The following is a 52,517-nucleotide window of genomic DNA, read 5'->3' as shown; positions in this document are numbered from 1 at the left end:
AACCCATTATGCCGTAAGCTGGATTATGCCGCATGGCCGAGTTCGGCGGCCGTTGCGTCTGCTGTCGGCCATGCGGCAGTTCGGCATAATCAGAGCGTTTCGAGGAAAGCGAGCAGCTCATCGCTTGGGCGATAACGCCCGGTATGCGTTTCTGGGCTGGCAACCTGCGCGAGCGCCTTTTCCTTCAGCCGCATGTCGGCGTGGATATAGATCTGGGTTGTTTCCACGGATTCGTGCCCAAGCCATAGAGCGATCACGGATTGGTCGACACCATGATGCAGCAATTCCATCGCCGTGCTGTGCCGCAACGTGTGCGGCGTGACGCGCTTGCCTGCGAGGCTCGGGCAAACTCGTGATGCTGCTAGGCAATGCTTGCGCACCAGGTGTTCCAACGCATCGCGACTGAGCCGCTCGCCCCGGATCGACGGGAACAATGGCCCATCGCTGTTACGGCGTTCGCCTATCCAGCCCTGAATCAGCTTAGCTGTATCGCGACGAAGAGGAGTGCTGCGTTCTTTCCGCCCCTTTCCGATGCAGCGGATGTAGGCGCCAGTCCCAAGAACCACGTCCTTGCAGCGCAGATTGATCAGTTCTGACGCTCGCAATCCGGTCTGAAGCGCAAGCAGCAACAGAGCGTGATCACGGCGTCCCACCCATATCGTTCGATTTGGTGCTGCGAGCAGCGCCGCGATCTCTTGAGCGTCAAGGAACGTCACGCTTCGCTTCACATACCGCTTGTTCGGCATCGAGAGAATACGCTGGCAATGAAGAAGCCAGCTCGGATCGGTCATTGCGACGTAGCGGAAGAATGATCGGATCGCGGCAAGGCGTGTATTGCGGGTGCGCGCCGTGTTGCCGCGCGCCGTTTCCACATGGGTCAGGAAGTCGGCAACGAGATCGGCGTCGAGATCCTCGATCGTGAGCTTCGTCGGCGGCTTCCCGCACCTGGAACTCGCATACCGGATCAGCAACCGGAATGTGTCCCGGTAGCCAGCGACGGTGTGGCGGCTCGCCTCCATTTGCGTAGAGAGCCGGTCGGTGAAGAAGCGTTGGATCAGCGCGGGGAAGTTGGTCGCCTTCATCGGATTCCCGCCTCCGCCGCCACGCCAGTCATTCGGGACGAAGCCAGTTCCAGCAGTTCCGGGACCGCTTCCAGATACCAATAGGTATTGGCAGGGCTTGCATGACCCAGCCATGTCGTGAGCTTGATCATCTCGCGGCTGACATCTTTGCCCGACCGGTACCAGTTCAGCATGGTCCGCACCGCGAAGGTGTGGCGAAGATCGTGAATGCGCGGCCCACGGCCATGTCGAAGATAAAGCTGCGGCTCTCGTAGCCCAATCTGCTGGCACACATGCGCGAAGTTGTAGCGGGCGCTGCAATCGCCAAGACGATGCCCCTCGCAGGTCACGAAGAATGCTCCCGGCCTGCGCCCGAGCAGCCGGTCCCGCTCGCGGCCGTAGCTTTCGAGCCGTTGCACGACGCTATGATCCAGCGGCAGCAATCGCTCCTTGCCGAGTTTGCCCTGCCGGACGTGAAGAATGCCGGATTCAACCTCCAGGTCAGCAGGATCGAGACCGAGAGCTTCGCTGATCCGAAGTCCGGTCACGGCGATCAGCCCGAAGAGCGTCGAGCAGGTCAGGCCACGCAGGCCGTAGACCGATGGTAACGTCCGCGCCTGATCGATGATCGCAACGATTTCAGCTTCGCTATAAATATATGGATGCACGCGTTGAAGGCGGCCAGGCACCAATCCTCGGGGTGGAGCCTCGTGCCTCGGATCAATGCCATGCAACCATTCCGCAAATTGACGGGCCACCCTGAAGCGTGTTGCCCGGGTTCCGGGACTGGCGGATGGCAGGCTCTCGAGCCAGCGCATGACCAGATTGGTGTTCACGTGCTGCGCGCCATCGCGGTCGGCGAAGGTGGCGAAGCGACGGAGTATCCGTGCATCGGTACTCAGATCGGCGCCGAGGACTCTTCTGAGAGTCACGTAGCGGTCAAGTTCGGCAAGGAAGCTCATCGTGCCTCCTCCGCGACGGGCCAAGATTGGGCGATGGAGCGTAGGCCATCCGTGTCGAGTTTCGCGTAGATCATCGTCGTCGCCCGCGACCGATGCCGTAGCAGATCGCCGATTTCCTCAAGCGATGCGCCGGAGCGCACCATATTCGTCGCTAGGCTGTGGCGCAGAACATGCGAGCCCACATAGGGCGTCGGCGGCTTCACGCCCGTCGCCGCGAACGCTTCCTTCAAGATGTCGTTTATGACCTGGCTGTCCTTGAATGGGCGGTTTGGCGCTCGGTGCGTCACGAACAGCGTGCGCGTGGTCGTTGACGTTCGCTCCTGCTGCAAATAGCCGATGATGGCTTCGCCGACGTCGGGCGGGATTGGCAACCGATCATGACGCTGGCCTTTTCCACGGACCAGCAACTCGCCGGCCCGCCAGTCCACGTCATCAAGCTGCATCGCGATGACCTCCGGTGCGCGCAAGCCGAGGCGGGCCATCAGCATCAGCATTGCGTAGTCGCGGGCGCCGCGCCGCGGATTGACCCGTACCGAGGCCAGAACTGCCTCCACCTCATCGGGAGACAGATGACGCGGAAGCCTGGCGCCCCAGGGCTTATGCGTCCTAGGCACGCTGAGCGACAGGTTGGTCGTCGTCAGGCCCTGTGCGAACAGATACTGGAAGAAGCTGCGCAGATGCGTGGCCGGCGTCTTGTCGCGGAACGGGTGCTTGCGCGCGAGCAGGTGCTCCATGAACGCCACGACATCCCGGATGTTCATCGCCGGAAGATCGAGCATATTGTCACCAAAGCGATGATCGAGGAAGCGATCCGCGAACCGCAGCACATGATAAATCGTTCGCGGGCTGAGGCCGCGCTGCTGCAGAAGATAGGTTTCAAAATTGCTCAGCAACTCTGCACGTTCGGCCTGCGCAGGTGTCAACGGTGGCCGTGTCGCCACCCCGATCTCAATCAGATGCGCGACAAACAGCCTGGCAAGATTGGGAACCTTGATCTGGCTTTTTGGTGTGACCGGCAACCGTCGCCCTAGTTCGACGGCAAGTTCTGGCGTCAACGCCGAGGGTGCAATGCCCTCGGTTTCGAGCAATCGCCCGAAGCGGCGAAGCAGGTATCGGTAATTCGCCAGGGTATCGGGTTTGTAGTTCTTTGCAGAAAGACTGTCCTCGAACGACGCGAAGTAGGGATCAAGGGAGGTAGTCTGATCTGATATTTCCATTTCTTGCGCTCCATGTTGTTGGAGCGACAACCTTCACGACAAAGACATATCTTTCGACCATATTTTGCGACAGCTTCCGACCCCATTGTCGCCGTTCGGAGCGCCGCGTTCGGCGCCCGAAACCTGCCGTTCATTCACTTCCACCCGACGGCAAAGTCGGGGCCGTCTGCTGAAGAGGTCATCAGGGAAATCAAGCGGCTCTTCAAGATTGAAAAGAACCCACCCACTGTTACCCGCGCCGAAGGTCGCCTCACGCGGCGCGGTGGCTTCTTGAAGAGTACGGCCTCGTCACCGACGACTATCACCGCACACAATGGGTGTGGTTCGCTGTGACCTTCACCGCAATCTGGCGCAATTTCTCCAGCGCTAAGTGGCGGATTGCGGGCGAGATCTCGAAGAAAAGTAGAACGGACGTTCGAGCGTGATGCCGCGAAAGTCTGGTCTGAGCCCAAAGTGACGAATGCTGCACGATGGGCGAATGTCGATTACCGACCTCACTACGCCAGCGTGCGCGTCATCTCACGGATCAGATCATTTGTCTCTGGTCTCGTCGTTTGGTGCCGATATCGAAGGGCCAAAACAGTTCTTGATATTTCAAGGCCATCGATGGGTTTCGACACCAGGCCCATGTCCGAAGGAATAGCGGTGGCTGGCAGGATCACCGCACCTGACCCTTGCCGAGCAAGTTCAACTAACCAATCCACGCGATTTGACCGATAGGCCGCGTAGAGTTCGTGACCATGATCCGCGCAGGCCCCATGCAAAACATCCCGCATTTCGCAATTTAGGCGGTCAAGCATGTCAGTTTTAGCAAGAGCCGAAAGAGAGATCGCATTTAGTTCAGACAACGGATGCGACTTTGACACCACGACCTTGTAGTCCTCTTCATAGAGATGGTCTATACGATAGAGGTCTTCACTGACCTTCTCTGCGGTGACTACAACGTCAAATTCACCATCTCGTAACCCGGCAAGAAGCTCGGAGGTTGACGCAACGATCAATTCGATTTCGGCTTGCGGCAATCGCGTACGAGTACGCTCCATAGCTGCCGAAATCCTGTTGTGGCCAATCGTTTCGCCGACACCGACAGAGATTGGAACCCGCTCCAAGCGCATATGACGGACCGCCTCTGCCTTAGCCTGTCGCGTCTCATCGTGAACCTTCTGCAACCTTGGCTGCATGAGTTTACCGAGGGACGTAGGCCTGCATCCCGCACGGTCCCTGACAAACAGGTCACCTCCAAGCTCGTCTTCAAGTTTCTTGATCGCAGTCGTCAAGGAAGGTTGGGAGACATTGGAGGCACTGGCTGCGTGGGTGAAGTTTCGGTGCTCGCAGACGGCAAGAAAATACCTGATCTGGTTCATTTCCATCGCCACATTCTCCGTCACATCTCATTTCAGGCCATCAAAACAAGTTCGATAGTCCACGTCTATCAAAGAATAGAATTTCGGAATTGGAGCCCGGCGCACCCAGCATGGGACAAGAGTGCATCGAAACCAAACACGATGCACTTTAAATCAGGAGACGACCATGAAAGCGCAAATCCTTCAGACATTCGCCGCACTGGCTCTGTTCACAACTTCTGCAACTGCACAGGACAACGCAATGGAAAATCATACTGCCAGCTACATCGCCATGCCCGCCGCCGAAGGCCAGACCGGAGCCTTCGCGGAGTTTCTGGCAGGTGCCGCACCTATCGTGCGGGAAACAGAGACGGGAACTGTACTTTGGTTTGCTCTGCAAGCCGACGATATGCTCGCAATCTTTGACATCTTCGCAGATGAAGAAGCACGCGACGCTCACTTCTCAGGAGCGGTTGCTGCGGCTTTGAAGCAAAACGCCGACGCGCTGGTCGACGGAGGATGGGACGACGGTGTTGTCGCGAATATCAACAACTCCGATGTCCTGTCGGTAAAGGCGCCGGTTGATCTCTACACGGCAACGACCGCAACTTACATCAAGCTCGAAGCTGCTCCAGGTAAAGGCCCCGAATTGGCAGCCTTGCTGACCGCCGCCGGCCCCATCGTCGCAGAAACTGAACCCAAGACATTGTTCTGGGCGGCGCTGCAGATTGACGGGAACAACTTCGCCATCTTCGACATCTTTGCCGACAACTCTGGCCGCGAAGCGCACTTTGCCGGACAAGTCGCCGGACTCCTGAATGAAAAGGCTTCAGAATTGATCTCAGGTGGATGGGACGACGGTGTGGTGGCAAACGTCCACAATTTCGAAATCCTCGCTACCAAGTAATCTAGAGGTGACTTGAGAAAGAAGTGCCAGGTGCAATCCATCGGGCGCTTTGATGCTTGAATTTAGATTCACGCAAACGCGGCCATGCCGGAACTGGCAAGCGAAGCTCGCACTCGCCTCCGGCTTGGTAAGGGCGGCTATCGGCGGGAACATGTCCGCGCATTCGCCCAACACGCCGAGATCGCGGACGACGCGATCTACATCGAGGGCAGCAAAAAACACCCTATTGAGGACGCCGGTAGCCACCAAAGGAGGAAAGTCGGCGGGAATCGGCGTTCCCGGTTTTTACCAAAGTGGCGGACCGGGTGGGATTCGAACATATACGCCGAAGTAATCGGCTTGCGCTTGGCTACGCCGTGAGCAATGTCGGCTTTCGGGACGCCGCAAGCGGCAGTCGAACGGCCGGAAAGGGGGCGCATTGCGGTCAAAGTACAGTAGCCTGCTGAACGGCCGCTTTCCCGGCTTGGGCGCCCAGAAGCGGTCGGGCAGCTTGCCACCCCATACTCGCCTTCTTCAAAGCGCTCTGATTATGCCGAACTGCCGCATGGCCGACAGCAGACGCAGCAGCCGCCGAACTCGGCCATGCGGCATAATCCAGCTTACGGCATAATGACCCTTATGCCGATATCGGCATAAGACGCATTGGACGGCAAGTCCGGAGCGGGTCGGACGCGACCTCAGCCGCTATGCCAAGGACAGATCGGAGCGTAGCCGCGAAGAGCTAATTGCCGAGCTGGGCAGCGTTTTTTTAGCCGCGGACGTGGGAATTTCGCCCGAGCTCGAACCACGGCCCGACCATGCAAGCTACCTCCACTCATGGTTGAAGGTATTGGGTGAAGATAAGCGCGCAATCTTCCAGGCAGCGGCCCATGCGCAACGCGCCACCGCCTATCTGCATGGCTTGCAGCCGAACGGTGCTGAACACAGGGAGGCTGCGTGATGGCCCTCCCGTGCACGAGATTGCTCATCCTGGCGTGCTCGGCGACCAAACGCAACGATCCCCGATACATGCCGGCCATCGACCGCTACGATGGCCCGCTCTGGCGGACGCTGCGCACGGTCGATCCGCGAAGGGAGAAGGCGCAAGTCGCCTTTCTCTCCGCCCATCTCGGCTTCCGCGCTGCAGACATGCCGATCGAAATCTACGATGCCCGTATGACGGAAACTATGGTCGCTGCGATGAAGAGGGGCGATCTCGGAACACGCTGGCCGCGACCGACGTCTCATGCCCGCGTCATGCCGTCTGGCGAACATCCGGGAATGCACATCGCTTCGCTCACCGAGCATCGGAAATTTGCCTTTTGCGACGTCGCGCTCGCCGGCGGGCATCTCTATCTCGACGTCATGCGGCACCTTGTCGATCTGTTTTGTAAAGGCGGCTATGTCGCCGGTGACGCCCGGATCACGGAGATCAATGAATCCATCGGTTTCATGCGACGCGCCCTGCGCCGGTGGCTCGTCGACCAGAACGGGGAGGCGGGCTGATGGCGTATTCTCCGCTTGTCCCGAACCAGGTCACCGGATCCTCTGAAATCCGGCTGCGGGCGCTCAGCCTCGGTGCTGGCGTGCAATCGACCACTATGGCCCTGATGGCGGCCCATGGAGAGATCGGTCCGATGCCCGATTGCGCCATCTTCGCAGACACCGGATGGGAACCGAAGGCCGTCTATGATCATCTCGCATGGCTGATGTCATCCAATGTCCTGCCATTCCCGGTCCATATCGTCTCGAACGGAAACATCCGCAACCAGCTCATGGAGGCAGGCGCTGGCAACCGCTGGGCCTCCATTCCCGCCTTCACCCGCACGGTAACGCCAGTCGGTTCCCGTGTGCCGATCCTCGATGAAGATGAGGAGGGCGAAATTGTCACCGTCGGCACACGCCAGACCAGAACCGAGACAATCTCGATTGGCATGATCCGACGCCAATGCACCTCCGACTACAAGATCGTTCCGATCCGCAGGAAGGTCCGCGAGCTTGCCGGGCTCACCCGCCGGCGGTCTCCCGACGCACCGGTTGTGGAACAATGGATCGGCATCAGCCTTGATGAAGTCGTCAGAATGAAACCAAGTCGGGAGGCATGGCAAATCAACCGATGGCCGCTCATCGAACAGCGCATGAGCCGACGCGATTGCCTTGCGTGGCTGCGCCGCCATGACTATCCCGAGCCCCCGAAATCCGCCTGCATCGGGTGCCCCTTCCATGACGATGCACGCTGGCGCTTCATGCGCGATCACGACACCGATGCCTGGATCGATGCGGTCGAGGTCGACCGCGCCATTCGCAGCGGATTGCGCGGCATTCGCGGGCAGGTCTTTCTCCATCGCTCGGGCGTGCCGCTCGATCGGGCGGACCTGTCGACGGCCGCCGACCACGGTCAGCTCGATCTGTGGCCGAATGAATGCGAGGGGATGTGCGGTGTCTGATCGATCCTCCAGCGCCGAAGTGCGCAACCCTCTTCTGCAACTGCCCGCGGCGCAAAAAATGCGATCTCTGCCACCGGAAGCGCGTGCGGTTCTGGCAGAGCTTCTGCGGGAACTGTCGTTTGACGCGCGGGAACGCGCCGAACGGAGCTGGCGACAGAACAAGGCGCCGATGGCGGTCTACTGGAAAGCCGTTGCCGTCTATGCCGGGCATCTCTATCGGATCGCGCGTCTGACAGGAGCCCGGCGCGATCGGGCGAGCGCAACCCGTGCCTCAGAGGCGGAAGTCGGCAATGGCGCCCCTGGACATGACACCCGGCGTTCTGATCGGCGGTGAACCGGACAAGGCGGTCTTCATCCCTTTCGGCAGGGTTGCCGACGGCAGATATCAGGTGCCGCCGCTGACGCATCACAGGGATGAGATGAGCTGTGCCGTGCGTCGGTGAAGTCCATCCGTGCGCTGCCTCAAACGCAACGGGAGGGGCAGGCGGAAAACCCACCGTCCCGGAAAAAGTCGTCGCCGGACGAAAGCGCCAGCATGCGGCCGATCACGAACGTCCGTGCCACCGAAAGGGTTCGTTTGAAGCAGGGGACCGCCGAGACCCCGCGCCCTGCCAGGTTCCTCCGCCCTGGACACCGGTGCACCCACGCAGACCTCGATGGAACTGGTGTGACCGCAAGACGCCTGCGGCTCGATCGGCCGACCGCAACGACCGGCCCGGACTATTTTCCGCCGCCCGGCAGGCCGGGCTTTGCATCGCGAAACAAAATAGCCCGCTCCAGCCGCCCTCCACTGCGTTCCGGCCCCTGAAGGGGTGCAGTACCGATCGCTCCCGGTCCTTACACCGTCATCGAGGCAGCGATGGGCGCAGCCCGATCACACGAAAGGAACCAAGTCATGGCAGTCATCGGCGAATTCACCACCAACGGCAACACCATCGTCGGCAACGTTCGCACTCTAACCGTCGCAATGAAGGCCCGCCTCAATCCCATCGAGCGCGTCTCCCGCGACGCCCCGGACTTCCGCGTCACCTCTGGCGCCGCCGAAGTGGGAGCCGGCTGGAACTCGGTCTCGGCGAACGGCGAGCCCTACATCTCCCTCAAGCTCGACGATCCGAGCTTCAACGCCCCGATCAACGCCGCCCTGTGGCCGGCCGAAAAAGAAGGCGACTACGTCCTCGTCTGGTCCCGCCCGAACCGCGAGGCCGCATGACCGGGATCCACGAATGGCCCCGCCGCGAGGCGGGGTCGTTCGCAAAAAGCAACAAAGCCGGAGCCGGGCAGCGAGCCAGGATCCGGCTTTGTCATTGTCATGGGATGCCTCAGGCGTTGAGTGCGTCCTTTACGGCCTTGCCCGGCGTAAACGCCAGCTTCTTCGCGGCCGCGATCTTGATCGTCGCCCCGGTTGCCGGGTTGCGCCCCTCGCGCTCCGGTGTTTCCTTCAGCTTGAATTTGCCAAAGCTCGGAATGGACGTCTCCGCACCGGCCAGCGCCGCCTCGGTAATCTGCCGGAAGACGCTCTCCACAATCGCCTTGGCCTGCACCTTGCTAAGGTTCTGCTCGGACGCGATCTTGTCAGCAATTTCATTGGTCGTGGTCATGATATAACAGCTCCTCGTGTTTCACACCTTCCGGTATGATCTTGAAGATGCCGCAACGATAAGTGCGAAACATCCGCATTCGACCGAAAAGGCGCGAAAACCACAGGAATTATGCGTCTTCGGGTGTCCCTGAGGCCCGGCGGGCCATCTACCCCCGTCCAATGGACAAGGCCGACGAACAGGTCAGGTCTCTCCCGATACGATGAAGAAGCAGGCGGGTATCGAACCCGCCTGCTTCTTTCCGGTGCCATACGGAGAGGTGGGGTCTGCTCAGATCGTCCCATTGTGCCGTTCGGAAATGACGGCCTCAAGGACGCATGGTTCCCCCAATTTGCTCCGCCCGCCCTGCCGGGCAGGTTCCGCAAATCGGCTCCCCCATACGCCGGCTTCGCCGGTCGCGTGCCGCGATCCTTGACCCCGCCATCCCCTCACGCCGCTGGTCCCCGTCTTTCACAAACGTCAAGGAGACGACGATGACCTATGCCCTCGAAATCCAGGTTGAAGAGTTGCGCGCCGAGATGCGGGCCGTAGTCGATGCCGCAGAGCGCCGCCAGATCAAGGCCGAGCTCGAACTCGCCCAGGCTGAGCTGGCCGCCGCGCTTGCCGAACAGGACGGCAGCCATTCCTCGGAGCCTCCGTTCTGACGGAGGCTTCTGCCGCAGTTGCCGGCCCAGCCCGCCGGATCGACCGGCGGCCAGGGCCCGACGCTTCGCTTCGCCACCGACCACACCAATACCGCAGCCTGCATCCCACCGGAAGAGATCGGGAAGGTTGCCGCGTCGTTCCTTTAGATCCCCTGTCATCGGCATCGGGGATGTTGCAGCCCGGTCGTTGCACTGCAACCTGCCGGCAACGGAGTTTTCCCCGCCTTCGGCTCCTCGCGCTTCAAAATTCCGTCGCCGGCAGGTCCTCCGCATACGCTGCGGCCCTTTCGGGTGCAGCACGCCTTTCCGGGCCGCGGCCTATCCCCGCAATGACACGTTATCGAAAGGAGTAAACATCATGCGCCAACTCGCCCAATTCCTCACCGCCACCGGTCGCCGGCTGCGCGCACTCGGCAAAGTCGCCGGCCATTTCTTCCGCAAAGGCAAACTCGGCCTCAAGCTCGCAATCAAGATCCCGTTCTTCGTCGAGATCGAGATCGCCTTCGAGACGGACTGGGACCGGCGCCGATAAGGCACCAGTCGAGGCCTGCTCGCGCGGGCCTCGTTCCACCTGACGTCCCGCCGGGCGATAGCCGCGTGTCCGCTTCTGGCGAACGAGATCGAGAAACAGCAGCACCGCCTCCTCTTCACGCTGGAAGATATGCGCCTTCGACTGGCCGCGCGCGCCGATGCGTCCCCAGCGGCGCGTCAGCCGGGTCTCTCCAAACAGGGTCTCCGAGATATCCATGGCATAATAACGAGCCATGTTCATCGAGACGTCCCTGCGTTCGATATAAAGCTGATAGGGCTGGGCAATCATGACGACAGAATCGTCGATTGCCGATTCTGCGTCCAACCAGAGATTTGAATCGGTCAGGCCCGACCGATTCATCTCGGTGATGGATCAATCGCACCAGGGATGCCGTGCGCCGTCCCAGCGCCGCGCCAGACCTTCAGCAACCAGAATGTCGCCGATGGACTGCCCGTCGCGGACAACCCTGCGCAACTTCCGGCCATACCTGTCCTCGTCCCGATCACCCGCCACAAGCGAGAATGCCCCGTCATTGAGGAGGTCGAGCAAACGTGTCTTCGCCGCCTCGCCCTTGATCCTCTCCGCCTTACACCGCGGCGGGCTGAGTTCCGGCGTGTCGATATCCGCAATCCTGATCTTCTGATCACCAAGCCAGAACGTGTCGCCGTCGACCACGCAGTCGCGATGCGGTCCATTCGGACAGATATCGAAGCGAACCGAAACCGGAGCGTTTGCCCGTGCAGACATCGGCGGCCCGAGATCAACGATGATGTCCTGCGTTGCGACAAGATAACCGCCAAACACCACCAAAGCGATGATGGTCGCCAATACGATGCTGCTGGGTCGGATACGGCTGCGTTTCCACCTCGGCCGTTTCGGCGGTCTTCGTTCAGCCGTGGCGGCTGGTTTCCGCTTGTCGGTTCGTTTGCTTCGCTCGTCATCGAGCTTGACGATCTTCTTCAATGCCTGCCGTTCCTCGCAATCTGTTTCGTTTCCCGCCTTATCCGAATATTTGCGGAGTGAAAGGGGATTGAGGGCGAGCCGCTACGCGGACGGCTCTATTCGCTGCGCGAACGGAGCCCGCAAGCGGTCTCCGCCGATGCCGGTGACGATCCTCTCCCTCGGCTGCGCCGACGGAAATCGCCTTTGGCGATCCATTCCGGTCTGATCGGGAAAAGAGGGCGCCGCCCTCTCTCCCCAGCAAGGTCCAGTCGCCGGTCTCCCCGTCCTTCCGCGCCGGCTTGTGCAGGACGGGTGATCCCCCTCCGGCGCCTGCGCCTTGCCCCCCTCTCACCCGCCGCTCCGCGCGCGCTCGGGAAGCAGGAGCGGGGCCTGCTTCCTGACGAAAGGCCCTTCGCTTCGCGAACCGAAGGAGCTTCAAAATGACCCTCAACGCCTATCTTGTCGAAGTCGAAACCCGCAGCATCCGTATGGTGACGATCGATCCGGCAAACAGCCTTGCCGACATTCGCCGTCATATCGGATGCAACCTCATCGACATGGTGAGGATCGACCGGAACCATTGCATCATCGTTGACGACAACGGGCTGATGGACGAGATCCCATGCTTCACCGAGGTGGCGGATTATGCAAGTCCGCTGGCCGGCAATCTCCTGATCGTCGGTACCGACCAGTTTGGCGAAACCGTTTCACCGCAGCGGCCCATCGAGGATTTTGCCGCCATCCTGACGATCCGGTTCCCGGTCCTGTCACCGACTTTCGAGGCAATCAGCGGACCGCATGTATTCGGCAGCCGCGTCAGCGGTTTTACCGCCACGCTGAAGGCCGCCAATCCGGCCGTCATCGCCACGGTGTGAGGGCGACAGAAGGGGGCGGCAATCCCGTCCCCGCTCACCCGATACGACGCGCTAAGGACCCGACGGATGGGTCTGTCATCGCACCTTCGCCGGGTGGTCCGGATCGACCGGCCCGCCCGGCGGCAAGAGGGCCTAGCCCTCTCACACTCTCCCTCAACACGGACACGGCGCCCCTGGCGCCGTGGGCTCTTCTTCTCTGACTTCCCATTTTGCACCCGCCACTCCGGCGTCAAGGACTGCGCGGTTCCCCCAATTTTCAGGCGCCGCCTTTGGGCGTCGTCAGAAAATCGGCTCCCCCGCTTGCCGCCTCCGGCGGCCGCGTTCCGCGATCCCTGACCCCTCGCGGCTATCGTGCGGACTCCTTCCGTCAGAAAACGAAAGGAGACTTCCTATGACACAGCGCAAGATCAAATACATCGATGGTGGAAGCCCGGAATACTGGCGGCAGCGCACCGAGGGGTTCCGTCTCATCCGCGAGGCAGAACGGGCACTGATCCGTGTCAAAAACGCGCCGCAATACATTGCCGGCAGCTGGGACGAAGACTATGGCGACTATGAGCCGGTCGAAAATCTCGGCCCCTATGACGATATGGATGAGGCAATCCGAGCCATCGAAGCCAATGAGACGGCCGTCGACATCCTCGTTGCCCAGCGCCGGACCCATTTCGGCGACTGGCCTGTCGCCGCCGTGATCCGCGAACTGGGGACCGACTGATATGAAGACGAGAGGCGGCACGGTCGCCTCTCGTCTTTTCCGCGTGGTCCTGACCGCTTGCCGGCATCGAGCCTGCGCGCGGTCTTGAGGGGCGAGACTTGCCGCCTCTCCCCTCAAACTCCCCTCTCCCTGCGGTGCGGGGCAGGCCCCGCCCGGCCTCCCGGGCCGGTAAACGGACGCTGCCGCGACTTCCCCAAACAATACGGAGAGGAGGATCGTCCTGCGCTGCGCCCTCATGCTTCGGGCATCCGCTCCAGACGATCCTCCTCTCCTGCGGTGCGTTCGCCGCCCAGTCGTTCGCATGTCATCGATGTCCGCTCCCTGCGGTCACGGGCATCCCGACTGCTCCCGACGGCGGCTCACTTCAGCATCTCTCACCACCATGTCCGGCCCACGCGCTATTCCTCCTCCGCGGATCACAGGCGATACACCTGTGATCGCTGTTGCATCGTCTGACGACTCGCAACAGCATTGGCGGGTCGGGCACGTGGGCTGGACATGGTGGTGAGAGATGGCAGGATAGGCTATTGGTATACCAATAGCCGTTTCGCCCCAGGGGCGATGGTCGCCTGGGCGACCGGGCATCTCCGTGATCTGCAATTTTTGCCAGAGTTGGGCAAAAACGACGGGCGCGAGCGATCGATGTACGGCCGGAAGTGAGGAGGGCGGTTCCGCCTGTTTTGAGGGGTTCCCGGAGCCTTCATCCGGCTGAAGATATCCCGTAATTCCGGTGATCGGCGATTGTGCGGTTAAGTGAATAAGCGAATAAGTGGGCGGGTGGTTCAGCGAATCCGCGGCTGAGCGATGGTGTTAATGAGTGCTTCGCCGAGTGAGTGCATCGGCAAATAAGCGAATGAGTGGCTCGGTGCTTGGCTGAATAGGTACATCGGCAGATCGGCAAAGAAGCGTATCGGCGAAATGACACAATGCATATTCACCGAATAGGTAACGCGGTGAACCGGCGGATGCGCGACCAGGCGAATCCGTGATTGGGCAAGTCGGTGAATGAGCGAATCGGTGTTCAGGCCAACCGGAGAATCGGTGAATCAGCGAAGACGCGAAGCGGTGAAACGGTGAAGCGGTGAAGCGGTGAAACACCGGTTGGGCGAAGAGGTGAGTCCGCCAACTGGTTGTTCTGTCATTGTGCAAACCGGCGAATGCTCCAATCGGCAAATAGGTCAATGAGCGAACCGTCGTTTTGATACGACAGGCCCAAACATCCCCGTGGGCACGATCGACAACAACAGATCACAAAATGGGGCTTGCGACCTTGAACGTAGCCGTTGAGCGCGGAACCAATAACGCGGAAAGCGGGCCTGGCGAAACGGTTACCTGGAGCGGCCTCTCCACCTCAGCTCTTCTCGGGGATCTGATCTAAGACTCTGCCCGGTCGTAAGTGCTCCGGCGCGCCTTGATGGTGTCCAGATTGTCGTGGACCCAGAAGTTAAATCCGTCGAGGGCGCGCAAAGCTCCATGGGCGATCTCTGTCAGTTCGTATTCGACACGCGGCGGCACTTCGGGAAAATAGTGACGTACAACAAATCCGTCGCGCTCGAGATTTCGCAGCGTGAGCGTCAGCATGCGCTGGGTGATCTCACCGACCTCTTTTCTCAATGTCGAAAAGCGGAGCCGATGATCTTCCGCGACAGAAAGACGCCAAAGAACTGGCAGAGTCCATTTGTCACTCAGCAGGCTGCAGACCCCGTTTGACGGTATGGGTCTGAAGTGTCTGTCGTTTTCTGATCCGCGCGATGGACCGGCATCGATCTGTATATCCAAGGGTATCGTCCTTGTGCCTGATGCTGAAAAATGTGCCGTCTTCCGGCAGAATTACATTCGTATATATAGATGGCCCTTGTTTTAACGCGAGGGTTTCAAGTGACCAATAGCAAGCACCCCATTCTGGTTTTCGGCGCTACCGGAAGGCAAGGCGGATCTGTCGCCAAAGCCTTGTTGAAGGCGGGATGGCCTGTTCGCGCACTCGTTCCGGACTCCACCAAAGCTGCATCGCTGCAATTGCGGAATTCAGGTGTCGAGCTTGTGCAGGGTTCATTTGAAGAGACCAAAGTAGTCCGCACAGCGATGAAAGACGCTTACGGTGTCTTTAGCGTACTGCCAGCCAGCCTGGCTGCCGAAGACGAAGTCCGTCATGGTATATCGATTGCGGATATCGCTGCTGAAACCGGCGTCAACCATTTTGTTTATTCCTCAGGCGCCAGCGTGGGGAATGAACTGACAGGCGTTCCGCGTTTCGACGCCAAGCCTCGTATCGAAGCCCATATTCGACAGCTCGACATGACTACGACCATCATCCGGCCGATGATTTTCATGGAAATGCTGGTGCGACCTGGCTTCGGTCTGGATGAGGGCCGGCTGGTGTCCCTGATCCGATCCGACCATTCCATTCAGCTTACCGCCGTGGAAGACATCGGCAGGTTTGTCGCTGCCGTGCTTGCCGACAAGTCCCGCTTTGGCGGCGCAACACTTAAGATCGCCAGCGACCGCCTGACCGGGCGCGAGCTTGCGGTCATACTCAGCGAAGCAATTGGTCGTCCGATAGCCTACGAACGGTTTCCGGAAGATGTTCTGGCTGCAAACGCTGATCTCGCCCATATGGCGGAGAGTCTGGAAGACGGGCCGCTCGCCGAGCAGGTCGATCTGGAACTCATGCGCGAAATCAACCCCGACCTGCTGACTTTCAGGTCCTGGCTTGCGCGCAGTGGGCGCAGGTCGCTCGATGCAGCTTTGTCGGTATCAGCCTCGTGAAACTGCGCAAGCCTCAAGAATCGCAATCAAGCATCAACGGGGACAGGCTTGTCAGGTAGCTTGCGACCCTATTGCTGCCATTTTAGGTCGGGTGACCCGTTAGCAACACCGGCCTAGCAGGGCGGCTGTCGATGGGGTCTGCGTTTCCGGTCAATGTTCCAGTCTTCATCGGCGAAACCGCCCTTAGGCTTCGCGGACTTTCTGCGCAAAGCGTTCTACAACGGTGAAGGCCTCCGCGAAACTTGGCCGCGCGCCGTATACCATGTCGCCCATGAGCTTTTCGTAGTGCGCAGCGAATTCAGCATGCGTCGCCATTATCTCGAACGTCTTGAGCGTCTCAGCGCGAGGATCTGACTTGTAGTCCGGATATTTGTCCGCCCGGTCACTTTTTGACTCGGTCACCATGGTATCCAATGCAATCGCAACTGCTGTATCAAGGTCGTACGTACCATCCATGCGTGAAATGTCATAGACATGACGGACCAGCGTATGGTCTAGCGGCTCGTGCCCGGCAAAAGCAAAACCTGCCCGGCGCCCGAGCGCGACGAACTTGTCGGCAGCCGTTTCCACCAGACGAACGCATTTAACATCGTTGGCCTCGGCCGGCCGACCGGTGGCTTCTCCGACGAATGAGGTGACCGAACACAACTCCGGGGCCGTGCAGATCGGAAATGCCGCGATTTCGATCTTGATCTCCGGGCGTAGGACACCCTCGCCCTTGGCGATCGGCTCGTAGGGCAGGTCGTATCGCACATAAGAGCCGTTCTGGAGTACCCGCACGTGGCCCTCGACCGTGAAGCCGGCGTCTTGCAGACGTTTGCTTACCGCACGTCTCATACGCTTGAGGGACCCGCGCTCACCTGCATTTTCCCCTACGATGCGCAAGTCTATGTCTTCTGACATGCGTTCGAGCAGACGATATGCCCGGCCGAGCGCCGTCCCGCCACCGAAAGCCAACGTCAGTCCGTCGACCTCTACGTCGTGGATCGCCGCGAGGGCACGCACGACGAACCAGTCCTTTTCGACGAGGGCCGTCGAGGGCAGGGCGAAGTAGTCCTGCACCTCGAGCAGCGTCTGCAGGTCCGGCTTATCGCTCAACGCGAAGCTCCGTACGGCCGTCGGATAGCCGGCGGCTGAAACGTTTCCCGACCTTGACGGTAAGATTAACCGGGACCTGGGTGGACTGCCCCCTATTATAGGCCTGGGTGCTGTCACCTTGCTCCCAAGGGACCCCGAGTTTGTTCAGGGCCTGGAGGGCAGCACCGTGAAACCCGTTTGAACTGGAGACCATAACCCGCCCCGACAGCCGTGACCGTACGGCCCGGGCATAGACACCATAGCCCAGGCGTATGAGTGCGCCATCCTTTACCAATGCTCTCAGGGCCCGAAGAACCTGATCGTCGCCGCTCAGGTCAGCAAAATCGCGCGGAATGAAGACGTCGGTCTTCTTCGTCCGGCTAACTCTTGTCCTGATCCGTTGCTTCAATGTCTGATCCATGATCGGCTTCCCGTTACAAAAACCCGACACTGAATATATGCAAAAACCCGACACATGGCAACCTTGTCCCATTACGTGATACTCGCTTCTGGAAAAGATGTGCCGAAGAAAACAAACAGGCAAAAGCCAGGGTACTGGCTTCGGACAAGCTTGTCGGCGAGCAACGGGACGTCTGCGATTTTCGATGCGCATCCACGGCTGTTGCAGGCTGAACCACCATAGCATCGGTTGCGATACAACACCGTTCAAAGAACAAAAGTTTCAAGCGGTCACGCTGGCGATTGCTGAACGCTCGAATGATGGGCAAGCGGTCCATTTCCATCACGTCTTGCATCGGGACCACGAGACTGTTGATCCCCGCGCGAAACTCGACCGGCTCCTGATGGAGGTTGGCCTTGAGATCAGTGCCCGGTCCGAAAATGAGCTAACACTTCTCAAATGCACCATACGCTCAGGCGTTCGCCATATCCCAGCTGTCCTCGAGGCTCACCCTTACGTTCGTTCCGGAAATCTCGCAGCGCCTTCATCCGTCTGAATCACATGGGCAACATTTACCCCGGCAACAGGCATCTCGATTCCCCACGGGTATCGCCGTTCCTGGGAACGTTCAAACTGATAGACAGCGACCCTCGGTAGATTTCGCTTGTCATATCGACGAGCGAGATTGAACACGACACTGTTCTGGGCTGCCAGAACCAGATGGACTTGCTCCACGCCTTTTGCATCGAGCTGTTTCAAGACGCCGAGGAACTGATCGGCCAGCGCTGACTGCCTCGCCTGAGACCAATGAGATGATTGCAGGTCAGGCAATGTCATCCTGACAATCGGGCAGTTAAACGTCGTTGCGAGATCCTCGGTTTTCACCATATACGAAGCCGAGATCGCGAGAACGACTTCCCGCTGTGCCCCGACCTGTTCCAAACCGGTAATTTCAAAACGCGATGCATCGTCTTGACCGTCAAGCAGGCGCCAACGGCTTGCAACCCGATCCCAATCCATGACGACAATATCGCCTTCGTCGTCCAGAAGCAGACCGGTCAAAAAGGTCAATGGGACGGCCGTCAGGCCGCCATAGACTGTTGTCAGGTCGCTACGTTCGTTGCCCTTCTGCGCCTGATGGACCCAGGTTTTCATTGCGGCAACAGGTGGAAGGAGATCTTCCGGCTCGACGATCATACCATCCTTGCGCTGCCGCAGATCGAGCATGTAGTCGATACGCGTGCCCGTGATGCTTTCGGGTACGGCGGATTTGAGCGATGATCCATCATCATCGCGCAAACCTCTCCCCTCGATGACAAAGACTTTTTTTCGCGCAAGACGCTGTTGCTCCTTCGCATAACGTATCCAGGCCCACACGGCCGATCCCAGCATAAGGGTGATGCAGACGACCGTGATGATCCAGAGAATACTATCGGGCACAGCACCTGCCGTCCCGAACTCTATCGATCCGGGCTCACCTCCGATGGTACCGGAATATTTGAAGACCCAGTTTACCCCGTGGATTGCAACCAAGACCGCAACGGCTCCGCGGAAAATCCAGCTTTCAGCATGACGGGCTCGCACGAACCACGAGACCAAAGATCGAACAACAAAATCTAGTGTATTCCAGTTCATCGCGATGCCCCTCAATTTGCGCGCAGGTCGATCATTTCAGGCGGGAGTGCACGCCGGTGCAGGCTCGCTGATGCATTGAAACGGCCCCAGAACCCAAGCTTCACAATCAGGAGCACGGCAAAACCGATATCTCTTTCACCATCAACCAGTTCCTGCATGGAGCGCACGTCAGTGAGGCTTGGCCGAACCGAGAAACTTGGATGGGAATGCCATTCGCCCAAGTAGTTGAATGCTTGATAATTGTGACCTGTTCGGTCGAAAAACGCATCCAGCGCATGGCGGTGATGATCAGCATCACGCACAAAGTGGGCATTGGCTCCTGACGCTTCGTCCACCGAGAAGTCTAGAACGGAGAAATGGCCGCTTGCAATCTCCTGTCCCATGAGAATGCCGCCGATTTCACGCAATCCGGCTCGTCTCAACGGTAACTTCATGCGATCACGGATCTGCCTGGAGAGTGTGATCCTGATCACGCATTCACCTTCGGAAACAGCGATGCAAGGAGCTCTTTGAGCTCTTCGGATGAAGCCAGTTCCTGGGTACCACCCCAGTCACCTTCCTGCCGAAGATCGATTGGCCAGGTATCAAAGGGCGCACGGAAAATCCATTCGGCCACCAGTCCGATCGCGTAGGCAGAGCAAGGAAAGACACTTTGCTCGCGCGTGAGAATATCCAGAATGAACCTGGACGCATGGTTGGCAATCACGCTGACATCAGCGTCATCGGCGATCAACGGTGGGGCGTTATCTCGCTCGATCCCATAGTCCGTTTCGGTTGCGGCGATCCAGGGCACGTTATGATTATCGCACCATGCGCGGATTTGGCTGCGCGCTTCGGTAGGGATCGGATCAAACCCCGGGCGGACCCTAGCAATGATGCCGCCGATTCCGCCCGCAAAGACCTGACACCAGACCATGGGTTTGCTATGACGACGGGCAATGGCTGCAACGAGGTTGAACGCACGGGGGTCTGCCGTCGCGTCGACCAATAGGTCGGCTTGGACCAGCTCCTCCATAACGGACTCTGTCGACCCCGCACTTTCCTGCTGACCGAGTGCAATCCGCCGAACGGAAATGTCTGCGTTTGCCACCAGATTCTGCAGGCGGGCTGCAAGCGCATCGACCTTGTGTTGACCGATTGCCTGCGCATCAAGATCATTCCTGACAAGGTTTGCCTGGAAGAAGACATCGTCATCGACCAGCGTGAAATTGCTTACGCCAGATCGCGCGAGCGTGCTTGCGATTTTTGAACCCACAGAACCGCAGCCAACGATTGCGATCCGCTTTTGGGCCAAGCTGGCGTAACCCGCAGGCAGCCTTCCGGAGACGCTTGGGGCGACAATTATCTTATAGCCAAAGACACTCTGTTTGCCCTCATAGGGGTAAAGATTTAGCGCGACCCAATGGTTCTCGTTTCCAAGCAACACAAAACCATCGAATGGGTTCTTGGGAAGTTTTGCCAGCAGGTCTGGAAACTCTACCGGCATCACTTCGGCGAAATCTTTGGGGCTTAGGCGGAAGCGGTCAACATTTCGCGTTGTCCGGATAACGAACCCATTTGCGACCGAGGAGTGCGAGGGTTGCGGCGCATTCTGGGCCCACAATATCCCTCCTTCACCTACGCTCATGAGCGATGCGACCCAGGTTGGCTTGGCGAGCCGATCCCAGACGGTGATGGCTGTCGGAACATCAACGGGCAAAGCTGCAAGAACCGTCGCGGCGCTGTCGTTAAGAATGAAGCGCGTAAACTCCCCACGGGTCTCCCTGCCGATTGATGCCTGATGCGCTGAGCGGACGATACCGGGCTCGTTTTCGCCTGGTCGCTCTCCTGACAGAAGACGATGGGCGCTTTCAACCATCATTGCGCCGGTGATCGAAGGAGCCCAGTTGTCCGGCCTGAACTCGAGGCAGAGCTCACCGCCGGGGCCGTACTGATGCCAAGAAAGGCGCCGTTCATCGCGGGGCTGCACCATTGGTGGTGTGTCGGGAAAGGTGGACGGATATGTCATGGAGAGACCAAACGTCTCTGCGCCATGTTGCACGTCGAAATCCACGATCAGATGAAGATCATCTCCCAGCCGCCAGGAGATACCCGACAACCAGCCATCGCGCTCAGACAATTGCGCGATCGCAGTTCGCTCGGCTTTCGCACGGGCAACGTCGGTAAGCCACCAGCTCATGCAAATCCCTTCGGCGTAGTGGGAACCCGAGCGGCATTTCCAAAAGACGGAATCGCTGCGACCGGCGCGATGGGAGCCACCGACGCCGCCCTCAGGAGCCCGCTGCCGCCGCCGATGCGGCGCGTGGCACGATCCGACAATGCTGCGCCCATACGGGCCGACACCGCCTCGTTCATACCCTGCAACGTCGCGGCACGGGCAGCCCGACCGAAGTCTTCCCGTGCTTGGTTGAGCCATCGAAAGAAGGCCTCGGCCTTGCGCGGGTTCTTTTCCCACTTGTCAGCAAAATTTTCGAAAGGGTCGGTCGGGTTTGGAATGATGAATTTGGACCCGTCATGCTGGATATATCGATCCATTGCGTTGAGGATGGAGAAGAGAGCGCCGGCAATGGTGTCCTCCTGACCGTACGCGTGGCCAGACAGGGTCGTGATGATGACGGAAATAGGTTTCAAGTCGGCCTCGTGAGCGAACATATTGTCGCGATGCCGCTTCAAAATCATCACCGCGGCTTGCAGCGGTGTGCGTACGCGGAAGTCCGGTAGTTGCTCGACGCTCGCCGTCACGCCTCGCTGGCGCAACGATTCCACCAGCTCCCGCTTCCGCCGCGCGAGGACCACGGCCATTCGTGACTTGAACCATTCCCCGTACCCCTTAGGATTGGAGCGCGGCCAATCATACGTCTTCTGCCTGTAGGTCGGGACTTCCCGGTCGGTGATGGCGATGGCAGTATCTGCCCAACGTACGTCGAAATGGGCACGCTCCAGGAGAAGTCGCTGTTCCATCCCGTTAGGAAGGGCAGGCACGATATCCATGTGGAATTGCGCACCGTCGGCATAGGAAAGCACCCAGCAGCGTCTACCCTCTTCCACAGGCTTCGTCATGCCTTTGGCATCATGATAGGCTTTGATTTCGAAACCAAGAAGCTGTTTCAGGTCGAACTGGGTAAGGTCACCTTTCGCAAGCTTCTTGAGCTCGCAAACCGAGTCGACGTCATACTCCTCGGAATCGTTTATCGGCCGGATTGCGGTTCCGAGTCGAAACGATCCCTGCACGTAAACGGTCGGATCAAAATTGCGAACCGTGCTTTCAGGCCGATGAAACCAGTCGCCGAGAGACCTATAGCTTCTTTCCGCCTGCTCATACCGGGATTCCGGAATGGCCAGTTCCTCCGCCATCGCCTGAAGAAATCTCTCAACCTGATCGTCCGTACCCGCCATATCCAGCTCCATTTGTCGTCTTGTCCGCCTGCAACTCGCCATAGCGGCAGCAGTCGCGGCGCCCTATTGTCCGGTTTACAAAGGTGGGCCAAACGCCGCAGCGCTCCGGATATGGGAGTGCATTCTTCAACCTGCAAGGGAACTTGGTTTACAGATGTGAGTTATGCCCAGCGTTATGGAAACTGACAGTTACAAGGAGGCCATCATGATCGGAAACAAGCTTAAGGTTGCCCGATCGGCATCGGGATTCTCGTTGCGCGCTCTTGCGGATGCCATGGAGCGGATCGTTTCGGCGCAAGCCATTGGAAAATATGAACGAAACGAGGACATGCCAAGTTCTGGAATTCTGATGGCGTTGGCCAAGGCCCTCGCCGTCTCGGAAGAATACCTTCTCAGTGACGATGAGCTTTCGCTGGAGGGTGTAGATTTCCGAAAAAAAGTAGGAACGTCCTCCAAGGAAGTAGCAACGCTGGAGGCGCGTGCCATCCACATGCTAGAGCGCTATCTTGCCGTTGAAGACCTGCTTCATTTGCGGAGCGTAGAGTGGGAGCAGCCACGGAGCGCGCCGCATCCAGTCACCGATGTTCGCGATGCCGAGGATGCGGCCCGATCCGTCCGCGACGATTGGGGTCTCGGCAACGATCCGATTCCACAGCTTGCAGAGTTGCTTGAAGAACGAGGAATAAAGGTTTTATCACTCGATCTCGACAGTGTGGATGGGCTCGCCGCCAAGGTTCGACGTAAGGAGCGCGAAGCTGCGCGAGTGATTGTCGTCAAGCGCAGCACCTGGTCCGAGCGCAAAAGATTTAACCTTGCACATGAATTGGGGCACATGGTCATTGCGCCGTGCGACGGGGTTGACGAGGAAAAAGCCGCACATCGCTTCGCTGGCGCTTTCCTGATGCCGGCCGATGTTTTGCGTGCAGAGGTTGGCGCGCATCGATCGTCGATCAGCATTGGAGAGCTGGTTGCTTTGAAGAAACGTTTCGGTGTGAGCGTCCAGGCGCTTGCATACCGTTGTCAGGATCTCGGCATCATCAGTCAGGCTGCTTGCACACGACTCTTCAAGATCTTTTCAGAAAGAGGATGGCGCGATGCGCCCTATGAGGAGCCGGAAAGCTTGGCTCCTGAAGTAGAAGAGCCCAGGCGCTTCGAGCGCCTGTGCTTCCGCGCCCTAGCTGAGGGCGTTATCGGCGAAACGCGGGCTGCTGAACTGCTTGGTATTTCCGTTCGCGAACTCGACCGGAGGCTGGACCAGGTGGCGGCTTGAACGGTGTCCGTTTTGGTTTCCGATGCGTTAGTTCTGTTCGACCTGAAACGACCCAGTGTTCTGGAAGGAATGTTTCTGCTGCCGTTTGAATTTGCTGTACAGCTTGGGCTTAAGGTCGAGACATTGACGTCCGGCGAACTCCGTCGGGCGAGCCTCGTTAGCCGGAAAGCGCAACTGTCGAGGATGTGTCCGAACGGTAATTCTCCAGCCCCAAGGCGGTCGGCGCAACACCCGCGAATCTCAGTGGAACACGACCGGATTGCTTTGGGCCGGTTCCACCACCAAACCTGACTTCCCCATCTTGAGCGTTTCGATTATGACTGCTACAAACTTGTATTGAAGTGCAAGTTTTGTCGCTGTATTCTCAGCATGTTCGATGACATTTCTTTCTTGCAGCAAGGCGACGAGCGTCGGCTATGCACTGATCTCTGCGAGTTCTTCCAGTAAAATAGCAAGGCGGGTTTCCCACTGACAAGCCACCGATCGCTTCTGGGGTCGGAACAAGAGCAGTCCGAAATCGTACGCTAAGGTCGAACGAAACCGGAACGATGCCGTAGATCCGATGTGCAACATCCGATCTCTGTGGATTGCCACCGACATGCGCCAATTTTGATTTCTCTGTCCGGCCCGACTCGACAACGCTTCGAGCAGATTGCTCATCAATGGAGTCGGGCGATGGCAAAGCGCAAGCTTCTTAAAGATCAAGATCGCCGGAAGCTTGTCGACATACCAGTCGACGAGGATAACCTAATCCGACACTATTCGTTGTCATTGGCGGATCGCCTGGAGATTGAACTGCGGAGACGTAATCACAATCGGCTCGGCTTCGCCATCCAGCTATGTCTAATGCGATACCCGGGTCGAGTGCTTGGAGCAGAAGAAACTCCGCCTCGCGCCATGCTGAAGTATGTTGCTGATCAGATCGGCGCCGCTCCAGACGAATTTGCCCTCTATGCACGCCGCGAAGAAACCCGTCGGGATCATATGGCGCGGCTAATGGTGTATCTGGATACGAGAAGCGCGACGCTGCAAGATCGCCGCGCCGCGCTATTGGCGGCAATTCAAGCGGCGACCTTGTCCGACGACGGTGCTGCGATAGCCAGTTCGACTGTCGCCGCGTTTCGCGAACGCGGCGCTCTTCTGCCGGCGATCGACACGATCGAACGCATCGGCCTTGCCGGCCGTGCCATAGCCCGGCGGCGAGCAGAAAGAACCCTGATTGAAGACATCCCACTCGATAGGCTTCAATCACTGGATAGGCTGTTAGAGGTTGACCCGTCGATCGGCCAGACCCGCTTTCATTGGCTGCGTTCGGCACCAGAAGCGCCGGCCGCGTCGAACCTCGTCGGGCTGACCGAGCGGATAGCCTTTCTGCGGCGGCTGGAGATCGATCCGGAACTGCAGGCGCGCGTGTCATCCGGACGGTGGGACCAGATGATCCGGGAGGGCAACGCAACGCCGGCCTGGCTTGCCAACGACTTCAACGCCAGCCGTCGCCACGCTCTGATCGTGGCCCAAGTCATCAAGCTTTGCCAGAAGCTCACGGACGATGCGGTGACGATGTTCATCAAGCTGATGGGTAAATTGTTCTCGCAAGCCAACAATCGGAAGAAGCAGCGGCAGATGGACTGCAGAGCGAACACCGCCAAAGCGCTGCGCATGTTTCTGGATACGATCACCGCCCTGCAGTCTGCCAACGACCATGGTCGGAACGCATTGGATGTTCTCGACCAAAAAGTCGGTTGGGACCGGTTGCTTCGGATGAAGCCTGAGCTTGAGTCGATGGTCGACGACAACGAGGCGCCATCGCTGATCGTAGCGGCCGAGCAATATGCGACCGTCCACAAATATGCTGGTGCGTTCCTTCTAGCCTTCACGTTCCGCTCAGCGCGTCGCCACGATCCACTTCTAGCGGCAGTTGCGCTGCTGAAACGGCTTTATGCCGAGATGCGGCGGACACTCCCGGATCGCGTGCCGCTCACTCACCTCAGCCAAACTGATCGACGGCTTATCTTCGAACAAGGAAAACCCGATCGCCGTCTGTACGAAATCGCGACGCTCGCTGCTTTACGAGACCGGCTTAGATCTGCGGAGATCTGGGTCGCTGGCAGCCGATCTTTCCGGCCCATCGATGAGCATCTGATGCCGCGGTCGACATTCATCAAGATGAAGGACGAAGATCGTCTCGGTTTGGGGGTCCAGAGCGACGGCGCGCAGTGGCTTGCCGAAGCGCGTCAGATGCTCGACTTCAACCTGACGCGTTTGGCCCACAGAGCACGATCCGGAAAGCTCGAGGGCGTTCGTCTCGAGGCAGGAACCTTGATTGTCACGCCAACCGCCAGCGAAGTCCCCCCGGCCGCCGAGGAACTGAATGCCGAGGTCAGCGACATGTATCCGTTGGTGGAGGTTCCCGACTTGCTAAGGGAGGTGCATGAATGGACCGGGTTTGCAGATTCATTCACGCATGTTCGCACCGGCGACGTCCCGAAAAATGTCTCTGCTATGCTGGCGGGCGTCCTGGCCGATGCTACGAACCTCGGCCCAAAGCGAATGGCGGGCGCATCCAAGGGGATCAGCGCTCATCAGATTGGTTGGATGCGCGCATTCCATGCTCGATCGGAGACCTACCGCGCGGCGCAAGCGTGCATCACCGATGTCCACACCCAGCATCCGCATTCCCGCCTTTGGGGCAATGGCACAACGTCATCGTCAGATGGCCAATTTTTTCGTGCGAGTGACCGAGCCGCAAAGCGCGGCGACATCAATTTGCACTACGGCAGCGAACCCGGGACGAAATTCTATAGCCATCTATCAGATCAGTACGGCTACTTCGGCATTTTGCCCATCAGTCCGACCGAAAGCGAGGCGGCCTATGTGCTCGATGGGCTCTTCGACCAGGACACGGTGCTCGACATTCAGGAACACTTTACCGACACGGGCGGTGCCAGTGATCATATCTTCGGGCTGTTCGCCTTGATCGGAAAGCGGTTCTCACCGCGACTGCGCAATCTCAAAGACCGGAAGTTCCACACGTTCGAGAGGAGCGATGCATATCCAACCCTGTCGAACCATATCGGGGCGCCGATCAACACCGCCCTGATTCTCGACCATTGGGACGATCTGCTGCATCTCGCGGCGTCGATCACGACGCGGTCCGTGGTACCGTCTACGATCCTGAAGAAGCTGTCCGCATCTCCGAAGCAAAGCCATCTCGCGAGGGCGCTCCGCGAACTCGGCCGTATCGAAAGGTCGCTCTTCATGATCGAATGGTACTCAAGTCCGGCATTGCGGCGGAGATGCCAAGCCGGTCTCAACAGGGGAGAGGCCGCCCATAAGCTGAAACGCGCTGTGTTCTTCCACGAGCGAGGCGAGATCCGTGACCGGTCGTTCGAAAGCCAAGCTTTCCGCGCCTCGGGGCTCAATCTCGTCGTCAGTGCGATCGTGCACTGGAATACGGTTTATCTTGATCGCGCGGTCACACAGCTGAAACGAGCGGGGCGAGACATTCCTGATACTCTATTGAAACACATATCGCCGCTCAGTTGGGAACATATCAACCTTACCGGCATCTACACATGGGATGCCGAACATCAGATGCCGAACGGATTTCGATCGCTCCGCTTTCCGGCTAGGCTAAGGAACGCCGCGTAAGTTCTCATTCCGTTCGTCCTTAGCGTACGATTTCGGACTGCTCTTGTTCTGACCCCTAGATCGGCATCCGATCGCCGACTTCAAGCTATTGGCCGAGAGGAAAAGCGAGATCTCTCCTCCTTTTGCTGATGCGCGAAACAAGCCGAAGAAGACAGACCGATAGTTGCCAGACCTCGCACATATTGCGACCTCTCTCGCAACGGATCCCTTGGCTGGCTTGCTGCTTGCCATCTCCCTCTCGATCGCCCTCACAATCCCGGCGCAGAGACTCTGGTGGATCCACGCGCTACTAGCGGCCTTCCTTCTCATCCTGTCGCTGGCTTTCCACGACAAGCGCCACTTGTCTTTCGACAGCTACCTGGTCGGGCTCTTCGCATTCGCCGCGGTTTCTCGGGACATTCCCAATCAGCCACTGCTCTATCGCATCGGCATTTCCTGGTTTGCGTGCTTCGCGCTGATCTCGGCCGTCATCTACGCCGCAGGCGAACGCATCCAGCACAGGACTCCGCTCGAAAGACCTTTTTCCGAGCCGGCAATTTCAGCAGCGTTGATCAAGAGGGACACCTGATATTAAACCAGTGTTTTTTGCCGCAGCCGGTCTCGCGGCTCTGCCATCTCTCCAGCATCTGCCAAGGCCGAGGATGCCTCATGGGGTTGCCAGATCCTCTTGTGCGCAGCCTCACAAAGCCCGTCATGGCATGGCGTCCCCTACTGCGTTCCCCCGATGAAAAGGCTTATATCAGCTATGGCGAAGCCCGGCTTCTCCTGGCCGATCTGCCATGAAGCAAAAGCCGGAAAACCGGGCTATGAACCTTACGAGGAATGCCCTGCCGGCATGACCGCCGTTTCCTCCCGCACCGATGGGGATCGGCCGTTCTTGGGCCGAGACGACAAGGATCAGTGCATGAAGACCGTCAACCAGTGCAGCAACCGTGCCGCCTTCCGTACCCAATTTGGTGACAAGCGCGAAAACGAGCGCAAGGGTGTCACGATCCGGCAGATCAACCAGAACAACGACAATGATGTTTTCAACCGAGACAATGGCTGCATGGTGCAGATCACTCAGCCCCGCCCTCGCCGCGCGGATCCTTATTATTTCGACATTCCGAACGATAAGGGCGTCAAGCAGCGCGCTTGGTTCAACCTGAATGACTGAGTGGATGACATGAACAGCAACATTCTCATCGTAGCAGCCGCAGGTATCGGCATTCTCGCCGGTGCTGGAGGTACTTATCTCATCATGCCGGAGCCAGAGCAGGTTGTTCGGGCCCCTACTGATGCGGAGATCGCGGCCCTTATCGCAGCCAATCCCTCCCTGATTCCCGAACCTCCGGCCCCTGTGCTTGAAATACCGACAGAAGAGGAAGCTCTAGCCGCATACCGCAAGGCTTATGCCCGCAATCCTCTGAGGACCGGCCGCGGTGAAGCCGATGTAACCCTTGCTTTGGGAGAGTGTGACGAGAACGCCAGCGGTCCAGGCATATCATGCGTTGCGGCCATCAAGAGGAATCCGAACGCAGCTCCTCTCGATCGCGTCATTGGATTTGCCAAGTCTGCATCCGGCGAATGGGTTGCCACCAACTACTGATTTCAGGGCCAGATGCCTGTTGATCATCAATGCCCCGATAGAGAGGTGGAGCCTGAAAGAAGAAGCTCCATTTCCTCAGGGTTTAGGCTCCCCTTCGAGGCAATTAGGTACCCCGCTACGTAAAGTAGCTTCTGATCTCTCTCATCCTGATCTGACGGCGCGTGCCTGATGATTGCCATACGTGCATTCGCTTCTTGATCCATGTCAGCGCCGCCCTCGCCGTTGACGGCCGCCAGGTAGACGGCTCGGTGACGTTCGACCTTCACGGACAATGGCTCGTTGGGTTGCAGCTCAAGCTTTTCTGTCATCTTTCCCTCTCCACAAGCGCAAGCGATCACTCCTTGACCTCCCGAAATCGAAGGGAGGGCAGGAGCCCCGCTCCTGCTCCCGAGCTCGTGCGGAACAGCTGGAGAGAGAGGGACAAGCGCTAAACCGGAGGGGGATCACCCACCCGGAGGGCCGAGACGGATTTCAGGGAAATGCGGCCGGTGCTGCAGGCCGCAGGCCGAAGCATGGGGAGACCGGTTTAGTGCTTGTGGGGGAGAGAGGGCAGAGCGCCTTTCTCCCCTCTCAGTGAGTTAGGTCAAGTCGCCTTTCGGCCCTAAGCGGTCATCACCGGAGTTGCTTGCCTCCCAATACAAGCAGGAGAAAAGCAAGCACTGCGCAAGCCATCGGCCGGACATACATCGGGTTTCGAGGTGAGTTCCAACTAAGCCGCCTGCCGCCACAGCCGCAGGTCTACTGGATATGCTCCCGAGCCGCACAGCCACCAACTCCTTAGATTCATTTCGGCTTGCTGCAGCGCTTGGCAAGCTCCCGATAAAACGCCTCCGGACTCACGCCGATCTCCTCTGCGACTTGCCTCCACTTCCCCTTTGACGGAAGCTGCTCGTGCCATGCGATCCAGGCATCCAGCCGTTCGGCAACTGTCTTCAGCGCAAGGATTTCTGCACGCATGCGGGTGTTCCTGATCTCGTGAGCTAAATAGGCCGCCCACGCTGCTGCAAAATCCGGTTCTCTGGCGAACTTCAACCTTATCCGTCGGCTCTCGATGATGCGAACCCGGGACACAGCAACTGCCACGGCCTCACAATGATAGACGTCGCTGAACATCGAAGCTTCCGCCAGGACCGAACCTGCCGAGGCACGTTGCAGGACTACAGCACGCCCATCATCCTGATGCCGAACAAGCCGTACCTCCCCAGAAAGAACCAGCATCAGAGAAGACACCACGTCGTTTCTGCTAAAGAGGACTGCACCTTCGTCGAAGACCCGCTCGGTTCCGGGCATCTCTATCAGTTCATGAAACATGATCGCTATCATGTGAATGTTTGCATCGAAATGACAAGGTGGTTCTTGATCGATGAAAGGAAATGCAGATGAACCTCCCGGTTACCGCTTTGTCTCTTCTATTGCTGTTTTCGACGTCCGTCCCTGCCCAGGAACATTCTGGAACTCACATGCACGGTATGGACGATGCAGCCATGACGGACGACGGTGAATTTCCCATCGAAGCTGGGCAGGCCGCTTTCGCGGCCATTCAGGAAATTGTCGCTTTGCTGGAGAACGATCCCACGACCGACTGGTCAAAGGTCAACATAGAGGCTTTGCGTCAGCACCTCATAGACATGAACAACGTGACCATGTCAGCTCGTATTAAGGTTCAGGAAGATGGCGGAAGCATTCGCTTCATGGTCTCTGGTACGGGCTCGGTCGTCGGCTCCATTCGCAGGATGGTATCGGCTCACGCCTCCACGACGGAAGGCGAGAGTGGCTACAGGTTTTCGTCAACTGAGAGCGCGGACGGAGCGATTCTCACGGTTACACCGGATAATCCATCAGGGATCGCAAAGCTTCGCGCCTTGGGCTTCATCGGGGTGATGGCGCAGGGCATGCACCACCAGATGCACCATCTGATGCTGGCGAATGGCCAGTCTCCGCACAACTAGGCTAGGACGGAATCCGACCGGTATTCGCGTCGTCCACTTCAACGGCACGCTAACGAGCGGTACTCCAACCTCGTACTGACCGCGAAGACCTGACATTAACCGGGCTGCCTGAGCCTTTCCGGCATCAGGCAGCCCGGTTAGGTGCATCTTGCTGTCTCGCTACATTGCATGACTAGGGGCGAGCCCCGTCGAAGCGAGCGCCATCCAGATCGCCATGGCGATCATCATCAGGTTCTCGGTCAGAGAGATGAAGCCGAGCGGTACATTGCTCGATCCGCCGACGCAGGCGCATTTCAGCTCTCGTCTGTCGATGTAGACCGCCTTGAAGACCGAGACTGCTCCAATAGTGCCGATGAATAGCGCCACCGGGACAGAGAGCCAGTTCGCCACTCCGGCCACCATCAGGACACCCGCCAGCCCCTCCGCGTAAGGATAGATGTAGCTGTAGGGAACCCAACGCTTCGCCAGGAGGTCGTAGTTCAGGAACATGGTCGCGAAGCTCTCGACGTTCTGGAGCTTCAGCATCGCCAAGACGACCATGGAAAAGGCGATGAACCACTCCGCTGCGCGCAGTGTGAGCGGGTCGCCCAGGATGGCGTAGCTTGCAGCGAGAGCCATCAGAGCCGTCAGCGTAAACAGAACGATGACCGGCCGATAGGTGGTCGCTTTGGGGTCGGCCACTGGCTTGCCGAGGAACCTGCGCAGGTCATCATGGCCGCCCACACGGTAGCCGCTGACAAATACCTGCGGAGTGGTCGAGACACCATGCTTCGCCTTGAACGCATCGGTCTCTTCACGGGTGGTCAGGTGGTGGTCCTCGACCTCGTAGCCTTCGCGGCGGAGCAGGTCCTTTGCCTTCAGGCCATACGGGCATGTATGCCCGGGCATGACCATTCGATAGAGAATGGCCTTCTTTTCCAGTAATGCGGGGTCTGTTCTCTCCAACATTTTCACGTCTCCTTCGTCTTGTGAAACCGTTGGTAAGACCATACGTTCCGTACCATGGTACGGAGTCAAGACCCTATGGATATGACAATCGGAAAATTCGCGGCCACAGGAAAAGTCGGGGTGGAAACCATCAGGTTTTATCAGCGCAAGGGTCTTCTGCAGACGCCGAAGCGGCTGGACGGCGGCAGGCGATATGGAAGCGAGGACGTCCGGCGGCTCCTGTTCATCAAGCAGGCCCAGTCGGCGGGATTCACGCTGGAGGAGATCAGGGAACTGCTCGATCTCGATGCCGGAGATGACAGGGAACGCGCTCGCGAGGCCGCCAGGGCACGTCTCGCCGCACTCAATGAGCGGATCGCCGAATTGAACAGGGCGCGCGAGGCTCTGGAACGGCTGATCGGCGAATGCGCCTCAGGCAAGAAGGGGCCTTGCCCGATCCTGACGTCATTTGGGCTGTAGGCCCAGTGTCTGAAGCGTTCCTCGCAGTCGTCTTTGCGGCGGTTCCCCTTGCAGCGGCGAATGCTCTAGCTCGGTCTCACTGCAAGATAGACGTAAGGTGCTGTACCGTCGCGAGGCACGGCCATTACGTCATAGGTAGCCCGGGGGGCATCCCCCATGCCAAGCGAGCCGGATGGCATACCCGCGACGGCAAGCCCCGCGAGCGGCGGACGTTCGCGTAGAAGCTTCTCCGCAGCTTCCAGGGGGACATGGCCTTCAAGGTAGTAGCCGTCGACTTCCGCCGTATGGCAGCCCCACAGATCAGAGGGGACTTTGAGGCCGTTCTTTACGGCATCCATGTCGGCTTCGTTGACGGTTCTGACGTCATATCCGGCTTTGCCGAAGGCCGAAGCCCATGCGGCGCAGCACCCGCAGTTCGGGTCCTTGTGAACCGTCATCTTCGGTGCTGCCGCTAGGACCATGCCCGGAGCGGCTACTGCCGATGCGGCCAGGCTGATGAATGTTCTGCGTTTCATCTGTTTCTCCTGTAGGGTTTGGCCGCCACGGGTTGCCGGGGCGGCCAAGGCCTTTACTTCAGCTGCGTGACAGTCAGCTTTCCATTCAAACGGTCGGCGACGAACTCTACCGTCGAACCCTGCTTCATTTTCTCCAGCATTGCCTCGTCCTGAACATGGAAGACCATGGTCATCGCTGGCATGTCGAGGCTCTTCAGCTCTTCGTGGATGAGGGTAACCTTCTTGGCCTTGGTGTCGACCTTCTTGACCGTGCCCTTGGTGAATTCCTGGGCGAAGGCTCCGGTGGCTGCACCCAAGGTCAAGGTGGCGGCAAGCGCGATGTTGAGGATTGCTTTCATGGTGGTGCTCCTTTCGTTGCTTACTTTTCGGCGACGGTGACGTTGCCGTGCATTCCGGCATCGTAGTGGCCGGGTACGAGACAGGCGACCTTGAAGACGCCGTCATTCGTGAACTTCCAGACGATCTCTCCAGATTCGCCCGGTGCCAGTCGGATCGCATTCGGGTCGTCGTGTTCCATCTCGGGGAACTTCTCCATGAGAGCCTTGTGCTCCATGACCTTGTCCTCCTGGTCGAGAACGAACTCGTGGTCCACCTCACCATCGTTCTTCACGGCAAAGCGGATCGTCTGGCCCTTGCGGACCTTGAAGCTGTCCGGTGTGAAGACCATGCGGCCGTCATCGGTTTCCTTCATGCTGACACGGATCGTCTGGGTGACCTTCGACTTCTGTCCCGGCTCGCCCACCGCCATCTCGCCGTGACCTCCGGCGTGGTTTCCGGCGGCGATGGCCGGGGTTGCGAGCGAGGCCAGAAGCAGGCCCGTCAATGCAGTCTTCATAGGCAATATCCTTCTCAAGGTGAGCTTCGATCAGTGGTGTTCCGAATGGCTCGGGGTGATTGTTGTCGTCGCATCGGTGGCTTTAGGCGCATCCGGGAGGCTTCCGGTCCATTCCCATGCCTGGGTGCCGGGCGGGTTCTCGTACCAGCCGGGATCGCTGTAATCGCCAGCGGAGATGCCCTCGCGAACCTTCACGACCGAGAACATGCCGCCCATCTCGATGGGGCCGTGCGGCCCCCAGCCGGTCATCATCGGGATTGTGTTCTCCGGTATCTCCATCGACATCTCGCCCATGTCCGCCATACCGGCGGTGCCCATCGGCATGTATTCGGGCTGGAAGCGGCGGATTTTGCTGGCGACCTGCTTCTTGTCGACGCCTATGAAGGTCGGAATGTCATGGCCCATGGCATTCATGGTGTGGTGCGACTTGTGGCAGTGGATGGCCCAGTCGCCGACATACTTGGCGTCGAACTCGTAGGCGCGCATCGCGCCAACCGGGATGTCGATGCTGACCTCCGGCCAGCGGGCCTCCGGACGCACCCAGCCCCCATCCGTGCAGGTGACTTCGAAGTCGTAGCCGTGCATGTGGATCGGATGGTTGGTCATCGTCAGATTTCCGACCCGGACCCGGACCTTGTCGTTCTTCGAAACCACAAGCGGGTCGATGCCGGGAAAGACGCGGCTGTTCCAGGCCCAGAGATTGAAGTCGGTCATTTCCATGATGCGCGGGACATAGGAGCCCGGCTCGATGTCGAAGGCATTCAGAAGGAAGACGAAATCGCGGTCGACCGGCATGAACGTCGGGTCCTTGGGATGGACCACGAAGAAGCCCATCATGCCCATCGCCATCTGGACCATTTCGTCCGAATGCGGGTGGTACATGAAGGTACCCGACTTCACGAGGTCGAACTCGTAGACGAAGGTCTTGCCGACCGGGATATGAGGCTGCGAGAGACCGCCGACACCGTCCATGCCAGAGGGCAGAATCATGCCATGCCAGTGGATCGTCGTGTGCTCCGGAAGCTTGTTCGTGACGAAGATGCGGACCCGGTCACCTTCGACAGCTTCAATCGTCGGCCCAGGGGACTGGCCGTTGTACCCCCAGAGATAGGCGGTCATCCCTTCCGCCATCTCCCGTTCGACCGGCTCGGCTACCAGATGGAATTCCTTGACGCCATTGTTCATCCGGAACGGCAGGGTCCATCCATTAAGGGTAACAACCGGATTGTAGTCGGGCCCAGTGGTGGGCTTGACCGGCGTCTGGGTGGCGGCCGTATCCATCAGTGCCGCCTCCGGCAAACCCATGTTGGAAGTCCGGCCCCACGTCTGCGAGGAAACCAATGCGGCACCTGCCGCACCTGCTCCCAGTAATTGTCTTCTGCTGAACATGATCGTTTCCTTTAGTGCCCGCCGCTCTCGGCCGCTTCCGCTGAGGGGACCTCCGTTTCACCGGAAGGCGCACCGGCGCTGCCGCCATAGATGGCGGGGGCGAGGTTCGCTTCGGCTAGCCAGAAGTCTCTCTTTGCGTTGACTGCGAGGAGGGCTGAATTGACGCTGTCCCGGCTGTCCGAGATCAGTTCGAATGTGCTTGTGAGCATGCCGTTGTAGGTGAGCAGCGACTGCTCCTCGACCGCCTTGCGCAAGGGAAGAACGTTGTTCCTGTAGTGGCGCGCGATGTCGTAGTTGGAGCGGTACGCCTGGTAGGCGGACCTCGCCTCCGAGCGAGCGTTGACCGCCTTTTCCGCCAGTTGGTTGGCCGCCCGCATGTAGGCCAACTCGCCTTTTCGGAGCCGCGCCTGACCGGAATCGAAGATCGGGATCGTGAATTCCAGCGAAGCGGTCCGCGACACTTCGGAGACGATGCCATGATCCTCGCGTTCGCGCTCCTTCTCCACCATGCCCACCAGCTCGATGTCCGTGACGATCCGGGTTGCGTCCTCCAGCTTGTAGGACTGCGCCGTCGCCTGAAGCTCCAGCCGGGCTATTTGGAGATCGATGCGCTTGTGGATCGCTTCGGCCTCGATGTCGTCGCGTTTGATCAGGGCCCGAGGCAATGACGGGAGCTGGTTCGGTATCTGGAACTCGATGTCGGACCCAGACAGTCCCATCAGCCGGATCAGCTCTTCCTTCGCCAGCCGCGCAGCCAATCTTGCCTTCGCGGTTTCGCCCGTCAGTTCGGCATAGAACACATGTTCCCGGGCTTGCTCTCCCTTTGGCATCGACCCCGCTTCACCCAGTTTCTGGGTCAGATCGGACGCCGCCTCTGCCGCAGCGCGCGCGCGGTTGAGGTAGGCGACATTTTCCCATGCCGCGACCGCGTTGATCCAGGCCCGGCGCGTATCGGCGGCAAGCGAGATGGTTGCGAGCGCTGCATTGAGCTGGGCCTGCCGGAAGCGTGTCTCGGCGATCTTCATGTTCCTGTCATAGGTCACCAATGACAGGATGTTTGCCGCGATGGCACCTTCCAGCACCCGGTAGGCTTCAAGCCCGGGTGTGCCGATACCGGAGACGCCAACCGAGAACTTCGGCAGAACCGAAAGCTGCGTCTGCCAGGCATCTGCTGCACTGTCACCGAGGTCGGCATAAGCCGCCTGAAGGCCCTTGTTGTTGAGCAGTGCCACTTGCACAGCAGTCTCGGCGTCCACCGTCTTCCTGGCCATCAGCGTCTTGACGCGGTCGCGAACCACCTGGGCGTGCTGCTGGTTCTGCACCCATACCGTCTGCTTGCCTGTCGCCTCGCCACTCTTGAGAGAGACATTCAGGAATCCGGCATCCTTGGCGGCATAGTCAGTAGAAACACAGCCTGCCGCGATGAGCGGCAATGCCAGCACTGAGAGAACCTTGATCTTCCTGCCGAGCATCATGCTCCCCCTTTCGGGGCCTGGGCGTCGTTGAGACCGCGCCAGGGTTTGGGATCGACAGGAGTGCGATGCGTGTATGCGCCAATCGGATTCTGGTAACGGACCGGCCGGACGTCGATCACGGTGTCTGGATGGCCAGTCGAGGCCACGACTTCAGGTAGCGTGGAGGTGCATCCGCTCACAAAGAGCGGGACGCCCACCACCAGGAATGTCAGCTTCATGGTGAATTTCCGAGAATACAGTCACGACAGCACCAGGCACTCGAAGTGCTCAGGTACAGCAAGCCCCGTCAGGCGGGTGTCGGTTCTCAGATGTTGGGTGGTCGGTGAAGAGCCGGAGATTCGCCGAACGTCCTGAGGTCGTTCATGAAGCCCTTGATGGATACGGCGACCGGGTGGGCGAGTTTCGGCATGGGAGCATCAATTGCGAACACGCCGCAGTAGTCCTGGCAGCAGCTGTTATCCGCAGTGTCGCCATCGCTTTCCGCAGCATGCTCGGAATGATGTCCGTCATCGGTCATCTTGGAATGGGAATGAGCGCCATGAGCCGAATGATCACCTTCAACGAAGGAGACGGAGTCAGGCATGGCGGGATGCATAGCGGCATTGGCGGCCGACATGCTGTAGCCAGCCAGCGACAGCACGACCGCCAGCCTGAAGATCAGCATCAAAACCTGCGATGTGATTCTCAACATCCCACTCATGTCCAAAGAATCGCCGTCGGCTTGACGGTTGTCAATCAACCAGCCTCTACAGCATGGACATCTCGTCCTTTGTGTGGCGCTAGAACATCTATCCTATGGGAAGGTTTGCAGGAGGGACGACGGCGAACCCCATCGCGGCTGGAACTTTCTCCTCTGCTCCGGTGTTTCCAGCCATCGAGCGCGGAGACCGAAGGATGTCCCTATCGGACTTTTTGAAGGCAGGATTATCGGTGATCGCAGCGACGCTGCTTGTCATCGGGCTCTTCGCTACGGCTCCTGCTTTCGCTGCACCGACCCACCATTGCCCGGAGGTGCAGGCGAGTGACCAGGTATTGGACAGCCAGCGCGACGGTCTGGATGTTCAACTTGCCAGAACGTGTTGCGCGCAGATGCACTGCTGTCCGATCCTTCCTCAGCCGCTAGTCTATGCTCCGCCTGAGGTACCATTCGGCCAGCTGCATGTGCACGTCAGACCGGAGCGGCCGCTTCTCCTCCTGACTGCGATTGATCCCCCTCCCAGAACCCCTGCTGTTTGAGACACGTCCCTCAAAACAACAGGAGTTCAACATGAACACGTACGTCAAACACGCAGCCGCCGCGCTCACGGTCTCCGCCGCAATACTCGCATCCGTTCATCCTGCCGCAGCCGACCCGACATTCCCCGACAAGTGCAAGGGCGACATGCCGATGTCGGGCATGCCAATGGGTGGCGAGATGCCAATGGGCAGTCAGCAGATGCCGATGGGCGGACAAGGCTCCAATAGTGGTCAGGGCCCGATGGCCGACCTCACCGACTATCAGCAGGCCTCGTTGGAGGCGATGATGTCGATGAACCAGCAGATGATGCAGGGGATGATGAAGGATGATGCCGACGCGTCGTTCGTCTGCGGTCTGATTGCCCATCATCTGGGTGCAATCGACATGGCGAAGGTCGAGCTGGAGCACGGCGACAATGAAGAGGCCAAGGCGACCGCGCAGAAGGTCATTGACGATCAGACGAAAGAAGTCGAGCGACTGACTGAGTGGGTCGAGAAGGAAGTGAAGGAGTAACGCCCATGCACCACATCTCCTCGGAAATGAAGCAGTGCATCGACAACTGTCTGGCCTGCTACAGCGAGTGCCTCTCCATGGCGATGGGACATTGCCTCGAAAAGGGCGGCCAGCACACGGAGCCGAAACACTTCAAGCTGATGATGGCCTGCGCCGAAATCTGCCGCACCTCGGCCCATTTCATGCTGATAGGCACCGAGCACCACAAGCACACTTGCCGCGAGTGCGCGGAAATATGCTGCCAGTGCGCCGACGACTGCGAACGGGTCGGTGACATGCAGGCTTGCGTCGATGCCTGCCGCAAGTGTGCCGAAAGCTGCGAGCGTATGGCGCAGTAGCCCCTGCGGAAGCATGGGTACGGACGGAGGTCTCTCCTTCCGTACCCACCTGGGGTTCATGCTGGGCGCATGCTGCTTTTTCGCACTCCCGATCTTGGCAGTATCCCGCTGCGCCCGAGGACCCGAAAGGGGCGGGCGACGGGTGAAGCATAATCAAACGCATCAACTCGGCCGGGATCAGCGGTATTGCGCAATCCACCAGGAGCCGAAGGAGAACATCTAATGGGAATGTCCTACTGGCGCTTTGCCGCCATGATCGCGACATCGACGGTCGTAATGTACGGTCTGATGTATCTGAACACCTACGCACTGGAACATGTGTTCTGGAGCGAGACCCGAGCCTGGATGGCCCTGGTCATGGGATCGACTATGGCGGTCATCATGCTCGCCTTCATGCTCGGTATGTACAAGAAGCAGATGCTCAACATGGCCATCTTCGGCGGGTCCGTCGCGGTCTTCGCGTTGTCGCTGTGGCTCGTCCGCAGCCAGGTGACGGTCGACGACGCCGAATACATGAGCGCGATGATCCCGCATCATTCGATTGCCATCATGACGAGTGAGCGTGCGCAGATTTCCGATCCCCGCGTTCGAAAGCTGGCCGACGAGATCATCGAGGCCCAGGAGCGGGAGATCGCAGAGATGAAGTATCTGATCGAGGACCTGGAGGAGCGTGACTGATGAAGAACTCCCTCCTTTCACTGCTGCTCCTTACCTCGGCCAGTCTCCTGTCGGGATGTGGCGAACGGGAAGCTGCTGACGACATCATTAGTCCTCCGCGTTCTGAAGAGGCTGCCCGCGTGCTCTCCGGTGAGGAAGCCATAGCTGGCGCTGACATACCCACACTCGACCCCGCGACGATGGTGGACGCGGAGATCGCCAAAGTCCTTGGTTCGCCTGCTCAATGCACGTTCAGGTACACGAGTGCTGGAAAGCCGATACTTGCCCTCAAGGGAACACCGGGCGCTACCGTGACAACTGCTGTCCTAAAGGTGAACGCTCACCTTGTGGAACTGCAGCCAGCTGGCGGGGACGGCAACCTCTTCCTGACCTCTGGGCCCATCAGCGTCACTCTCTCCGTCGATGAGGTCCAAGCGGGAGAGAAGGTGGAAGCCGACATGGTATTCGCGATTGGTGAGAGCCTGCGCGTGGGATATTCAGGTTACTATCAGTGCGGCGGCTAGCGCGGCACGTGATTGCTTGAAGCACTCTGGCTGAAACGTGCAAACGCTGGAGGCGGGAGCGGCTTTCTGCAGCCCGCCTCCTGCGCTGTGCCGATCAGTGCGTCTCGTGCTTACCATGTTCCGCCTGAGCAGTGCGTGTCGTTGCTGCCTTGAAGACCTCGGTCCGCTCGTCTCCCTTGACGACCAGCTTGCCCACCAGGCCACGGGCTGCCCGTGACAGAGCATGGTCCACCAGCACGTACTCCCCCGGAACGTCCATCGTCATGTCGACCACCGCAGCTCCGCCGGGCGGAACCGTGATGGTCTGCACGTCGGTCAGCGGCTCCGTCGTCAGCGACGCGAGCTGATACACCTTGTCGAAGATTTCGCCGATCACGTGGAAGCTCGACGTCTTGTTGGGGCCGCCGACACCGAAGTAGATGCGAACAGTCTCGCCCACCTTTGCGGTCAACGCATTGTCGCCGGTCAGCGCATTGGCTGCACCGTTGAACACATAATATTCCGGCGTCTCGTCCATCAGCCTGTCCAGGCTCTCCGTCAGCTTGCCCTTCGTGCCATAGGCCTGCGCCGTATAAACCTCGCCTTGCATCACGTAGAATTCGCGGTCCACCGGAGGAAGACCACCTTCCGGTTCCACCAGGATCAGACCATACATGCCGTTGGCAATATGGTGGGCGGCCATCGGCACAGCGCAGTGGTAAACGTAAAGGCCCGGCTTCAGTGCTTTGAAGCTGAAGCCTTTCGTTTCTCCCGGTGCAGCGTCCGTCGCCTCCGCTCCGCCTCCCGGTCCCGTGACCGCATGGAAGTCCACGCTGTGGCGTTCACTGCTATCGGCAAGGTTGGTTAGTTCAACTTCGACGGTGTCGCCGACTCTTGCTCGGACGAAGGGGCCTGGAACCTTCCTGTTGAAGGTCCAGTAGTGGTAGGTCGCGCCGTCCGCCAGGCTGCCAGTAACTTCGACCGTGTCGAGCTTCACCTTGATCGTTTCCGGACCCCTCGCACCTACTGGCTGAGCAAGGTCTGTCGCCGCCCGTACGATATCGAGGGGAGCGGCAGCTGTCCCGTTCGCCGCCGGATGGTTGTGGGTGGCGTCGGCCAGCACCGGCATTGCCGTCGCCGACAGGAGTGCGACGACGACGGCGGCGCGGAAGAGTGTTCTACTGGTCATAATTCTGGTCCTGCTATTTATGTCTGCGTTGCCTATTATTGGACACTGCGTCCGTCGGAGCATCCTTGCGCTGCCGCAAATAGAAGCCTCGCTCGCATCTTCGTGATCGCCTGCAGGTGTCGGCTCCGGAGTTACGGCGTCGGCTGAACGGAACGGAAATGCGCAATCGCTCCGGCGGTCATCTTCGTCACGCACCAGTTGGCGTAGAACCCGCCCAGCAAGCGCCCCAGCAGCCTATCGGGGAGACGGGTGGGCAGGTTGTACTCGATCCTGACGTTCAGGCTGCATACCGATCTGGCGGGACTGATCCTGAATCCCATACGGTAGGAACCGATGACGAGGAGACGCACCGTTCCGCGCGTCTCCCAAGTCTTTGAGAGCGGAGGATGTCGTTCCGTCACGACTTCCTCCACGGAGAGCGCCCGGTCGAGTATCAGCCCCCTCATTCTAATGACAGAGCCGACGGCACGTCCTTCCGCTTCGTCAAAGTTGTACTTCATGGAAGCCCCCAGCATCATGACTGAGGGCTCTTCCATGTGCGCACCGAGGAAGGCCGGATTGTCGAGCAACTCGAAAACCCGTTCGGCCAATGCCGACAAGGCTACAGTGCTCGATGCCGACCGCTGGTAGGTCACGACCGGTGATCCTTGTGGCCGTGACCGCCATGTCGATGAAACAGGTGCATCAGTGGGCAGGCCAGCAGGATCAGGTAGGGGGCGTAGCCCAGAACGTGCCCCCAGTGCTCACGAAGGATGTAGAACACCAGGATCAGGGCCAGGGATGCGCCCATCAGCAGGAGCGTGCGGTTGACCGTCATATCTTCATGCTCCTCAACCTGAGAGAGTTGGCGATCACACTGACCGAAGACAATGCCATTGCCGCCGCCGCGATGATCGGTGAGAGCAGCAGACCAAAGACAGGGTAGAGGACGCCCGCCGCGACAGGCACGCCTGCAGCATTGTAGATGAAGGCGAAGAAGAGGTTCTGCCTGATGTTGCTCATCGTGGCGCGGCTCATCTGCCGTGCCCGGACAATGCCCTGCAGGTCTCCCTTCAGGAGGGTGACGCCCGCGCTTTCGATGGCGACGTCGGTTCCCGTTCCCATAGCCACGCCGACATCGGCCGCCGCAAGCGCGGGAGCATCATTCACACCATCGCCCGCCATGGCGACGATCCTGCCTTCACTGCGCAGGCGCGAGACGATCTTGCTCTTGTCCTCGGGCAGGACTTCCGCCTCCACCTCGGTAATCCCGAGGCGTCGCGCGACTGCATGAGCAGTCGTCTTGTTGTCGCCCGTCAGCATCACGACCCGAACACCGTCTTCGACGAGCGCCTTTACCGCATCCGGTGTCGTCGGCTTGATGGGATCGGCGATAGCAAACAGACCGGCCAGCCTGCCATCGATGGCGGTGAATATGACGGTAGCGCCTTCGTTGCGCAGCTCTTCCGCCTTCGCGGTCATGGCGCTGACGTCGACACCCTCTTCCCCCATGATGCGGTGACTGCCGAGGATCAGCCGCTTTCCATCGACCGTCCCCGTCACTCCCTTGCCCACAGGGCTGTCGAAATCGATGGCATCTCCCAGGGCGATGCTACGCTCACCCGCCGCATTGACAATCGCGAGCGCCAGCGGATGTTCGCTTGAGCGTTCGACCGTGGCGGCCAGCCGCAGCAGCTCGTCTTCGGAGATGCCTTCCGCTGGTGCAATGGCCGTGACCTTGGGCCGTCCCTCTGTCAGGGTTCCGGTCTTGTCGACCACGAGCGTGTCGACCTTTTCGAAGCGCTCCAGTGCCTCCGCGTTCTTGATCAGTACGCCGAGACTAGCTCCCCGACCGACACCGACCATGATCGACATAGGTGTCGCAAGCCCCAGGGCACAGGGGCAGGCAATGATAAGAACGGCGACGGCTGCCACCAGGCCGTGGGCGAAGCGAGGCTCAGGCCCATAGATCATCCAGGCGGCAAAGGCGACGAGCGCAACCACAATGACGACCGGAACGAACCATCCCGAGACCTCATCTGCGAGGCGCTGGATGGGTGCGCGAGAGCGTTGGGCGTCCGCGACCATGCGAACAATCTGGGAGAGCATCGTGTCGCGTCCGACCTTGCCCGCCTCCATGATGAAGCCACCGGTCTGGTTCATGGTGCCGCCGATGAGCGTCGACCCGACCTCCTTGGTGACCGGCATCGACTCGCCGGTGATCATGGATTCGTCCACAGAGCTGCGGCCCTCCAGAAGCACACCATCAACAGGAACTTTCTCTCCCGGTCGAACCCGGAGGCGGTCGCCGACGGCCACGGCGTCAAGACCGACATCCTCGTCCGTCCCATCCGCAAGAACCCGACGCGCCGTCTTTGGTGCCAGATCGAGAAGCGCGCGGATCGCCCCGCCTGTCTGTTCGCGTGCCCTCAGTTCCAGAACCTGCCCGAGCAGGACCAGGACGGTGATGACGGCGGCCGCCTCGAAGTAGACGGCGACTGAACCTTCTTCCGCGCGGAACGTGTCGGGAAAGACGCCTGGCGCAACCGTTGCAACGACGCTGTAAATCCAGGCGGCACCCGTCCCCATCGCAATCAGGGTGAACATGTTCAAATGACGGGTCACCAGGGACTTCCAACCCCGTTCAAAGAACGGCCAGCCCGCCCAGAGGACAACCGGTGTCGCGAGTACCATCTGCAGCCAGTTCGACGTCTGTGGCCCCAGTATCATGTGGAGATTCGTGAGATGGCCACCCATCTCCAAGGCAAGGACCGGGATGCTGAGGACGAGGCCAATCCAGAACCGTCGGCTCATGTCCACCAGTTCCGGACTTGGACCCGTTCCCAGGGTCGCCACTTCCGGCTCCAGTGCCATGCCGCAGATCGGGCAGTTGCCGGGGCCGATCTGCCTCACCTGCGGATGCATCGGGCAGGTGTAGATGACGCCTTCCCCCAGCATGCCCGGAGGAGGTACTTGCTTCTCTGCCACCTGATGGTGGTGCTCATGGTCATGCTCTTGATGATGATCATCGTGAGCATGATGGCCGTGATGTTCGTGCTTCATCTCCGCTCTCCGATCAGATCGCGCGATTATAGGACACGAAGGACATCATCCCTGCCGCCATGTGGTAGAGGTGGTGGCAGTGGAACGGCCAGCGGCCCGGGTTGCTCGCATCGAACTCGATAGCAACCTCTGCCATGGGAGGAACATGAACCGTATCCCTCACGGCTCCCCGCATGCCTTGTCCGTTGATGCCGACCACCTGGAAATGGTGTCCGTGAAGGTGCATCGGGTGTGTCATCATCGACATGTTGCGCATGACGAGGCGGACCCTGTCATCAGGATTGACGGCCATCGCATCGCCGCTGATCCCCCATGAGTAGCCGGTCATGCTGCCGGAGAGGATCAGAGGATAGGTCTTCGTTGCGGGCCGCTCGTCCAGAGGTGACGTCGCTTTGAGGATCGCCTCCAGTGAAAGGTCGAGGACCGGTCCGGCGGAAGAAGCTTTTGTGGCAACCTTCGAAATGGTCGCGTCCGCCGTTGCGAGGATGACGCCTGTCTGCTCCTCGGAGCCTTCGCGTAAGGCAAGGATCGGAAGTGACGCGGTGCCCAGCGGGAGTTGCAGTACGATATCCAACCGCTGGCCCATGCTGATCGGGAAGCGGGTGCCGGTGACGGGCTCGATGGCCATGCCATCGACGGCGGCCAGACTTCCCACGACGGTTCCCGTGTCGATGGTGAAGGCGGTCGCCGTTGCACCATTGATGATGCGTAGCCGAACGCGGCCACCCTTCTCGACCTGCACGATCTCCGGATCGTCCAGCGTGCGGTCATTGGCGAGGTACGCATCATACTCGATGTCGTTCAGGTCCATCATGCCCATGCCGCCCATGCCCATGCCGCCCATCGCCATGCCACCCATGGGCATGCCGCCGCCGTGCATTTGCGCCATGTTGGACATCATGCTCCCGTGATCCATCGGCATCGAGCCGCCACCGTGTCCGCCGCCCATTGCGGAACCTTGCTGCAGTTCCGCCAGCAATTCCTCCGGCGACTTGAAAGAGAAGTCGTGAAGAAGGATGACGACGTCCTGCTCGTCACGAGCGCGGTCCTCCGCCGTCCGCACGATCAGCGGTGCCGCCAACAGGCTTTGTTCCTGTAGTGTATGGGCGTGCATCCAGTGGGTGCCGCCGCCTGCGAGATCGAACTGGTAGTGCCGTTTCTCTCCTGCAGTGAGGAGCGCTGCCGGATTGTCGGGGACACCGTCCAGCTCCCATGGAGGGGTAAGCCCATGCCAGTGAATGAGCGTCGCTTCATCCGTGGTGTTGGACAGGATGACATTGAAGCCGTCTTCCGCATCCAGGACGAGGCCGCTCCGTCCATTGCCCTGAACAAGACCGAAGACGCTGGCGGATCGGCCATTCACTTCAATGGAGCGCTTGGTGACTGCGAGTTCGATGGGTGACTGCAATCCTGTGCTAGTGAGCGCCCAGGACTTCTGTGCAAGGGGTGAAATAGCTGCCGCACTGACGGCGAGCGTCTTCAGAAATTGACGACGAAACATGACGTTCTCTCGATCTTCTTGGCCGTGATCGGCCCAATGGTGGGAATGGCCCGCCAGCGGCGAGCAGTTCATCAACCAATGGATCGAGGGGGTTCGAAGCTAGGAGACGGGTCGTGGCCTGCGACATCGTCAGCGACATCCAAGACCCTAGCCAGAAGCAGGACCGAGTGCGCCGATCCTGCTGGTTGTGCAACGACTGCGAGGCAGAAGACGCAGATGACGCTGCAACAGTTCTGTTTGGGAGAATGCTGGGCCTTGGAATTCTCGTCGCCCGGATCATCGTCCACCATCTGGTGGTGTCCGTCCAGGCAGGTCTGGGGAGCCGCATGCGTAACCGGCGCACTGAACATGAGAGCAACAGCAAGGAGTGCCGCGAGCAGCCTCCATACCAACGCTCTCTGTGCTAACGTGCGCATTGTCGATCCTCCGTCATCTCACCATGCCACGCCTCCCATTACGCACCTTGATCTTTATCAATGTTCGGGTGCCATTATGGTCGGTGGTCGCTTGGCATCGATTGCCAGGCTGCCGATGCTGGTGCTTCCAACGTGGGAAGGTCAAGGCCGTCACTCAGATGAATGTGTGTACCTGCCACGTTACCTTATCGATGTGTGGTCGGAGGTCCGCGCCCGTTGCAGAGCGGCGGCGGGAAGAAGCGAAGCCGACTCTGCGCCCATGTGGCCTTGATGAAGGCGAGAGGCAGCATCTCCAACCTCTCGCCTCAACGGGTTAGAGCGATGCCCTGCCGCTACCGCCAACAGGCCTGATCATCCAAGGCTTCACAGCAGGTTCCTTGGCAAGGATGCCCTTCTTCTTAGCAAAAGAGCGTATCGCATCGCGTGCTGCCCGAAGAGGTTTCAAACCGTCATGTGCCATGTAGCAGGTCCTCAAGGCCGCCTCATGGATCAGGTCCCGTTCCCGTTCTGGCCAATCCTCCAGATAATCAATCGCCTCCTCCACGGCCGTAATCTCGCGGACGAGGTTCTTTTGTTCCTTCAGATACACCGGACGATCAAAGAGCTTCGAGATCATTTCCACCTCACTGATTCTGTTTGTGATCAACAAGGAAGGCGCTGTGGCCAACGCCGATTATCGATGTGGTTTGCCGCGTCCTTCCGTTCAAGTCGGAACACCACTCAGGTCACTAAATCTGATAGGGAAACCGTATATGTCGACGGGAGCGAACGCAGGCGCTTACTGCACAGCAAGCCAGGTTGGCGGGTAGCTGATTGCCCCATACCAGAGCGGGATTACGCGGCGGCGAAAAATTTCCTCCCAGGTTCTTGAACAGGCATTTTTCGCCAACCAGATTCATTGCATCGGCAGCCTTAGTAGGGGCCGATAGGCCGGAGACGCAGGTTTTCGGTGGCGTCTCCAATCCATGTTGCTTTACGGAGGATATGGTAATGAGAACGGAACTTGATTTCGCACCCCTCTACCGGTCCAGCATTGGCTTCGACCGTGTGTTCAACCTTCTCAATAACGCGCAGCGCCTGCAGGCGGTTGACCTCTGGCCACCCTACGACATCGTCAAGCTTGGCGATGACGAGTATGCGATCACCATGGCAGTCGCAGGCTTCAGCCAGAGCGATCTCGACGTGACCCAGGAGCGCAACGTCCTGATCATCAAAGGGTCGAAAGCAGAGAAGAAGGAAGGGGAGTACCTACATCGGGGCATTGGCGGACAGTCGTTCGAGCGTCGCTTCGAACTGGCTGACCATGTTCACGTCGAGACGGCGTCGCTCTCCGACGGTCTCCTGCGAATTGTCCTAAAGCAGGAAGTGCCGGAGGCGATGAAGCCCCGGCGAATCGAGATAGGCAATGGGACGGCGGCCCGGCCGCTCCAGATTGAGTCTGACAAGCAGGTCGCCTGAACTCGCTGAACTTCCCACAATCAGGCACGATCACGAATAGAGGGCCCGCGTAGGGCGGGCCCGCCATTCGCACTGCATTCAGTCAAGCGGCACCCCGTGTTTCTCAGCTTTGATGGCCGCTATTGGCGCGAAGCGGAAGACGCCTCTCGCACCTTTGCAGACATAGAAGAGCCTATCGCATTCTGAGCTATTTCGGACCAAGAATCATCTCGAGTGCGGCATCCTGGGGCAGACCACCCATCTGCCCGATGCTACCATCCGCTTTCCTGAAGACAATCGCAGGGGTCCCAGAGAAGCCAAGCTCGGTCATCAGAGTGGCATTGTGCTCGAGCTTTTCTGCCACTGCCGGGCTGATCGTTTCCAAAGGGACTATGCCGCCGTCCCCGTACTTATGTTCGTTTTCAGCCAGCGCCTCCTCAGGAGACTTGGCCTCAAGAATAGCAGCCGCCTTGGCTGGGGAATCCTGTCTGATCACGCCGACCATGACATGTCGGAGTTGTACCTTGCCCGACTCGACCCAGGGCCTGGCAGCCGTCCAGAACTGGTGGCAATAGGGGCAGTTGGGATCCGTAAACACGTAAACGGTCCTCGGCGCGTCTGGCCTTCCATCTTGGACCCACGTCGACCCCTCCAGCTTTTCCCATCCCTCTTCCGGGATCGGCGCCTCCACCATTTCCTTGAGCTGGGCTTCCGCCATGTCCTGTCCTGCCTCGTCGACAAGTGTGCCGACGACAACATGTTCGCCATCCGGGGTGAGGTAGATTGTCAGAGGTTGCGCGCCAGCTTTTGCGGCGAATGCTCTCAAACCGCCTGGTACCTTCATCTCTCCGAGGATTGTCAGTCCCTGTTGCTCGATCGCCTTCAGGATCCGGGGATACTCTTTGGGCTGGGGACTATCCTCGGCTGCGGCGATCTGTGGCGCGAAACCAAACAGCAGCGCTGCGAACAGCATCAGGGCAGGTCTGAGGTAGGTGAGAACGATGAGGCGCATTTTGGTTCCTTCAAAAGCCCTCGCTTGACCTGCTCACCTTAAGGCAGGCTGAAGGCAGCGGCCATTGTGAATAGGACAGGAGTTGCAGCTATGGGATGCGCTGCTGCCTCAGCCGGTCCAGAAGGTCCCCCAGTTCCGATAGAGGATGTAGGCCGCCACCACGAGTACGAGGGCCGCGAACAGGCGGTTGAGGATGTTCTTGTAGGCGCTCAGGCGTGTAGCGAGCAGCATGCCAAGTACGCCGCCGACTATGCCGCCGCCAATGAACTCAACGGCAAGCAACCAGTCCACCAAGCCGGAGGCGGCATAGTTCAGGGCGGTGGCGAGGCCGAACACGCCGACGGAGAGGAGCGAGGTGCCGATCGCGTTGATCATCGGCATGCCCGTCGCCAGCATCAGGCCTGGAACGATCAGGAAGCCCCCGCCGATGCCGAAGAAGCCGGAAGCGGCACCGGCGGCGAGCGCGACGGCCGCTGTGACGAGGCACATCCTGAGGTCCACCGGGCGGCATTCGGCCGATGCCGGTTTCCTGGACTTCAACATCAGGACGCCGACGACGACCATGAGGATGCCGAACAGGAAGATCAGCCGATCGCCATCCATGGCCTTGCCGAGGCTCGAGCCTGCAAGTGCGCCGACGACGCCGAGCGCCGAAAAGACCGCCGCGCAGCGCCACCAGACGTGACCCTTTATCGCGTGGCTAGTAAAGTTCGCGAAGGCGTTGACCGAAACCGCAAGCGCCCCTGTTCCAATGGCAATGTGCGGCTGCGTGACGCCGACGACGTAGAGGAGCAGCGGCGTCGCCAGGATCGACCCACCGCCACCAAGCAGGCCGAGCATGAAGCCGACGATCCCGCCGGAGCCGACCGCCGTAAGGATAGAGGCGCTCATGTCCGTCTGCTCCACACCCTGTCATGCAAGGTCATTCCGACCAGCATGGCGACAACGAACAGGGCCGTCTGTGGGATGCCGATCGACAAGGAAGCGACCGCCGGGCCGGGGCAGAAGCCGCCGATCCCCCAGCCGAGGCCGAAGAGGGCCGACCCTATTATCAGCGGTGCGTCGATCCTGCGGCTCGTGGGGACATGGAAGCTGTCGTCGAAGGCGGGATGGCGCATCCGCTTCATCACCTGCACGCCGATGAACGCGACGACGACGGCGCCGCCGAGGACGAAGGCAAGGCTCGGATCCCAGGCGCCGAAGACGTCGAGGAAGCCCTGGACGCGGGCCGGGTTCAGCATTCCGGAGAGGGACAGGCCGAAGCCGAAGACGATGCCGGAGGCGAGAGCGGCTCCGAACTGGTAGATGTTCCTGTTCATAGTCCGAAACTCCTCAGAACTGTGACGGCCACTGCGCCGGAAGTGAGGAATGTCGCGACCGCAGCCATGGATCGCGGAGACAGGCGCGCCAGGCCGAGGACGCCGTGGCCGCTGGTGCAGCCGGATCCCATGCGCGAGCCGAAGCCGACGAGCAGACCGGCGATAACGATCAGCGGCCACCCTACCGTGATCTCCACTGTCGGCCAGCCGTCGAAGATTGACAGGTAGGCGAGCGGTCCGAGCAGCAGGCCAACCACGAAGGCGAGGTTGGTGGTCAGGCCGAAGCCCTGGGCGAGACGGCCGACGATCCCGCTGATGCCAGCGATTCGCCCAGTGAGGAGCAGTAGCATGACGGCAGATGCGCCGATCAGCATGCCGCCGGCCAATGATGGGAGATAGGTGTTCATTTGCCTTCCTTCACGCAAAAGATGTCATAGAGGGCGGCAACCAGTTGCGCGGCCTTCTCCTCCGTCAGGGAATAGAAGATCTGCTTGCCGTCCCGCCGGGTCTCGACAATGCCGGAGCCGCGCAAAACCGTCAGGTGCTGCGACAGATGAGGCTGGTGGAGGTCGAGCTTCTCTTCAAGCTCGCCCACCGAGTAGCTGCCCTCAACGAGCGTGCAGACGATCATCAGGCGCGCCGGATGGGACAGCGTCTTCAGGAGGTTTGCCACCTCCCCCGCCCGGCTCGCCATCTCGGCTGTCGAAAGTCCCGCCTTCAACATAGCTTTCAGGTCGGCACTCATTCCCATGCTGCTCCCTGCAGGGCATCGAGCGGAAACTTGAGGTAGCGCTTGCCGTTCGCTTCCGGCTCCGGCAGGCGGCCGCCGCGGATATTCACCTGCAGGGCATGGAGGATGAGCTTCGGCATCGGCAGCGTCTTGTCGCGCTTCGTCCTCAGCGCCACGAACTCTTCTTCCGTCACGTCGGCCAGATGCGGGTTGGAATTCTTCTGTTGGGCCACCGTGCTTTCCCAACGCGGTGCCCGGCCGTCCGGCTGATAATCGTGGCCCGTGAAGATCCGCGTTTCGTCCGGTAGCGCGAGGATGTCCTGGATTGACTTCCAAAGGATGCGGGCGTCGCCGCCCGGAAAGTCGGCGCGTGCCGTGCCGCTGTCCGGCATGAAGAGCGTGTCGTGGACGAAGGCGGCGTCGCCGATCACATAGGTGATGGAAGCGAGCGTATGTCCAGGCGAGAACATCACCTTCGCATCGATCGATCCGACCTTGAAGGTCTCGCCGTGGGCGAACAGCCGGTCCCACTGCGAGCCGTCGGTGGCAAGCTCAGGCCAGTTGTAGATGCCCTTCCACAGCTTCTGGACATCCACGACGCGCTCGCCGATCGCCGTCTGCGCGCCAGTCTTCTCCTTCAGATAGTGAGCGGCGGAGAAGTGGTCGGCATGGGGATGGGTGTCGAGAATCCACTCGACGGTGAGCCCCTCCTTGCGGACGTAGTCGAGGATGGCGTCGGCGTTGATAGTTGCCGTCGCGCCGGCCTTCTCGTCGAAATCGAGCACAGGATCGATGATGGCGCACTTCCCCGTATCCGGATCCGAGACCACGTACTGGACGCTCCAGGTGCGCTTGTCGAAGAAGCCCTTCACCTGCGGCCTGCGTTCGGCGTGCTTCTGAAGCCATGCGTCGGCGGCGCCGGTGTCGAAGCCGCGGCTGCCTCCGAACTCGACCACCTCGTCGGCAGACATGCGACCGTCAAGGACTTCTCCGATGAGGTAGAGGATCAGCGACCGGGTGCCGGTCTTGCAGTGGGCGAAGACGGGGCCTTCAGATTCATCCACCGCGCGCTGGAATGCGCGCACGTCCGCCTCGGTGATGGTGGCTCCGGTTACCGGAATGAAGGCATAGGACAGGTTGCAGTGCTTTGCTTCCTGAGCTTCGGCCTCTGTTCCCGGCTGTCCGGACTCTTCGCCATCCGGCCGGTTGTTGATAAGCGTTGCGAACCCGTTTTCGTGCAGCGAGCGGATGTCTTCGGCGCTTGGCTGGGACGAGACCGAAAGCTTCTCGGATACTCTGGTTACAGGCATGACTGGCTCCGTGGTTATATCGGTATACGTTATAATATATTATATAACAATTGGGGTTCAAGGTCGGTGACGGAACTTTGTGTTCACCTCGTGGTTCCCGCGCAGAGGAGGCTAAAACCATGGCCACGACAGCAAACCGAGTCAGCGCCCAGACACCCACTGAGATTAACCGACATCTTCGCTGGGAGATGGAGAAAAGGCTCGCCTACTACGAAACCCACCCCGACCAGATCCCGACCCGGCTGGAAGAACTCGATCGCGAATGGGACATCGAGCGAACGCTCGAGGCGAATGCTTCCACCTTGGCATTCACGGGAACCATGCTGGCGGCGACGGTCGACAGGCGATGGCTTGCACTCCCGGCGATCGTGACTGGCTTCCTCTTCCAGCACGCCATGCAAGGCTGGTGCCCTCCGCTTCCGATCCTGCGCCGGCTGGGCTTCCGAACGGCGGAGGAGATCAATCAGGAGCGCTATGCGTTGAAGGCGCTCAAAGGTGATTTCGACGTCAAGGGCGGCAACAAGCTCGATACTGTCCTGCGAGCCGTCGGGATCAGGTGAGGCGGGGCATGACGGCAGCCATCAGACCGAACGAAAGTGACAAGCAGGGCTTCCCCGCGACACTAATATGGGCGGCTTCTTCGACGGAATACTGCTCCACCAGATCCTCCAATGGCATCATCTCCTAAGTGGGGTCGAAGAAGCACGTCAAGACATTCGCGTACTGATCCTGACAGAC

The 52,517-nt window shown here is 59.6% G+C and carries 58 protein-coding genes and 3 pseudogenes (1 of these 61 cut by a window edge); 25 read left to right on the top strand and 36 right to left on the bottom strand.

Annotated features, from left to right (window positions below):
* Nucleotides 1-89: 89 nt before the first annotated feature.
* The 4 genes from AGR1_RS28600 to AGR1_RS28580 form a co-directional block, all read right to left on the bottom strand.
* On the bottom strand, nucleotides 90-1,082 hold the full coding sequence (locus tag AGR1_RS28600) for a tyrosine-type recombinase/integrase (RefSeq protein WP_024897186.1): 993 nt from the start codon (nucleotides 1,080-1,082) through the stop codon (nucleotides 90-92).
* A complete protein-coding gene (locus AGR1_RS28595) occupies nucleotides 1,079-2,023 on the bottom strand; it encodes a tyrosine-type recombinase/integrase (RefSeq protein ID WP_149145806.1) in 945 nt (314 codons plus the stop codon). The genes AGR1_RS28600 and AGR1_RS28595 overlap by 4 nt, the downstream gene beginning before the upstream one ends.
* Nucleotides 2,020-3,240: a site-specific integrase gene (locus AGR1_RS28590; RefSeq protein WP_024897184.1), complete on the bottom strand. Its 1,221-nt coding sequence runs from the start codon at nucleotides 3,238-3,240 to the stop codon at nucleotides 2,020-2,022. Before AGR1_RS28590 ends, AGR1_RS28595 begins: the two co-directional genes overlap by 4 nt.
* A gap of 497 nt (nucleotides 3,241-3,737) precedes the next feature.
* Nucleotides 3,738-4,610: a LysR family transcriptional regulator gene (locus tag AGR1_RS28580; protein ID WP_061498856.1), complete on the bottom strand. Its 873-nt coding sequence runs from the start codon at nucleotides 4,608-4,610 to the stop codon at nucleotides 3,738-3,740.
* 160 nt (nucleotides 4,611-4,770) lie between these two features.
* Between AGR1_RS28580 and AGR1_RS28575 the strand changes: the two genes are divergently transcribed.
* From AGR1_RS28575 to AGR1_RS28550, 6 genes and pseudogenes are all read left to right on the top strand, one after another.
* Entirely contained in the window at nucleotides 4,771-5,490 is a 720-nt protein-coding gene (locus tag AGR1_RS28575) for a hypothetical protein (RefSeq protein ID WP_108462684.1), read from the top strand.
* 637 nt (nucleotides 5,491-6,127) lie between these two features.
* Nucleotides 6,128-6,430: pseudogene (locus tag AGR1_RS28570) on the top strand (zincin-like metallopeptidase domain-containing protein); the annotation flags it as partial.
* Nucleotides 6,430-6,975 carry a hypothetical protein gene (locus tag AGR1_RS28565; protein WP_011982962.1) on the top strand — a complete coding sequence of 182 codons (546 nt, stop codon included), beginning with the start codon at nucleotides 6,430-6,432 and terminating at the stop codon, nucleotides 6,973-6,975. The pseudogene AGR1_RS28570 and the gene AGR1_RS28565, both read left to right, overlap by 1 nt.
* The gene (locus tag AGR1_RS28560) at nucleotides 6,975-7,916 is read left to right on the top strand and encodes a hypothetical protein (protein WP_125269954.1); all 942 of its coding nucleotides are present in this window, start codon (nucleotides 6,975-6,977) and stop codon (nucleotides 7,914-7,916) included. Before AGR1_RS28565 ends, AGR1_RS28560 begins: the two co-directional genes overlap by 1 nt.
* The gene (locus tag AGR1_RS28555; protein ID WP_198650704.1) at nucleotides 7,909-8,250 is read left to right on the top strand and encodes a hypothetical protein; all 342 of its coding nucleotides are present in this window, start codon (nucleotides 7,909-7,911) and stop codon (nucleotides 8,248-8,250) included. Before AGR1_RS28560 ends, AGR1_RS28555 begins: the two co-directional genes overlap by 8 nt.
* A gap of 561 nt (nucleotides 8,251-8,811) precedes the next feature.
* Complete coding sequence (locus AGR1_RS28550) at nucleotides 8,812-9,126, top strand: DUF736 domain-containing protein (RefSeq protein ID WP_035226669.1); 315 nt, start codon at nucleotides 8,812-8,814, stop codon at nucleotides 9,124-9,126.
* A gap of 109 nt (nucleotides 9,127-9,235) precedes the next feature.
* On the opposite strand, the gene AGR1_RS28545 is transcribed toward AGR1_RS28550, so the two are convergent.
* A complete protein-coding gene (locus AGR1_RS28545; RefSeq protein WP_011982965.1) occupies nucleotides 9,236-9,514 on the bottom strand; it encodes an HU family DNA-binding protein in 279 nt (92 codons plus the stop codon).
* 473 nt (nucleotides 9,515-9,987) lie between these two features.
* Here AGR1_RS28545 and AGR1_RS29745 point away from each other — a divergent pair, with 473 nt between their 5' ends.
* On the top strand, nucleotides 9,988-10,158 hold the full coding sequence (locus AGR1_RS29745) for a hypothetical protein (RefSeq protein ID WP_011982966.1): 171 nt from the start codon (nucleotides 9,988-9,990) through the stop codon (nucleotides 10,156-10,158).
* A 583-nt stretch (nucleotides 10,159-10,741) separates the two neighbouring features.
* Here AGR1_RS29745 and AGR1_RS28535 read toward each other — a convergent pair.
* Nucleotides 10,742-10,978, bottom strand: a pseudogene (locus AGR1_RS28535) (WGR domain-containing protein); the annotation flags it as partial.
* 84 nt (nucleotides 10,979-11,062) lie between these two features.
* Complete coding sequence (locus AGR1_RS28530; protein ID WP_246669773.1) at nucleotides 11,063-11,461, bottom strand: thermonuclease family protein; 399 nt, start codon at nucleotides 11,459-11,461, stop codon at nucleotides 11,063-11,065.
* 611 nt (nucleotides 11,462-12,072) lie between these two features.
* Here AGR1_RS28530 and AGR1_RS28525 point away from each other — a divergent pair.
* Both AGR1_RS28525 and AGR1_RS28520 read left to right on the top strand, forming a co-directional pair.
* Complete coding sequence (locus AGR1_RS28525) at nucleotides 12,073-12,507, top strand: DUF3846 domain-containing protein (protein ID WP_011982969.1); 435 nt, start codon at nucleotides 12,073-12,075, stop codon at nucleotides 12,505-12,507.
* Between the two features lie 391 nt (nucleotides 12,508-12,898).
* Nucleotides 12,899-13,222, top strand: coding sequence for a hypothetical protein (locus tag AGR1_RS28520; protein ID WP_011982970.1), 324 nt, complete (start codon nucleotides 12,899-12,901; stop codon nucleotides 13,220-13,222).
* Between the two features lie 1,374 nt (nucleotides 13,223-14,596).
* On the opposite strand, the gene AGR1_RS28515 is transcribed toward AGR1_RS28520, so the two are convergent.
* Complete coding sequence (locus AGR1_RS28515) at nucleotides 14,597-15,001, bottom strand: helix-turn-helix domain-containing protein (RefSeq protein ID WP_036589573.1); 405 nt, start codon at nucleotides 14,999-15,001, stop codon at nucleotides 14,597-14,599.
* A 99-nt stretch (nucleotides 15,002-15,100) separates the two neighbouring features.
* Between AGR1_RS28515 and AGR1_RS28510 the strand changes: the two genes are divergently transcribed.
* The gene (locus AGR1_RS28510; RefSeq protein WP_036589575.1) at nucleotides 15,101-15,988 is read left to right on the top strand and encodes an NmrA/HSCARG family protein; all 888 of its coding nucleotides are present in this window, start codon (nucleotides 15,101-15,103) and stop codon (nucleotides 15,986-15,988) included.
* A gap of 183 nt (nucleotides 15,989-16,171) precedes the next feature.
* Here AGR1_RS28510 and AGR1_RS28505 read toward each other — a convergent pair whose 3' ends face one another.
* The 6 genes from AGR1_RS28505 to AGR1_RS28475 form a co-directional block, all read right to left on the bottom strand.
* Nucleotides 16,172-17,086, bottom strand: a complete 915-nt coding sequence (locus AGR1_RS28505; RefSeq protein ID WP_036589577.1) for a nucleotidyl transferase AbiEii/AbiGii toxin family protein — start codon at nucleotides 17,084-17,086, stop codon at nucleotides 16,172-16,174.
* Nucleotides 17,076-17,486 (bottom strand): DUF6088 family protein, encoded by a 411-nt coding sequence (locus tag AGR1_RS28500; protein WP_036589581.1) that lies wholly within the window; start codon nucleotides 17,484-17,486, stop codon nucleotides 17,076-17,078. The genes AGR1_RS28505 and AGR1_RS28500 overlap by 11 nt, the downstream gene beginning before the upstream one ends.
* 492 nt (nucleotides 17,487-17,978) lie before the next feature.
* Nucleotides 17,979-19,100 carry an SAVED domain-containing protein gene (locus tag AGR1_RS28490; RefSeq protein WP_072492868.1) on the bottom strand — a complete coding sequence of 374 codons (1,122 nt, stop codon included), beginning with the start codon at nucleotides 19,098-19,100 and terminating at the stop codon, nucleotides 17,979-17,981.
* An 11-nt stretch (nucleotides 19,101-19,111) separates the two neighbouring features.
* The gene (locus tag AGR1_RS28485; protein ID WP_107341216.1) at nucleotides 19,112-19,573 is read right to left on the bottom strand and encodes a Mov34/MPN/PAD-1 family protein; all 462 of its coding nucleotides are present in this window, start codon (nucleotides 19,571-19,573) and stop codon (nucleotides 19,112-19,114) included.
* Nucleotides 19,570-21,279: a ThiF family adenylyltransferase gene (locus AGR1_RS28480; protein ID WP_062653229.1), complete on the bottom strand. Its 1,710-nt coding sequence runs from the start codon at nucleotides 21,277-21,279 to the stop codon at nucleotides 19,570-19,572. Before AGR1_RS28480 ends, AGR1_RS28485 begins: the two co-directional genes overlap by 4 nt.
* Complete coding sequence (locus AGR1_RS28475) at nucleotides 21,276-22,496, bottom strand: nucleotidyltransferase (protein WP_036589601.1); 1,221 nt, start codon at nucleotides 22,494-22,496, stop codon at nucleotides 21,276-21,278. The genes AGR1_RS28480 and AGR1_RS28475 overlap by 4 nt, the downstream gene beginning before the upstream one ends.
* Nucleotides 22,497-22,701: 205 nt before the next feature.
* On the opposite strand from AGR1_RS28475, the gene AGR1_RS28470 reads away from it, so the two are divergent.
* The 6 genes and pseudogenes from AGR1_RS28470 (at nucleotide 22,702) to AGR1_RS28440 (ending at nucleotide 29,005) form a co-directional block, all read left to right on the top strand.
* Nucleotides 22,702-23,766 (top strand): XRE family transcriptional regulator, encoded by a 1,065-nt coding sequence (locus AGR1_RS28470; RefSeq protein ID WP_062653253.1) that lies wholly within the window; start codon nucleotides 22,702-22,704, stop codon nucleotides 23,764-23,766.
* A 675-nt stretch (nucleotides 23,767-24,441) separates the two neighbouring features.
* Nucleotides 24,442-27,417 carry a Tn3 family transposase gene (locus AGR1_RS28460; protein WP_149149115.1) on the top strand — a complete coding sequence of 992 codons (2,976 nt, stop codon included), beginning with the start codon at nucleotides 24,442-24,444 and terminating at the stop codon, nucleotides 27,415-27,417.
* A gap of 55 nt (nucleotides 27,418-27,472) precedes the next feature.
* Nucleotides 27,473-27,580: pseudogene (locus AGR1_RS30055) on the top strand (thermonuclease family protein); the annotation flags it as partial.
* A gap of 54 nt (nucleotides 27,581-27,634) precedes the next feature.
* Entirely contained in the window at nucleotides 27,635-27,985 is a 351-nt protein-coding gene (locus tag AGR1_RS30050; RefSeq protein ID WP_234823791.1) for a hypothetical protein, read from the top strand.
* Nucleotides 27,986-28,252: 267 nt separating this feature from the next.
* Nucleotides 28,253-28,573 (top strand): hypothetical protein, encoded by a 321-nt coding sequence (locus tag AGR1_RS30195; protein WP_348640601.1) that lies wholly within the window; start codon nucleotides 28,253-28,255, stop codon nucleotides 28,571-28,573.
* 9 nt (nucleotides 28,574-28,582) lie between these two features.
* Nucleotides 28,583-29,005, top strand: coding sequence for a hypothetical protein (locus AGR1_RS28440; protein WP_149149114.1), 423 nt, complete (start codon nucleotides 28,583-28,585; stop codon nucleotides 29,003-29,005).
* Nucleotides 29,006-29,031: 26 nt separating this feature from the next.
* Here the strand turns inward: AGR1_RS28440 and AGR1_RS28435 are convergent, their stop codons facing one another.
* Nucleotides 29,032-29,313: a hypothetical protein gene (locus AGR1_RS28435; RefSeq protein WP_107341314.1), complete on the bottom strand. Its 282-nt coding sequence runs from the start codon at nucleotides 29,311-29,313 to the stop codon at nucleotides 29,032-29,034.
* A gap of 475 nt (nucleotides 29,314-29,788) precedes the next feature.
* Entirely contained in the window at nucleotides 29,789-30,316 is a 528-nt protein-coding gene (locus AGR1_RS28430; protein WP_234823790.1) for a Crp/Fnr family transcriptional regulator, read from the bottom strand.
* Between the two features lie 68 nt (nucleotides 30,317-30,384).
* Here AGR1_RS28430 and AGR1_RS28425 point away from each other — a divergent pair, with 68 nt between their 5' ends.
* Nucleotides 30,385-30,954: a hypothetical protein gene (locus AGR1_RS28425; RefSeq protein WP_142523782.1), complete on the top strand. Its 570-nt coding sequence runs from the start codon at nucleotides 30,385-30,387 to the stop codon at nucleotides 30,952-30,954.
* Nucleotides 30,955-31,113: 159 nt separating this feature from the next.
* On the opposite strand, the gene AGR1_RS28420 is transcribed toward AGR1_RS28425, so the two are convergent.
* Complete coding sequence (locus AGR1_RS28420) at nucleotides 31,114-31,902, bottom strand: glutaredoxin family protein (RefSeq protein WP_107341311.1); 789 nt, start codon at nucleotides 31,900-31,902, stop codon at nucleotides 31,114-31,116.
* 54 nt (nucleotides 31,903-31,956) lie between these two features.
* Between AGR1_RS28420 and AGR1_RS28415 the strand changes: the two genes are divergently transcribed.
* Nucleotides 31,957-32,361 (top strand): MerR family transcriptional regulator, encoded by a 405-nt coding sequence (locus AGR1_RS28415; protein WP_062654115.1) that lies wholly within the window; start codon nucleotides 31,957-31,959, stop codon nucleotides 32,359-32,361.
* A gap of 65 nt (nucleotides 32,362-32,426) precedes the next feature.
* Here AGR1_RS28415 and AGR1_RS28410 read toward each other — a convergent pair whose 3' ends face one another.
* The 7 genes from AGR1_RS28410 to AGR1_RS28380 all read right to left on the bottom strand — a co-directional run bounded on the left by AGR1_RS28410 (nucleotide 32,427) and on the right by AGR1_RS28380 (nucleotide 37,314).
* The gene (locus tag AGR1_RS28410) at nucleotides 32,427-32,876 is read right to left on the bottom strand and encodes a DUF411 domain-containing protein (RefSeq protein WP_062654117.1); all 450 of its coding nucleotides are present in this window, start codon (nucleotides 32,874-32,876) and stop codon (nucleotides 32,427-32,429) included.
* Nucleotides 32,877-32,929: 53 nt separating this feature from the next.
* Entirely contained in the window at nucleotides 32,930-33,214 is a 285-nt protein-coding gene (locus AGR1_RS28405; RefSeq protein WP_062654119.1) for a copper-binding protein, read from the bottom strand.
* A gap of 20 nt (nucleotides 33,215-33,234) precedes the next feature.
* Nucleotides 33,235-33,711: a plastocyanin/azurin family copper-binding protein gene (locus AGR1_RS28400; RefSeq protein WP_062654121.1), complete on the bottom strand. Its 477-nt coding sequence runs from the start codon at nucleotides 33,709-33,711 to the stop codon at nucleotides 33,235-33,237.
* A gap of 30 nt (nucleotides 33,712-33,741) precedes the next feature.
* Nucleotides 33,742-35,100: a copper oxidase gene (locus AGR1_RS28395; protein ID WP_062654122.1), complete on the bottom strand. Its 1,359-nt coding sequence runs from the start codon at nucleotides 35,098-35,100 to the stop codon at nucleotides 33,742-33,744.
* 11 nt (nucleotides 35,101-35,111) lie between these two features.
* Nucleotides 35,112-36,572 (bottom strand): TolC family protein, encoded by a 1,461-nt coding sequence (locus AGR1_RS28390; RefSeq protein ID WP_062654129.1) that lies wholly within the window; start codon nucleotides 36,570-36,572, stop codon nucleotides 35,112-35,114.
* Complete coding sequence (locus tag AGR1_RS28385; protein ID WP_062654123.1) at nucleotides 36,572-36,793, bottom strand: hypothetical protein; 222 nt, start codon at nucleotides 36,791-36,793, stop codon at nucleotides 36,572-36,574. The genes AGR1_RS28390 and AGR1_RS28385 overlap by 1 nt, the downstream gene beginning before the upstream one ends.
* An 86-nt stretch (nucleotides 36,794-36,879) precedes the next feature.
* Nucleotides 36,880-37,314, bottom strand: a complete 435-nt coding sequence (locus AGR1_RS28380; RefSeq protein WP_149149113.1) for a hypothetical protein — start codon at nucleotides 37,312-37,314, stop codon at nucleotides 36,880-36,882.
* A 528-nt stretch (nucleotides 37,315-37,842) separates the two neighbouring features.
* Here AGR1_RS28380 and AGR1_RS28375 point away from each other — a divergent pair.
* From AGR1_RS28375 to AGR1_RS28360, 4 genes are all read left to right on the top strand, one after another.
* Nucleotides 37,843-38,325, top strand: coding sequence for a DUF305 domain-containing protein (locus AGR1_RS28375; protein WP_062654126.1), 483 nt, complete (start codon nucleotides 37,843-37,845; stop codon nucleotides 38,323-38,325).
* A gap of 5 nt (nucleotides 38,326-38,330) precedes the next feature.
* A complete protein-coding gene (locus tag AGR1_RS28370; RefSeq protein WP_062654128.1) occupies nucleotides 38,331-38,663 on the top strand; it encodes a four-helix bundle copper-binding protein in 333 nt (110 codons plus the stop codon).
* Between the two features lie 228 nt (nucleotides 38,664-38,891).
* Complete coding sequence (locus AGR1_RS28365) at nucleotides 38,892-39,341, top strand: DUF305 domain-containing protein (protein ID WP_197570699.1); 450 nt, start codon at nucleotides 38,892-38,894, stop codon at nucleotides 39,339-39,341.
* Nucleotides 39,341-39,844, top strand: a complete 504-nt coding sequence (locus AGR1_RS28360) for a DUF6692 family protein (protein WP_062654009.1) — start codon at nucleotides 39,341-39,343, stop codon at nucleotides 39,842-39,844. The genes AGR1_RS28365 and AGR1_RS28360 overlap by 1 nt, the downstream gene beginning before the upstream one ends.
* A gap of 94 nt (nucleotides 39,845-39,938) precedes the next feature.
* On the opposite strand, the gene nirK is transcribed toward AGR1_RS28360, so the two are convergent.
* The 6 genes from nirK to AGR1_RS28330 all read right to left on the bottom strand — a co-directional run bounded on the left by nirK (nucleotide 39,939) and on the right by AGR1_RS28330 (nucleotide 46,587).
* Nucleotides 39,939-41,012, bottom strand: coding sequence for a copper-containing nitrite reductase (nirK, locus tag AGR1_RS28355; protein ID WP_062654007.1), 1,074 nt, complete (start codon nucleotides 41,010-41,012; stop codon nucleotides 39,939-39,941).
* 131 nt (nucleotides 41,013-41,143) lie between these two features.
* The gene (locus AGR1_RS28350) at nucleotides 41,144-41,647 is read right to left on the bottom strand and encodes a polyketide cyclase (protein ID WP_107341308.1); all 504 of its coding nucleotides are present in this window, start codon (nucleotides 41,645-41,647) and stop codon (nucleotides 41,144-41,146) included.
* A complete protein-coding gene (locus AGR1_RS28345) occupies nucleotides 41,644-41,829 on the bottom strand; it encodes a DUF2933 domain-containing protein (protein ID WP_052820539.1) in 186 nt (61 codons plus the stop codon). The genes AGR1_RS28350 and AGR1_RS28345 overlap by 4 nt, the downstream gene beginning before the upstream one ends.
* Nucleotides 41,826-43,949 carry a copper-translocating P-type ATPase gene (locus AGR1_RS28340; RefSeq protein WP_234823792.1) on the bottom strand — a complete coding sequence of 708 codons (2,124 nt, stop codon included), beginning with the start codon at nucleotides 43,947-43,949 and terminating at the stop codon, nucleotides 41,826-41,828. The genes AGR1_RS28345 and AGR1_RS28340 overlap by 4 nt, the downstream gene beginning before the upstream one ends.
* A gap of 118 nt (nucleotides 43,950-44,067) precedes the next feature.
* The gene (locus AGR1_RS28335) at nucleotides 44,068-45,555 is read right to left on the bottom strand and encodes a multicopper oxidase family protein (RefSeq protein WP_062654003.1); all 1,488 of its coding nucleotides are present in this window, start codon (nucleotides 45,553-45,555) and stop codon (nucleotides 44,068-44,070) included.
* 729 nt (nucleotides 45,556-46,284) lie between these two features.
* Complete coding sequence (locus tag AGR1_RS28330; RefSeq protein WP_052820535.1) at nucleotides 46,285-46,587, bottom strand: DUF982 domain-containing protein; 303 nt, start codon at nucleotides 46,585-46,587, stop codon at nucleotides 46,285-46,287.
* A 374-nt stretch (nucleotides 46,588-46,961) separates the two neighbouring features.
* On the opposite strand from AGR1_RS28330, the gene AGR1_RS28325 reads away from it, so the two are divergent.
* Nucleotides 46,962-47,429, top strand: a complete 468-nt coding sequence (locus tag AGR1_RS28325; protein ID WP_052820534.1) for an Hsp20 family protein — start codon at nucleotides 46,962-46,964, stop codon at nucleotides 47,427-47,429.
* 187 nt (nucleotides 47,430-47,616) lie between these two features.
* Here AGR1_RS28325 and dsbG read toward each other — a convergent pair whose 3' ends face one another.
* The 6 genes from dsbG to blh all read right to left on the bottom strand — a co-directional run bounded on the left by dsbG (nucleotide 47,617) and on the right by blh (nucleotide 51,779).
* Nucleotides 47,617-48,420, bottom strand: a complete 804-nt coding sequence (gene dsbG, locus AGR1_RS28320) for a thiol:disulfide interchange protein DsbG (RefSeq protein WP_197283341.1) — start codon at nucleotides 48,418-48,420, stop codon at nucleotides 47,617-47,619.
* A gap of 108 nt (nucleotides 48,421-48,528) precedes the next feature.
* Entirely contained in the window at nucleotides 48,529-49,311 is a 783-nt protein-coding gene (locus tag AGR1_RS28315; protein WP_153423400.1) for a sulfite exporter TauE/SafE family protein, read from the bottom strand.
* Complete coding sequence (locus AGR1_RS28310) at nucleotides 49,308-49,739, bottom strand: YeeE/YedE family protein (protein WP_052820532.1); 432 nt, start codon at nucleotides 49,737-49,739, stop codon at nucleotides 49,308-49,310. Before AGR1_RS28310 ends, AGR1_RS28315 begins: the two co-directional genes overlap by 4 nt.
* Complete coding sequence (locus AGR1_RS28305) at nucleotides 49,736-50,146, bottom strand: YeeE/YedE family protein (RefSeq protein WP_052820531.1); 411 nt, start codon at nucleotides 50,144-50,146, stop codon at nucleotides 49,736-49,738. Before AGR1_RS28305 ends, AGR1_RS28310 begins: the two co-directional genes overlap by 4 nt.
* On the bottom strand, nucleotides 50,143-50,490 hold the full coding sequence (gene bigR / locus AGR1_RS28300) for a sulfite-sensing transcriptional repressor BigR (RefSeq protein WP_107341307.1): 348 nt from the start codon (nucleotides 50,488-50,490) through the stop codon (nucleotides 50,143-50,145). Before bigR ends, AGR1_RS28305 begins: the two co-directional genes overlap by 4 nt.
* Nucleotides 50,481-51,779, bottom strand: a complete 1,299-nt coding sequence (gene blh / locus AGR1_RS28295) for a bifunctional sulfur transferase/dioxygenase Blh (protein ID WP_052820529.1) — start codon at nucleotides 51,777-51,779, stop codon at nucleotides 50,481-50,483. Before blh ends, bigR begins: the two co-directional genes overlap by 10 nt.
* Nucleotides 51,780-51,898: 119 nt before the next feature.
* Between blh and AGR1_RS28290 the strand changes: the two genes are divergently transcribed.
* Entirely contained in the window at nucleotides 51,899-52,339 is a 441-nt protein-coding gene (locus AGR1_RS28290; RefSeq protein ID WP_052820528.1) for a hypothetical protein, read from the top strand.
* Between the two features lie 67 nt (nucleotides 52,340-52,406).
* On the top strand, nucleotides 52,407-52,517 hold the start of the coding sequence (locus AGR1_RS28285; protein WP_107341306.1) for a DUF2243 domain-containing protein. It continues 606 nt past the right edge of the window; only the first 111 of its 717 coding nucleotides appear in the window; the start codon lies at nucleotides 52,407-52,409; its stop codon lies beyond the right edge, outside the window.

The sequence above is a fragment of the Agrobacterium sp. B1(2019) genome, from assembly GCF_008274755.1.
Classification (GTDB): domain Bacteria; phylum Pseudomonadota; class Alphaproteobacteria; order Rhizobiales; family Rhizobiaceae; genus Agrobacterium; species Agrobacterium salinitolerans.
The sequence above is the reverse complement of the archived record's forward strand: the minus strand, read 5'-3'. Positions and strand labels throughout refer to the sequence as shown.

Coding starts and splice junctions, on each gene's coding strand:
- AGR1_RS28315 (WP_153423400.1), bottom strand. CDS start 49,311: ATGAGCGCCTCTATCCTTACGGCGGTCGGCTCCGGCGGGATCGTCGGC.
- AGR1_RS28290 (WP_052820528.1), top strand. CDS start 51,899: ATGGCCACGACAGCAAACCGAGTCAGCGCCCAGACACCCACTGAGATT.
- AGR1_RS28325 (WP_052820534.1), top strand. CDS start 46,962: ATGAGAACGGAACTTGATTTCGCACCCCTCTACCGGTCCAGCATTGGC.
- AGR1_RS28425 (WP_142523782.1), top strand. CDS start 30,385: ATGAACCTCCCGGTTACCGCTTTGTCTCTTCTATTGCTGTTTTCGACG.
- AGR1_RS28575 (WP_108462684.1), top strand. CDS start 4,771: ATGAAAGCGCAAATCCTTCAGACATTCGCCGCACTGGCTCTGTTCACA.
- AGR1_RS28420 (WP_107341311.1), bottom strand. CDS start 31,902: ATGTTGGAGAGAACAGACCCCGCATTACTGGAAAAGAAGGCCATTCTC.
- AGR1_RS28550 (WP_035226669.1), top strand. CDS start 8,812: ATGGCAGTCATCGGCGAATTCACCACCAACGGCAACACCATCGTCGGC.
- AGR1_RS28490 (WP_072492868.1), bottom strand. CDS start 19,100: ATGAACTGGAATACACTAGATTTTGTTGTTCGATCTTTGGTCTCGTGG.
- AGR1_RS28345 (WP_052820539.1), bottom strand. CDS start 41,829: ATGACGGTCAACCGCACGCTCCTGCTGATGGGCGCATCCCTGGCCCTG.
- AGR1_RS28595 (WP_149145806.1), bottom strand. CDS start 2,023: ATGAGCTTCCTTGCCGAACTTGACCGCTACGTGACTCTCAGAAGAGTC.
- AGR1_RS28400 (WP_062654121.1), bottom strand. CDS start 33,711: ATGAAGACTGCATTGACGGGCCTGCTTCTGGCCTCGCTCGCAACCCCG.
- AGR1_RS28545 (WP_011982965.1), bottom strand. CDS start 9,514: ATGACCACGACCAATGAAATTGCTGACAAGATCGCGTCCGAGCAGAAC.
- AGR1_RS28525 (WP_011982969.1), top strand. CDS start 12,073: ATGACCCTCAACGCCTATCTTGTCGAAGTCGAAACCCGCAGCATCCGT.
- AGR1_RS30195 (WP_348640601.1), top strand. CDS start 28,253: ATGACCGCCGTTTCCTCCCGCACCGATGGGGATCGGCCGTTCTTGGGC.
- AGR1_RS28335 (WP_062654003.1), bottom strand. CDS start 45,555: ATGTTTCGTCGTCAATTTCTGAAGACGCTCGCCGTCAGTGCGGCAGCT.
- AGR1_RS28480 (WP_062653229.1), bottom strand. CDS start 21,279: ATGAGCTGGTGGCTTACCGACGTTGCCCGTGCGAAAGCCGAGCGAACT.
- AGR1_RS28475 (WP_036589601.1), bottom strand. CDS start 22,496: ATGGCGGGTACGGACGATCAGGTTGAGAGATTTCTTCAGGCGATGGCG.
- AGR1_RS28305 (WP_052820531.1), bottom strand. CDS start 50,146: ATGAACACCTATCTCCCATCATTGGCCGGCGGCATGCTGATCGGCGCA.
- AGR1_RS29745 (WP_011982966.1), top strand. CDS start 9,988: ATGACCTATGCCCTCGAAATCCAGGTTGAAGAGTTGCGCGCCGAGATG.
- AGR1_RS28330 (WP_052820535.1), bottom strand. CDS start 46,587: ATGATCTCGAAGCTCTTTGATCGTCCGGTGTATCTGAAGGAACAAAAG.
- dsbG (WP_197283341.1), bottom strand. CDS start 48,420: ATGCGCCTCATCGTTCTCACCTACCTCAGACCTGCCCTGATGCTGTTC.
- AGR1_RS28430 (WP_234823790.1), bottom strand. CDS start 30,316: ATGTTTCATGAACTGATAGAGATGCCCGGAACCGAGCGGGTCTTCGAC.
- AGR1_RS28370 (WP_062654128.1), top strand. CDS start 38,331: ATGCACCACATCTCCTCGGAAATGAAGCAGTGCATCGACAACTGTCTG.
- AGR1_RS28580 (WP_061498856.1), bottom strand. CDS start 4,610: ATGGAAATGAACCAGATCAGGTATTTTCTTGCCGTCTGCGAGCACCGA.
- AGR1_RS28390 (WP_062654129.1), bottom strand. CDS start 36,572: ATGCTCGGCAGGAAGATCAAGGTTCTCTCAGTGCTGGCATTGCCGCTC.
- AGR1_RS28600 (WP_024897186.1), bottom strand. CDS start 1,082: ATGAAGGCGACCAACTTCCCCGCGCTGATCCAACGCTTCTTCACCGAC.
- nirK (WP_062654007.1), bottom strand. CDS start 41,012: ATGACCAGTAGAACACTCTTCCGCGCCGCCGTCGTCGTCGCACTCCTG.
- AGR1_RS28385 (WP_062654123.1), bottom strand. CDS start 36,793: ATGAAGCTGACATTCCTGGTGGTGGGCGTCCCGCTCTTTGTGAGCGGA.
- AGR1_RS28415 (WP_062654115.1), top strand. CDS start 31,957: ATGGTACGGAGTCAAGACCCTATGGATATGACAATCGGAAAATTCGCG.
- AGR1_RS28310 (WP_052820532.1), bottom strand. CDS start 49,739: ATGAACAGGAACATCTACCAGTTCGGAGCCGCTCTCGCCTCCGGCATC.
- AGR1_RS28395 (WP_062654122.1), bottom strand. CDS start 35,100: ATGTTCAGCAGAAGACAATTACTGGGAGCAGGTGCGGCAGGTGCCGCA.
- AGR1_RS28340 (WP_234823792.1), bottom strand. CDS start 43,949: ATGCTGGGGGAAGGCGTCATCTACACCTGCCCGATGCATCCGCAGGTG.
- blh (WP_052820529.1), bottom strand. CDS start 51,779: ATGCCTGTAACCAGAGTATCCGAGAAGCTTTCGGTCTCGTCCCAGCCA.
- AGR1_RS28470 (WP_062653253.1), top strand. CDS start 22,702: ATGATCGGAAACAAGCTTAAGGTTGCCCGATCGGCATCGGGATTCTCG.
- AGR1_RS28520 (WP_011982970.1), top strand. CDS start 12,899: ATGACACAGCGCAAGATCAAATACATCGATGGTGGAAGCCCGGAATAC.
- AGR1_RS28440 (WP_149149114.1), top strand. CDS start 28,583: ATGAACAGCAACATTCTCATCGTAGCAGCCGCAGGTATCGGCATTCTC.
- AGR1_RS28360 (WP_062654009.1), top strand. CDS start 39,341: ATGAAGAACTCCCTCCTTTCACTGCTGCTCCTTACCTCGGCCAGTCTC.
- AGR1_RS28590 (WP_024897184.1), bottom strand. CDS start 3,240: ATGGAAATATCAGATCAGACTACCTCCCTTGATCCCTACTTCGCGTCG.
- AGR1_RS28410 (WP_062654117.1), bottom strand. CDS start 32,876: ATGAAACGCAGAACATTCATCAGCCTGGCCGCATCGGCAGTAGCCGCT.
- AGR1_RS28460 (WP_149149115.1), top strand. CDS start 24,442: ATGGCAAAGCGCAAGCTTCTTAAAGATCAAGATCGCCGGAAGCTTGTC.
- AGR1_RS28560 (WP_125269954.1), top strand. CDS start 6,975: ATGGCGTATTCTCCGCTTGTCCCGAACCAGGTCACCGGATCCTCTGAA.
- AGR1_RS28565 (WP_011982962.1), top strand. CDS start 6,430: ATGGCCCTCCCGTGCACGAGATTGCTCATCCTGGCGTGCTCGGCGACC.
- bigR (WP_107341307.1), bottom strand. CDS start 50,490: ATGGGAATGAGTGCCGACCTGAAAGCTATGTTGAAGGCGGGACTTTCG.
- AGR1_RS28500 (WP_036589581.1), bottom strand. CDS start 17,486: ATGGATCAGACATTGAAGCAACGGATCAGGACAAGAGTTAGCCGGACG.
- AGR1_RS28375 (WP_062654126.1), top strand. CDS start 37,843: ATGAACACGTACGTCAAACACGCAGCCGCCGCGCTCACGGTCTCCGCC.
- AGR1_RS28435 (WP_107341314.1), bottom strand. CDS start 29,313: ATGACAGAAAAGCTTGAGCTGCAACCCAACGAGCCATTGTCCGTGAAG.
- AGR1_RS28405 (WP_062654119.1), bottom strand. CDS start 33,214: ATGAAAGCAATCCTCAACATCGCGCTTGCCGCCACCTTGACCTTGGGT.
- AGR1_RS28365 (WP_197570699.1), top strand. CDS start 38,892: ATGTCCTACTGGCGCTTTGCCGCCATGATCGCGACATCGACGGTCGTA.